Source organism: Luteibacter sp. ME-Dv--P-043b, from assembly GCF_030209605.1.
In the GTDB taxonomy this organism is placed as follows: Bacteria; Pseudomonadota; Gammaproteobacteria; order Xanthomonadales; family Rhodanobacteraceae; genus Luteibacter.
The window spans coordinates 56,020-109,476 of record NZ_JARVRT010000001.1; the positions used below are offsets into that span (position 1 = coordinate 56,020).

63 protein-coding genes, 3 tRNA genes and 1 riboswitch (2 of these 67 cut by a window edge) are annotated in these 53,457 nt (G+C 64.3%); of the genes, 41 read left to right on the forward strand and 25 right to left on the reverse strand.

Going from position 1 to position 53,457, the window contains the following annotated elements; all coding sequences use genetic code 11:
* Positions 1-1,250: the 3' portion of a dicarboxylate/amino acid:cation symporter gene (locus tag QRN34_RS00295; RefSeq protein WP_285400938.1), read on the forward strand. Its footprint begins 70 nt before the window's first position; 1,250 of the gene's 1,320 nt are visible here — the last part of the coding sequence; the start codon falls outside the window, past its left edge; its stop codon occupies positions 1,248-1,250.
* A 12-nt stretch (positions 1,251-1,262) separates the two neighbouring features.
* Here the strand turns inward: QRN34_RS00295 and QRN34_RS00300 are convergent, their stop codons facing one another.
* Complete coding sequence (locus QRN34_RS00300; protein ID WP_285400940.1) at positions 1,263-1,697, reverse strand: DUF3757 domain-containing protein; 435 nt, start codon at positions 1,695-1,697, stop codon at positions 1,263-1,265.
* Positions 1,698-1,960: 263 nt separating this feature from the next.
* Between QRN34_RS00300 and QRN34_RS00305 the strand changes: the two genes are divergently transcribed.
* Together QRN34_RS00305 and QRN34_RS00310 are read left to right on the forward strand one after the other, a co-directional pair.
* Positions 1,961-2,203: a hypothetical protein gene (locus tag QRN34_RS00305; RefSeq protein WP_285400942.1), complete on the forward strand. Its 243-nt coding sequence runs from the start codon at positions 1,961-1,963 to the stop codon at positions 2,201-2,203.
* A gap of 87 nt (positions 2,204-2,290) precedes the next feature.
* Positions 2,291-3,841, forward strand: a complete 1,551-nt coding sequence (locus tag QRN34_RS00310; RefSeq protein ID WP_285400944.1) for a PAS domain-containing hybrid sensor histidine kinase/response regulator — start codon at positions 2,291-2,293, stop codon at positions 3,839-3,841.
* A 90-nt stretch (positions 3,842-3,931) separates the two neighbouring features.
* Here the strand turns inward: QRN34_RS00310 and QRN34_RS00315 are convergent, their stop codons facing one another.
* The 7 genes from QRN34_RS00315 to QRN34_RS00345 form a co-directional block, all read right to left on the reverse strand.
* Positions 3,932-4,156 carry a hypothetical protein gene (locus QRN34_RS00315; protein WP_285400946.1) on the reverse strand — a complete coding sequence of 75 codons (225 nt, stop codon included), beginning with the start codon at positions 4,154-4,156 and terminating at the stop codon, positions 3,932-3,934.
* 40 nt (positions 4,157-4,196) lie between these two features.
* Entirely contained in the window at positions 4,197-4,430 is a 234-nt protein-coding gene (locus QRN34_RS00320) for a hypothetical protein (protein WP_285400948.1), read from the reverse strand.
* Positions 4,431-4,489: 59 nt separating this feature from the next.
* A complete protein-coding gene (locus tag QRN34_RS00325) occupies positions 4,490-4,990 on the reverse strand; it encodes a ferritin-like domain-containing protein (RefSeq protein ID WP_285400950.1) in 501 nt (166 codons plus the stop codon).
* A gap of 82 nt (positions 4,991-5,072) precedes the next feature.
* Positions 5,073-6,455 (reverse strand): PepSY domain-containing protein, encoded by a 1,383-nt coding sequence (locus QRN34_RS00330; protein ID WP_285400952.1) that lies wholly within the window; start codon positions 6,453-6,455, stop codon positions 5,073-5,075.
* Between the two features lie 20 nt (positions 6,456-6,475).
* Positions 6,476-7,408: a hypothetical protein gene (locus tag QRN34_RS00335; protein ID WP_285400954.1), complete on the reverse strand. Its 933-nt coding sequence runs from the start codon at positions 7,406-7,408 to the stop codon at positions 6,476-6,478.
* Between the two features lie 78 nt (positions 7,409-7,486).
* Positions 7,487-7,885: a DUF2946 domain-containing protein gene (locus tag QRN34_RS00340; protein WP_285400956.1), complete on the reverse strand. Its 399-nt coding sequence runs from the start codon at positions 7,883-7,885 to the stop codon at positions 7,487-7,489.
* Positions 7,886-7,981: 96 nt separating this feature from the next.
* Entirely contained in the window at positions 7,982-9,298 is a 1,317-nt protein-coding gene (locus QRN34_RS00345; RefSeq protein ID WP_285400957.1) for a voltage-gated chloride channel family protein, read from the reverse strand.
* A gap of 71 nt (positions 9,299-9,369) precedes the next feature.
* Positions 9,370-9,435, reverse strand: a riboswitch (Fluoride riboswitch).
* Between the two features lie 155 nt (positions 9,436-9,590).
* On the opposite strand from QRN34_RS00345, the gene QRN34_RS00350 reads away from it, so the two are divergent.
* The 3 genes from QRN34_RS00350 (at position 9,591) to QRN34_RS00360 (ending at position 11,980) form a co-directional block, all read left to right on the forward strand.
* Positions 9,591-10,430, forward strand: a complete 840-nt coding sequence (locus QRN34_RS00350; RefSeq protein ID WP_285400958.1) for an AraC family transcriptional regulator — start codon at positions 9,591-9,593, stop codon at positions 10,428-10,430.
* Complete coding sequence (locus tag QRN34_RS00355) at positions 10,424-11,497, forward strand: alpha/beta hydrolase (RefSeq protein WP_285400960.1); 1,074 nt, start codon at positions 10,424-10,426, stop codon at positions 11,495-11,497. Before QRN34_RS00350 ends, QRN34_RS00355 begins: the two co-directional genes overlap by 7 nt.
* A gap of 96 nt (positions 11,498-11,593) precedes the next feature.
* Positions 11,594-11,980: a nuclear transport factor 2 family protein gene (locus QRN34_RS00360; protein WP_285400962.1), complete on the forward strand. Its 387-nt coding sequence runs from the start codon at positions 11,594-11,596 to the stop codon at positions 11,978-11,980.
* A 14-nt stretch (positions 11,981-11,994) separates the two neighbouring features.
* On the opposite strand, the gene QRN34_RS00365 is transcribed toward QRN34_RS00360, so the two are convergent.
* Positions 11,995-13,002 carry a hypothetical protein gene (locus QRN34_RS00365; protein ID WP_285400964.1) on the reverse strand — a complete coding sequence of 336 codons (1,008 nt, stop codon included), beginning with the start codon at positions 13,000-13,002 and terminating at the stop codon, positions 11,995-11,997.
* A 76-nt stretch (positions 13,003-13,078) separates the two neighbouring features.
* Between QRN34_RS00365 and QRN34_RS00370 the strand changes: the two genes are divergently transcribed.
* Positions 13,079-15,034: a hypothetical protein gene (locus tag QRN34_RS00370; protein ID WP_285400966.1), complete on the forward strand. Its 1,956-nt coding sequence runs from the start codon at positions 13,079-13,081 to the stop codon at positions 15,032-15,034.
* A 53-nt stretch (positions 15,035-15,087) separates the two neighbouring features.
* On the opposite strand, the gene QRN34_RS00375 is transcribed toward QRN34_RS00370, so the two are convergent.
* Entirely contained in the window at positions 15,088-15,696 is a 609-nt protein-coding gene (locus QRN34_RS00375; protein ID WP_285400968.1) for a hypothetical protein, read from the reverse strand.
* Between the two features lie 288 nt (positions 15,697-15,984).
* Positions 15,985-16,533, reverse strand: coding sequence for a hypothetical protein (locus QRN34_RS00380; RefSeq protein ID WP_285400970.1), 549 nt, complete (start codon positions 16,531-16,533; stop codon positions 15,985-15,987).
* A 324-nt stretch (positions 16,534-16,857) separates the two neighbouring features.
* On the opposite strand from QRN34_RS00380, the gene QRN34_RS00385 reads away from it, so the two are divergent.
* The 4 genes from QRN34_RS00385 (at position 16,858) to QRN34_RS00400 (ending at position 21,383) form a co-directional block, all read left to right on the forward strand.
* Entirely contained in the window at positions 16,858-18,243 is a 1,386-nt protein-coding gene (locus tag QRN34_RS00385) for an MFS transporter (RefSeq protein WP_285400972.1), read from the forward strand.
* Between the two features lie 184 nt (positions 18,244-18,427).
* Positions 18,428-19,966 (forward strand): FAD-dependent oxidoreductase, encoded by a 1,539-nt coding sequence (locus QRN34_RS00390; RefSeq protein ID WP_285400974.1) that lies wholly within the window; start codon positions 18,428-18,430, stop codon positions 19,964-19,966.
* Entirely contained in the window at positions 19,963-20,592 is a 630-nt protein-coding gene (locus tag QRN34_RS00395; protein WP_285400976.1) for a TetR/AcrR family transcriptional regulator, read from the forward strand. Before QRN34_RS00390 ends, QRN34_RS00395 begins: the two co-directional genes overlap by 4 nt.
* Positions 20,593-20,678: 86 nt before the next feature.
* Positions 20,679-21,383 (forward strand): hypothetical protein, encoded by a 705-nt coding sequence (locus QRN34_RS00400; protein ID WP_285400979.1) that lies wholly within the window; start codon positions 20,679-20,681, stop codon positions 21,381-21,383.
* A 181-nt stretch (positions 21,384-21,564) separates the two neighbouring features.
* Here QRN34_RS00400 and QRN34_RS00405 read toward each other — a convergent pair.
* Positions 21,565-21,654 (reverse strand) — tRNA-Ser (locus QRN34_RS00405).
* 144 nt (positions 21,655-21,798) lie between these two features.
* On the opposite strand from QRN34_RS00405, the gene QRN34_RS00410 reads away from it, so the two are divergent.
* Positions 21,799-22,503: a protein phosphatase 2C domain-containing protein gene (locus QRN34_RS00410; RefSeq protein ID WP_285400981.1), complete on the forward strand. Its 705-nt coding sequence runs from the start codon at positions 21,799-21,801 to the stop codon at positions 22,501-22,503.
* Positions 22,504-22,527: 24 nt separating this feature from the next.
* Here QRN34_RS00410 and dnaQ read toward each other — a convergent pair whose 3' ends face one another.
* Genes dnaQ through QRN34_RS00425 form a run of 3 tightly spaced genes read right to left on the reverse strand, consistent with a single transcriptional unit; the run spans position 22,528 to position 24,418 of the window.
* On the reverse strand, positions 22,528-23,253 hold the full coding sequence (dnaQ, locus tag QRN34_RS00415) for a DNA polymerase III subunit epsilon (RefSeq protein WP_285400983.1): 726 nt from the start codon (positions 23,251-23,253) through the stop codon (positions 22,528-22,530).
* Positions 23,250-23,720 carry a ribonuclease HI gene (gene rnhA, locus QRN34_RS00420; protein ID WP_285400985.1) on the reverse strand — a complete coding sequence of 157 codons (471 nt, stop codon included), beginning with the start codon at positions 23,718-23,720 and terminating at the stop codon, positions 23,250-23,252. Before rnhA ends, dnaQ begins: the two co-directional genes overlap by 4 nt.
* Before the next feature lie 5 nt (positions 23,721-23,725).
* Positions 23,726-24,418, reverse strand: coding sequence for a methyltransferase domain-containing protein (locus QRN34_RS00425; protein ID WP_285400987.1), 693 nt, complete (start codon positions 24,416-24,418; stop codon positions 23,726-23,728).
* Positions 24,419-24,581: 163 nt separating this feature from the next.
* Here QRN34_RS00425 and gloB point away from each other — a divergent pair, with 163 nt between their 5' ends.
* Both gloB and QRN34_RS00435 read left to right on the forward strand, forming a co-directional pair.
* On the forward strand, positions 24,582-25,349 hold the full coding sequence (gene gloB / locus QRN34_RS00430; RefSeq protein ID WP_285400989.1) for a hydroxyacylglutathione hydrolase: 768 nt from the start codon (positions 24,582-24,584) through the stop codon (positions 25,347-25,349).
* Positions 25,346-26,635, forward strand: coding sequence for a transglycosylase SLT domain-containing protein (locus tag QRN34_RS00435; protein WP_285400990.1), 1,290 nt, complete (start codon positions 25,346-25,348; stop codon positions 26,633-26,635). Before gloB ends, QRN34_RS00435 begins: the two co-directional genes overlap by 4 nt.
* 76 nt (positions 26,636-26,711) lie before the next feature.
* Here the strand turns inward: QRN34_RS00435 and fabV are convergent, their stop codons facing one another.
* The 10 genes from fabV to soxR form a co-directional block, all read right to left on the reverse strand.
* Positions 26,712-27,917 carry an enoyl-ACP reductase FabV gene (fabV, locus tag QRN34_RS00440; protein ID WP_285400991.1) on the reverse strand — a complete coding sequence of 402 codons (1,206 nt, stop codon included), beginning with the start codon at positions 27,915-27,917 and terminating at the stop codon, positions 26,712-26,714.
* Positions 27,918-27,969: 52 nt separating this feature from the next.
* Positions 27,970-29,880, reverse strand: coding sequence for a SurA N-terminal domain-containing protein (locus QRN34_RS00445; RefSeq protein WP_285400992.1), 1,911 nt, complete (start codon positions 29,878-29,880; stop codon positions 27,970-27,972).
* An 86-nt stretch (positions 29,881-29,966) separates the two neighbouring features.
* Positions 29,967-30,043 (reverse strand) — tRNA-Asp (locus QRN34_RS00450).
* Positions 30,044-30,052: 9 nt separating this feature from the next.
* Positions 30,053-30,127: transfer RNA gene (locus tag QRN34_RS00455), tRNA-Val, on the reverse strand.
* Positions 30,128-30,143: 16 nt separating this feature from the next.
* Positions 30,144-30,416, reverse strand: a complete 273-nt coding sequence (locus QRN34_RS00460) for an HU family DNA-binding protein (RefSeq protein WP_036112061.1) — start codon at positions 30,414-30,416, stop codon at positions 30,144-30,146.
* Between the two features lie 331 nt (positions 30,417-30,747).
* Positions 30,748-33,255 (reverse strand): endopeptidase La, encoded by a 2,508-nt coding sequence (gene lon / locus QRN34_RS00465; RefSeq protein WP_285400997.1) that lies wholly within the window; start codon positions 33,253-33,255, stop codon positions 30,748-30,750.
* Positions 33,256-33,425: 170 nt separating this feature from the next.
* Positions 33,426-34,721 carry an ATP-dependent Clp protease ATP-binding subunit ClpX gene (clpX, locus tag QRN34_RS00470; RefSeq protein ID WP_285400999.1) on the reverse strand — a complete coding sequence of 432 codons (1,296 nt, stop codon included), beginning with the start codon at positions 34,719-34,721 and terminating at the stop codon, positions 33,426-33,428.
* Positions 34,722-34,826: 105 nt separating this feature from the next.
* Positions 34,827-35,459, reverse strand: a complete 633-nt coding sequence (clpP, locus tag QRN34_RS00475; RefSeq protein WP_036142608.1) for an ATP-dependent Clp endopeptidase proteolytic subunit ClpP — start codon at positions 35,457-35,459, stop codon at positions 34,827-34,829.
* Positions 35,460-35,507: 48 nt separating this feature from the next.
* Positions 35,508-36,800 (reverse strand): trigger factor, encoded by a 1,293-nt coding sequence (gene tig, locus QRN34_RS00480; protein WP_285401002.1) that lies wholly within the window; start codon positions 36,798-36,800, stop codon positions 35,508-35,510.
* Between the two features lie 180 nt (positions 36,801-36,980).
* Positions 36,981-37,415: a redox-sensitive transcriptional activator SoxR gene (gene soxR, locus QRN34_RS00485; protein ID WP_285401004.1), complete on the reverse strand. Its 435-nt coding sequence runs from the start codon at positions 37,413-37,415 to the stop codon at positions 36,981-36,983.
* Positions 37,416-37,507: 92 nt separating this feature from the next.
* Between soxR and QRN34_RS00490 the strand changes: the two genes are divergently transcribed.
* The 27 genes from QRN34_RS00490 to QRN34_RS00620 form a co-directional block, all read left to right on the forward strand.
* The gene (locus QRN34_RS00490) at positions 37,508-38,893 is read left to right on the forward strand and encodes an MFS transporter (protein WP_285401006.1); all 1,386 of its coding nucleotides are present in this window, start codon (positions 37,508-37,510) and stop codon (positions 38,891-38,893) included.
* 115 nt (positions 38,894-39,008) lie between these two features.
* Positions 39,009-39,167 (forward strand): hypothetical protein, encoded by a 159-nt coding sequence (locus tag QRN34_RS00495; protein WP_185754448.1) that lies wholly within the window; start codon positions 39,009-39,011, stop codon positions 39,165-39,167.
* Positions 39,168-39,315: 148 nt separating this feature from the next.
* On the forward strand, positions 39,316-39,552 hold the full coding sequence (locus QRN34_RS00500) for a hypothetical protein (RefSeq protein WP_285401008.1): 237 nt from the start codon (positions 39,316-39,318) through the stop codon (positions 39,550-39,552).
* A 68-nt stretch (positions 39,553-39,620) separates the two neighbouring features.
* Positions 39,621-39,755 (forward strand): hypothetical protein, encoded by a 135-nt coding sequence (locus tag QRN34_RS00505; RefSeq protein ID WP_285401010.1) that lies wholly within the window; start codon positions 39,621-39,623, stop codon positions 39,753-39,755.
* Between the two features lie 271 nt (positions 39,756-40,026).
* Positions 40,027-40,695: a hypothetical protein gene (locus tag QRN34_RS00510; protein WP_285401012.1), complete on the forward strand. Its 669-nt coding sequence runs from the start codon at positions 40,027-40,029 to the stop codon at positions 40,693-40,695.
* 401 nt (positions 40,696-41,096) lie between these two features.
* On the forward strand, positions 41,097-43,517 hold the full coding sequence (locus tag QRN34_RS00515; protein ID WP_285401014.1) for a DNA-directed RNA polymerase: 2,421 nt from the start codon (positions 41,097-41,099) through the stop codon (positions 43,515-43,517).
* A 32-nt stretch (positions 43,518-43,549) separates the two neighbouring features.
* Positions 43,550-43,693 carry a hypothetical protein gene (locus QRN34_RS00520; RefSeq protein WP_285401016.1) on the forward strand — a complete coding sequence of 48 codons (144 nt, stop codon included), beginning with the start codon at positions 43,550-43,552 and terminating at the stop codon, positions 43,691-43,693.
* Between the two features lie 3 nt (positions 43,694-43,696).
* Positions 43,697-43,882 carry a hypothetical protein gene (locus QRN34_RS00525; protein WP_285401018.1) on the forward strand — a complete coding sequence of 62 codons (186 nt, stop codon included), beginning with the start codon at positions 43,697-43,699 and terminating at the stop codon, positions 43,880-43,882.
* Between the two features lie 3 nt (positions 43,883-43,885).
* Positions 43,886-44,122 carry a hypothetical protein gene (locus tag QRN34_RS00530; protein WP_285401020.1) on the forward strand — a complete coding sequence of 79 codons (237 nt, stop codon included), beginning with the start codon at positions 43,886-43,888 and terminating at the stop codon, positions 44,120-44,122.
* An 18-nt stretch (positions 44,123-44,140) separates the two neighbouring features.
* Positions 44,141-44,428: a hypothetical protein gene (locus tag QRN34_RS00535; RefSeq protein WP_285401022.1), complete on the forward strand. Its 288-nt coding sequence runs from the start codon at positions 44,141-44,143 to the stop codon at positions 44,426-44,428.
* Positions 44,428-44,580 carry a hypothetical protein gene (locus tag QRN34_RS00540; RefSeq protein WP_285401024.1) on the forward strand — a complete coding sequence of 51 codons (153 nt, stop codon included), beginning with the start codon at positions 44,428-44,430 and terminating at the stop codon, positions 44,578-44,580. The genes QRN34_RS00535 and QRN34_RS00540 overlap by 1 nt, the downstream gene beginning before the upstream one ends.
* Positions 44,580-45,269, forward strand: coding sequence for a hypothetical protein (locus tag QRN34_RS00545; RefSeq protein ID WP_285401026.1), 690 nt, complete (start codon positions 44,580-44,582; stop codon positions 45,267-45,269). The genes QRN34_RS00540 and QRN34_RS00545 overlap by 1 nt, the downstream gene beginning before the upstream one ends.
* Positions 45,270-45,291: 22 nt before the next feature.
* On the forward strand, positions 45,292-45,693 hold the full coding sequence (locus tag QRN34_RS00550) for a RusA family crossover junction endodeoxyribonuclease (RefSeq protein WP_285401028.1): 402 nt from the start codon (positions 45,292-45,294) through the stop codon (positions 45,691-45,693).
* Positions 45,690-46,082, forward strand: a complete 393-nt coding sequence (locus QRN34_RS00555) for a hypothetical protein (RefSeq protein ID WP_285401030.1) — start codon at positions 45,690-45,692, stop codon at positions 46,080-46,082. Before QRN34_RS00550 ends, QRN34_RS00555 begins: the two co-directional genes overlap by 4 nt.
* Entirely contained in the window at positions 46,082-46,435 is a 354-nt protein-coding gene (locus tag QRN34_RS00560; protein WP_285401032.1) for a helix-turn-helix domain-containing protein, read from the forward strand. Before QRN34_RS00555 ends, QRN34_RS00560 begins: the two co-directional genes overlap by 1 nt.
* Positions 46,432-46,590 carry a hypothetical protein gene (locus QRN34_RS00565; protein ID WP_285401034.1) on the forward strand — a complete coding sequence of 53 codons (159 nt, stop codon included), beginning with the start codon at positions 46,432-46,434 and terminating at the stop codon, positions 46,588-46,590. The genes QRN34_RS00560 and QRN34_RS00565 overlap by 4 nt, the downstream gene beginning before the upstream one ends.
* 145 nt (positions 46,591-46,735) lie before the next feature.
* Positions 46,736-48,199, forward strand: coding sequence for a toprim domain-containing protein (locus QRN34_RS00570; protein WP_285401036.1), 1,464 nt, complete (start codon positions 46,736-46,738; stop codon positions 48,197-48,199).
* 44 nt (positions 48,200-48,243) lie between these two features.
* Entirely contained in the window at positions 48,244-48,477 is a 234-nt protein-coding gene (locus tag QRN34_RS00575) for a hypothetical protein (RefSeq protein WP_285401038.1), read from the forward strand.
* Positions 48,474-49,046, forward strand: a complete 573-nt coding sequence (locus QRN34_RS00580; protein WP_285401040.1) for a hypothetical protein — start codon at positions 48,474-48,476, stop codon at positions 49,044-49,046. Before QRN34_RS00575 ends, QRN34_RS00580 begins: the two co-directional genes overlap by 4 nt.
* Positions 49,046-50,890 (forward strand): DNA polymerase, encoded by a 1,845-nt coding sequence (locus QRN34_RS00585; RefSeq protein WP_285401042.1) that lies wholly within the window; start codon positions 49,046-49,048, stop codon positions 50,888-50,890. Before QRN34_RS00580 ends, QRN34_RS00585 begins: the two co-directional genes overlap by 1 nt.
* Before the next feature lie 91 nt (positions 50,891-50,981).
* Positions 50,982-51,206 carry a hypothetical protein gene (locus tag QRN34_RS00590; protein WP_285401044.1) on the forward strand — a complete coding sequence of 75 codons (225 nt, stop codon included), beginning with the start codon at positions 50,982-50,984 and terminating at the stop codon, positions 51,204-51,206.
* Between the two features lie 12 nt (positions 51,207-51,218).
* Entirely contained in the window at positions 51,219-51,443 is a 225-nt protein-coding gene (locus tag QRN34_RS00595; protein ID WP_285401046.1) for a hypothetical protein, read from the forward strand.
* Positions 51,444-51,672: 229 nt separating this feature from the next.
* On the forward strand, positions 51,673-52,077 hold the full coding sequence (locus tag QRN34_RS00600; protein ID WP_285401048.1) for a hypothetical protein: 405 nt from the start codon (positions 51,673-51,675) through the stop codon (positions 52,075-52,077).
* Positions 52,074-52,400 carry a hypothetical protein gene (locus tag QRN34_RS00605; RefSeq protein WP_285401050.1) on the forward strand — a complete coding sequence of 109 codons (327 nt, stop codon included), beginning with the start codon at positions 52,074-52,076 and terminating at the stop codon, positions 52,398-52,400. The genes QRN34_RS00600 and QRN34_RS00605 overlap by 4 nt, the downstream gene beginning before the upstream one ends.
* Positions 52,397-52,630, forward strand: a complete 234-nt coding sequence (locus tag QRN34_RS00610; protein WP_285401052.1) for a hypothetical protein — start codon at positions 52,397-52,399, stop codon at positions 52,628-52,630. Before QRN34_RS00605 ends, QRN34_RS00610 begins: the two co-directional genes overlap by 4 nt.
* Positions 52,627-53,439 carry a phage exonuclease gene (locus tag QRN34_RS00615; RefSeq protein WP_285401054.1) on the forward strand — a complete coding sequence of 271 codons (813 nt, stop codon included), beginning with the start codon at positions 52,627-52,629 and terminating at the stop codon, positions 53,437-53,439. The genes QRN34_RS00610 and QRN34_RS00615 overlap by 4 nt, the downstream gene beginning before the upstream one ends.
* Positions 53,427-53,457 carry the 5' end (the start) of a dATP/dGTP diphosphohydrolase domain-containing protein gene (locus QRN34_RS00620; protein WP_285401056.1) on the forward strand. Its footprint extends 503 nt past the window's final position, so the window shows 31 of its 534 coding nt (coding positions 1-31); it begins with the start codon at positions 53,427-53,429; the stop codon falls past the right edge of the window. Before QRN34_RS00615 ends, QRN34_RS00620 begins: the two co-directional genes overlap by 13 nt.

Consider the following 53,457-nt stretch of genomic DNA (forward strand, 5'->3'; position numbering starts at 1 on the left):
TGGTCGCCATCGCCCTCGGTGCCCTGCTGGGTCACTACTGGCCGGCCTTCGCCGAATCGCTCAAGCCACTGGGCGACGCCTTCATCAAGCTGGTGAAGATGATCATCGCGCCGGTGATCTTCCTCACCGTGGTCACCGGTATCGCCGGCATGCCTCATCTCAACGCGGTCGGCCGCGTGGTGCTGAAGGCGATGCTCTACTTCCTCGTCTTCTCGACCCTGGCGCTCATCGTCGGCATGGTCGTGGCCAACGTGGTGCAACCGGGCGCGGGCCTGAACATCGATCCCGCCACCCTGTCGACGAAGGAGATCGCCACCTACACCACCAAGGCCCACGACATCTCGCTGACCGCCTTCCTGCTGGACATCATTCCGGACACCGTGGTGGGCGCGTTCACCTCGGGCAATATCCTGCAGGTGCTGCTGTTCGCCGTGCTGTTCGGCATCTCGCTGACACTGGCCGGCGAGCGCGGCAGGCCCGTGGTGTCGTTTTTCGAAGCCCTGACCGCGCCCGTCTTCACGCTGGTGCACCTGCTCATGAAAGCCGCACCCATCGGTGCCTTCGGCGCCATCGCCTTCACCATCGGCCGCTACGGCATCGAGTCGCTGTCCAACCTGCTGTTCCTCGTCGCCACCTTCTACGGCACGGCCATCCTGTTCGTGGTGGTGGTGCTGGGCACCGTGGCAAAGTGCGCGGGGTTCTCCATCTTCCGCCTGATGCGCTACCTGAAGGCCGAACTGCTGCTGGTGCTGGGCACCTCGTCCTCGGAAGCGGCCCTGCCCTCGCTGATGGAGAAGATGGAGCGCGCGGGCTGCGACAAGTCGGTGGTCGGCCTGGTGGTGCCCACCGGGTACTCGTTCAACCTGGACGGCACCAACATCTACATGACGCTGGCCGCGCTGTTCATCGCGCAAGCGACCAACACACCGCTCACCCTCGGCGAACAGGTGGCCCTGCTGCTGGTGGCCATGGTCAGCTCCAAGGGAGCGGCGGGCGTGACCGGCGCCGGCTTCGTCACGCTGGCGGCCACGCTCTCCGTGGTGCCCTCGCTGCCCGTGGCGGGCATGGCGCTGATCCTGGGCGTGGACCGTTTCATGAGCGAATGCCGCTCGCTGACCAACTTCATCGGCAATGCGGTGGCCACCGTCGTCGTCGCGCGCTGGGAGGGAGCACTGGACCGGGAGGCGCTGGATGCGGCGCTGTCGCCGGAAGCGTCGAACTACGTCACCCGGACTGACCTGGCCGGGTGACGTAGTCGCCGGTCACTTGAAAGTGCAGGCTTCGCTCGTCGACTGCGTGCAGGTTTCCTTCCCCGCGGCGACGCTTTTCCACGCCTTGGCGTTCGCCGGCGACACCGCGTTGCCTTCCATGTCGAGACTCATGCGGAGGCTGTTGCCGTCCGTGGCCTTGTAGTCACACGACGCCCAGTGTTTATCCTTGCTGTTGATCAGCGAGGCACCGGCAAAGGACAACCCCTCCAAGTGAAGTTTCGCGTCGTCGTATTGCGAGACCTCACCCTTCCAGGTGTGAGCGCCGGACACGGCCTCATAGGCAATATCGCCATCCTTCGTCTCGCCGTTCTGCCTGATCGACCCGGCAGCCGGGCAGGACATATCCGCGGCGGCGGCGTGGGTGGCCCAGGCGGTCATGGCGATGGCCATCGCCAGCGAAACCGTCATCGTCTTCGTGCTGCTCATTGCACACTCCCTATGCGCCTTGCGGCTGGTGATCCACCTTAACGCCACACAGGGACGGCGGACGTTCTCGGGCAAAACGTACACCTCGCCACATTGGCTTGGCTAACATGGCCTTGACGCTTGCCGTCCGTAAAAGGGCAACGATTTCTTCGGCCCCAGATGAACGGCTCCCTAGCCCGGGAAGCGCGTCATGCCTCCGCGCACTCAAGACATGGTCCGGGCCGCCGATGTCATGAGGAACGCCCCGAGGCCACCTGCCTTCCATGCCTGTCCAGCACGCCCGCCACACCAACCTGCGCGCCGTCCTCGCCCAACTGGACCGGGAAGGCATCGCCGGCTTTCCCGACCAGGCCGAGTACCTCGGTAGCGTCACCTCCGGACACCTGGCCGCCATGGTGAACGGCGACCCGATCGAGACGCTGTTTTCCGAACATGTGGAGTGGGCACTGCACCGCCGGCGCGGCTGGATGGACGAGTTGCACGACGACGATCCGCTCGACGGGTGAGCCGGCTGGATTCAGTTTCAAGCGGCTGTATCACCATCGCTTCACGCCCGGCTGGCAACCCTCGCTTCCTCAAAGTCGAGGTCACCCATGGAAAGCTTCCCGCCGGAGCTGCTGCACCTCGCCTTGCAGAGCGCCGACCTGGGCATCTGGCAGCTCGATCTGCGATCGGATGAGGAAACGCTGCGCTCGCTACGACACGACCAGATGTTCGGCTACGAGGTACTCCAGCCGCGCTGGAGCCTGGCGATAGCGCTGGAGCACGTGCTCGAGGACGACCGCGAAATGTTCTCCGCCGCCTTCCGCAGCGCCCTTGTCGAGGGCACCCTGCGTTGCGAGGTCCGCGTGAAATGGCCCGACGGGTCCATCCACTGGATCGCGCCGCTGGGCCGCACGGAGTTCGGGACGGACGGCCAGCCGCTGCGGATATGTGGCGTGGTGGCCGATGTCACCACACGCCGGCAACTGGAAGCCCAGGCGCTGCAAAAGAACAAGATGGTCGCCATCGGCGAGTTGACCGCCGGCATCGCGCACGATTTCAACAACGTACTGCAAGGGCTGGCCGGTTCGTTCGACTTGCTCAACGTCTTCATCGCCAAGGGCAGGCTCGACGAATGTGGGCGCCTGGCCGCCCGCGGTGGCGAGCTCGTCGACCGCGCTGCCCGCATGACGCACCGGCTGCTCGCCTTTTCGCGACGCGCACCGCTCAATCCACGGCCGGTCGACCTCGGACGACGCCTGCCTGCCATCGCCGCGCTGTTGCGCCCCGGCCCGGGCCAGGAGGGCCGTGTGGAGGTATCGGTCGAGCCGGCATTGCCCGAGGTGCACGTCGACGACGCGCAACTCGAAGTCGCCCTGTTGAACCTGCTGTTCAATGCGCGCGATGCCTCGCACGTCAACGGTCGTATCCAGCTGCGCGCGCGGCGCACCGTCGTTCCGGGCGACCTGCATGAAAGCCTGCCCTTGTCCGGTGAGCACGGGTTCGCGCTGATCGAGGTCACCGATTCGGGCGTCGGCATTCCCCAGGACAGCCTGGAACGCATCTTCGAGCCGTTCTTCACGACCAAGCCGCAGGGCGCCGGTACCGGGCTGGGGCTGTCGCAGGTGCACGGCTACGTGCACCAGTCCGGTGGCGCCATCGACGTCGCCAGCGTGATCGGCGTCGGCACGCGCGTGCGCATCTGGCTGCCGCTGGCGTCCGACGAAAGCGCGGCCGCCGGCACGTCATATCTCACCGAAACCGCGTCGCGTCCGTCCCGCCGGGCCGTGGTGCTTCTGGTGGACGACGAGGCGCACGTACGCGAGCCCCTGGCGGAACTGCTACGCGAAGCGGGCCACGACGTGACGTCCGTGGCGGACGCGGAAACCGCGATGGCCACGTTGGCCACGCGCAGGGACTGGGATCTGGTGGTGAGCGACATCGGCCTGGAAGGGCCGACCGACGGCTGCGAACTGGCACGACAGTGCCATGATCGCCTGCCCGGCATGCCGGTGCTGCTCATCACCGGCTACGCCGGTGACGACCTGGACACGCGACTGCCCGGCGACACCGCTGTGTTGGTCAAGCCTTTCACGGCGAAGTATTTCATGCGTGAGATCGCCCACTGTCTCGGTGCGACGGCCGATGGACGACCGCGATGAAGACGACCCGCTGCATGAGTCGCCCGGCTGACCTTTCCATCCGTTCCATCGTTCGATGACAGCACGTATCGCTGTCATCGGGCCAGACCCTTAACGCTTCGCTTCAAGCGCGGCGACGGCGTTACGGCCCATGGACCACACCTGCGCCAATGCTTGCTGCATGCGCGGATACACGGTGGCGTGCCGGCCCACCTGAACGGTGTCGCCGCGATGGTCGACCACCTCGAACGAGCCTACGTAACCTGGCCCCTCGGGCGCCGGCTCGGTATGGAGTATGCAGCGGTAGTTGCTGTACATCGTACAAATGTACACCATTCACCCGTTTTCTGCATCCCCCCATCAGGCTCACGGACGGTCACGTCCGAAAGGTTTCCCAGCTCCCGTCCGCCCGCTCGATCTTCACGATGGCGACGCCACCGGCATTCTCGATCATCCTCGCGTGTTCCGCCGCGAATGCCACCGCCGCATGCTCGCTCTCGACTTCCTTCTCGGGGCGGCCGTCCGATCGCACTCGCCAGCGTCCGCGGACCGTTGCCGGCGCCGCAATATAGATGACCACCTCACTCAAGGTGCTCACATGTTCGCTCATAGCGCGCTCCGTATTTCGTACAGAAGCGGGCGCCGCATGGGGCGCCCGCGCGGTTCGTGTCACGCAGCCTTTTCGGCCTTTGCCTGCGTCGAGAGGCGCTCGCTCAGCATGGTGAGCTTTTCGTCCGCGGCTTTCTCTTCCGCAAGGGTTTCAAGCAGCAGCGGGACGGCATCCTTGTAGCCAAGCTGCTTGGCCATGGCGGCAAGGGTGCCGTACGACGCGATCTCGTAGTGCTCGACCTTGTTCCCACCACCGATCAGCGCCGCGTCGCGCAGCGGGCCCGCCTCTACCGTGTCGATGACTTCCTTGCCCTCTTCCACCAGACCTTCCATGGCGGCACATTTGATGCGCTTGAGACGAATATCGAGCAATTCAACGATCTGGTCGATGCGCTCGACCTGACCCTGGGTTTCTTCCAGGTGGGACGTGAAAGCTTCCTTGAGTTCGGGCGCCGTCGAGGCACGCGCCATGCGCGGCAGGGACTTGGTCAGCTGCTTTTCGGCGCTGTAGATGTCGGACAGTTCGTGGATGAAGAGTTCTTCGATGGTCTTGATCGTCATGGGGGCTTTCCCGTTGGGATGAGCCTCCAACGTACTCCGCAAGTTGTCACGAAGGACTCGGTTCGCGGTGAAGAAAAAGGTTTCAGCGTCGTCCCACGGAAGGCCCGGACAGCCCCAGCAGGTGCCGCGTAGACGGAAAGCGCCGAAGCAGCCAACGCTCGATCGTCAGCACGAGCACCATCGTGACGCCCAGCAGGGGCAGCAGCAGTCCCAGCACGACAAGCAGCGCGACGATCAACAGGGGGTACCGCACGCCCGCGTGTGCCGGCGGCGCACCCAGCGTGCCTGCGGGACGACGCCGCCACCACAGCACGACGGCACTGGTGGACAGCGTCAGCAGGCCCAGCGCCGTCACGACGCCGAGCACCTGATTGAGTGGCGCGAACAGCTGTCCCTCGTGGATAGCCACGCCGTAGCCGATCAGCCGATCCAGCAACGGGCGATCGGCGAAGGCGGTGCGGCGGGTTACCGTCCCGGTGGCGGCGTCCAGGGCGACATCCACGCGCTGTGGCCGATTCTGCGTGTCGGACCGGGCCGTCCAGGTCGGCTTGAGTTCTGAAGGGGGCGCGATCAGCACCGGTGGCGGCAGGGCCAGGGCAGCCACCGTCGGCACCAGTCGGTCGATCGCCCCATAGTCGGGACCACCGCCCATCGGCATGTCCATCGCCATGCCGTGATGCATTGCGTGTTCATCGGCAATCGGTGTGTTGGCGGCGCGATTCGTCGCCCGTTCGGCCGCGCTGCCGATCGTCCAGTCGGGCGCGGCGGCGGAGGCGGCGTAGGTCTGTCGCACGGTTTGCAACAGGCCGCCCCAGGATTTGCTCCAGGGAAGTCCCGACACGAGCAGGAACAACGCCATCAGCGAAATCCAGCATCCCGTGACCGCGTGGAGGTCACGCCAGAACACGCGGCCACCGGCATTCAAGCGCGGCACCAGCGTGCCCATGACGCGACCGCCGCGCGGCCACCAGAGGTAAAGACCGGACAGCAACATCAGTATCGTCCACGAGGCCGCCAGCTCCACCAGCATCGAGCCCTTCGTCCCCAGCAGCAGTTCGCCGTGCAGGTAGAAGATCACCCGCATGAACCGATCGTCCTCGCCGACCACGCCAAGCACTTTCGCGCTGGAGGGGTCGACGAACACACGGGTGACATGGGCGCCCTTCCCCACCAGCACCCGGGTCGCGGCCGTGGGGCTGGACGGCAGCTCGTAGGCGTTGAGTACCGTACCGGGCACCGCCGCTAGTGCTGCTGCTATTTGTGCCGAGGCCGGCCGGGCCGGTCCATCGGTGACATGCGCGTACTGCCTTTCCAGAAACGGTTCGATCTGCGGCTTGAACAGGTAGATCATGCCGGTGGTCGCCAGCCAGACGATGAACGGCAGGCAGAACAGCCCGGCATAGAAATGCCAGCGCCAGATGAGGCGATAGGTGGCGCGGGACGATGATGTCGCTGCGTGGGTCATGGGAGAGTTCGGTTGACGAATCAGAAGTTGATGCTGGCGAGCAGCTTGCCCTGCCAGTGCGGCACCAGCTGGTTGCCGTTGACATGCTGGAAGACGGGTCGCTCCACATCCGCGTAGAGGCGGAACGCGCGGACTTTCAACTCCACCGCCGGGGAAACGAGCACGCGCTCGTAGCCGCTGTCGCCCGGTGCGGCGTTGAGGCCATGGTCCTTGGCGCGCAAGGACACCAGCGCCTGGACGATCGGCGTGACCTGCGCGCCGCCCGCGAACGTCCACCCTGCGGGGTAGATCCCGAACGCGCTGTCCAGCTCCGTGCCGGGGCGATAGCCTGCCCGCGTGTTCATCGCCTGGTCCAGCTGCGTCTGTGCAAAACCGCCCCAGGAGCCGGTACCGAAGTAGGTCTGGTGATAGCCACCCAGAAGGATATCCGTCGTGCCCGTGCCGATGGCCGTATCCCGGTCGAAGCCCTTGTAACGCCAGTCGCCGGTGGCGAGCTTGAGACCGAAGACCAGCCCCGACGACATGTCGCCCGAAAAGCCCGTATACATCCCCATGATGCGGATGTCGCCCAGCGCGGCGTGGTCGTGGCTGCCCACCACACCCGTGTCATCGTCCGTGGTCGTGAAGTGCCGTGCCGTGTAGGGCACTTCGACCTGGAGGCCCCATGCCCGGCTGAACATGTGCTGCCACCCGGCCAGGTAGAACTCGCTGCGGATGTGCTTGTCGTCGTTCTGCCCCGCGGGTGCGGACGAACTGCCCGCCCAGTTCCGCGGCTGGTCCAGGTAACTGTATTGAAGGGAAAGCGTGTTCCTGGCGCCGTTGGGCAGCAAGCCCCCCGTGCCGACATCGAAAATTCCGCAGCCGCACGCACAGGCATGTGCGGAGAGCGAGCCCAGCGAAAGGGAAACGACGAGCGCAGCCGAAAGCGCGCGGGTCAGGCGAGATCTGTACATAACCGGATACCCCAGCAAGGCGCATGGGCGCCTGCAGCGAACGAGGAAGACGCCGTGCAGCGACGACGAGCCGAATCGTCAACCGTGGGCGCTGGGGGGGCCCCGCGGAAGCGTGGCGCCGGGAGGCAGCGCGTGAGCCCATGCCATTGTCGGGAGACTGCGGGTCGCTGTCGCGGCCGCCACGGGAACGGACAGGACCACCGACGCCGTCGGGACCAGCGGCTGCTGCGCGGCGAGCGCGCAATAACCGCAGGCCTCACCGTGATGCAGCGGATCGGGCTTGTCCGGGTGCGGATCGCTCGGCCCCTGACCGGTACACCAGGCACCCAGGTCGAGCCAGGACGCCTCGACGGTGAGGGCCCGCGACACGGACGGCGCCACGAGGTTCAGGCACAGCGCGGCGAATGCCAGCCATGCGAACCACCTGCGTTGCGATGCCCGTGAAAACACCTCGGAACTCCCGAACCCTGGACCCATATCCAGATCATGGCATAGTTCGCCGACCCAGCGTTTACGACGGATGCGTGGATGCGCTGGCGGTTCGCGCGTCGCCTCCGGAGCCGTGCACGCTTTTCATGACTCGGGCACGTCGGTGGTCGAATGGTCCCGTTGCCTGCGCCGATAGGCCGGCCATTCCCCCAAGCGAAGATCTTCCGGCACGTGACGCACATGCTTGGCGCGGCCCAGGCGCTGTGCGTGATAAATGCCCGTATGCCCCGAGAACAGGTAGCTCGCCACGCAGGCGATGGCCGCAAAAGGTGCGATCGCCGGACCGAACAGTTCGATGGCCATCACCGTGGTGGCCAACGGGGTGTTGGCCGCGCCTGCGAACACGGCGACGAAACCCAGGCCCGCCAGCATGGCAAACGGAAGATGCAGCAGCGGCGCCAGGCTGTTGCCCAGGGTGGCGCCGATGAAGAACAACGGTGTGACTTCACCGCCTTTGAATCCGGACCCCAGCGAGGCCACCGTATAGCCGAACTTCCCCACGCTGTCCCACCACGGCAGGGGGTGATCGAACGCCGCGACGATCGTCGGAATGCCCAGGCCGATGTAAGCCTGCGTATGAAGCAGGTAGACCGATCCGGCGATGACCGCGCCACCCACAAAGGGTCGCAAGGGCGGATAACCGACCAGCCGTTTCATCAGCGCGCCCATCCCATGAGTCGCCTTGGCGAACAGCAGGCCGACCAGGCCGAAGGCGATGCCGGCGACGATAACCGTAGCCACGGACCAGGCCGTCAGCGGGGCGACGGTACCCACGACATACACGGTGTGGTGAACGCCCCAGGCCAGGCACACGTGGTCCGCGACGATCGCCGCGATGACGCAAGGAAACAGCGCGTCGTAACGCAGGCGGCCGATCGCCAGCACTTCCAGCCCGAACAGCGCCCCGGCAAGCGGGGTACCGAAGACGGCGGCAAAGCCGGCGCTCATGCCAGCCATCAGCAGCACCCGGCGATCCTCCGGCCGCAGTCGGCACAGCACCGTGACCTGATCCGCCAGGGCACCACCCATCTGCACGGCGGTGCCTTCGCGCCCGACCGAGGCCCCGAACAGATGCGACACCACCGTGCCGATGAAGACCAGCGGCACCATGCGGCGCGGAATCACCTTCCGGGGGTCGTGGATCTCGTCGATGATCAGGTTGTTGCCGGCCTCCACCGGCTTTCCCAGCCGGTCATAGGCCCAGCCCACGACCAAGCCGGCGACGGGCAGCAGCACCATGATCCAGGGCGTGGCTTCACGCGTCCGCGTGGCCCAGTCCAGACTGAGCAGGAACCCGGCCGAGGCCGTGCCGGCCAGCACGGCGGCGGCACAGGCGAGCAACAGCCATTTGCCGATGTAAGGGAAGAGTTCCCATTGTTCGAGGGAGCGAAAGGCGCGCATCGGGCGTCCAGATCGGAGGAAACCACCTGGGCGGGGCTGCGGCACGCGTGCCTACATCCCCGGGAAACCCAGGACATGTAGGCATCATCAGCCCCCGAGGGGGCGGTTCGCGGAGGAATGCCATCTCCGTGGTGGGGAGCGTAAGTGGCGCCTGCGGCGGCGTCAACCGTGTGTGCCGGAGTCACGCAAGGCGCCAGGCCCGTATCGTTTCGCGGAGCGGGCCCTGGCAAGAACCATCAAATGGCGGGCCGGCATCCCCCGTATCATTCGCCGATACCACGGGGAAAGGGACATGGCCGCCGTCCAACGCGCAGTCTGGTACATCGAAAGTCATTCGGGCGACGAACTCTCGCTGGGTGATGTCGCGGATGCTGCAGGTGTATCGGCCTTTCACCTTGCACGCCTCTTCCGTGCCGCCACGGGCTGGTCCGTCGCCCGCTATATCCGCGTGCGTCGACTGAGCCAGGCCGCCGCCGATCTTGCCGCGGGTGCACCGAACATCCTTCCTGTCGCCTTGTCATCCGGCTACGGCTCGCATGAAGCGTTCACCCGCGCGTTCCGCGATGCATTCGGGTTGCCGCCAGAGGACGTGCGCAAGCGCGGTCACGTCGAGGGGCTCGCGACACTCGCCCCCATGCGTGTGATGGAAGAGCCGGTGGGCCCGGCGCCGATGCTGCGCACGGAAGAGATCGGCCCGCTGCTGCTGACCGGCATCGACGCGTCTTACCTGCCCAGCGACACGGCGGGCATCCCATCGCAGTGGCAGCGCCTGCACACCGAACAATCGCTCGGTACATGCCAGTACACCTATGGCGTGTGCCGCACGACGGATGACGAAGGCCGGCTGGATTACCTAGCCGGCTACGAGATCGATAACGTCGGCCAGGCACCCCGCGGATATCGGCGGCTGCGGCTGCCCCGCCAGCGATACGTCGTTGCGCGACATGCAGGCCATATCGGCTCCATCCCTCGCACCTGGCGGGCCTTGCTGAGCGACTGGCTCCCCGCCGCGGGCTTCGTCCCGATCGAAGCCCCCGACTTCGAACGCTACGACGCCGCGTTCAATCCGGCGACCGGTTACGGCGGCGTCGATATCTGTATCCCCGTGGAAGGAGTGAGTCGCACATGCTGAAAGCGAGCTTGATACGCAGCGTCGCCGCACTGGGGCTTTCGATCCTGGGGGGACAAGCCATAGCCGCCGTGGGCGAAACCCACCGATCCACGACCACGCCCACTGCCGCACTGCGCCATGCCGACGGATCGTCGGCCGTGGCCATCACGGTGTGGTATCCGGCCGATGAGAGTGCCCATGAAACGCCTCTGGTCATCGGGCCGGCCGACGCCCCGCTGTTCGTGACGGGACGCGCCGCCGCGGAGGCGCCGCTGGCGAAGGGGCGCTATCCCGTGGTGCTGCTTTCGCACGGCTTCGGCGGCACGGCCCGCATGATGGCCTGGTTCGGCACGGCACTCGCCCGCGCAGGCTTCGTCGTCATCGCCGTGGACCACCCGGGAAGCAACGGACGCGAGCCGATCACGGCGAATGGCGCCGCATGGTGGTGGGAGCGCGCAGAGGACCTGAAGGCCGCCTGGAACACGGTCAAGGCCGACCCCGAACTGTCACCGCACATCGACGGCACGCGCCTTGGCGTCGCGGGCTTCTCGGCCGGCGGATTCGCTGCGCTCGTCGCGGGTGGCGCGCGCGTGGATGTTCGACACTTCGCCGACTTCTGCCAGAAGCACCCCGACGATGGCGTGTGCGCACCCCAGCTCGAAGCGCCAGACCTGACGGCACGCGACATCGGCGCCTGGTTGAAGGATCCGGACATGCAGGCGCGCTTCAAGGATGCCGCCGGTGACCATGCCGTGCCGGGCGTACGTGCCGTCTTCGTCATGGCGCCTGCGATCGTGCAGGCCCTGGCCACGGATTCACTTCGCCGCATGCCGGTGCCCGTGTCGATCCTCGTGGGTACCGCGGACACCGTGGCGCCCGCGGCAACCAATGCCGATGTGGTGGCGACGTTGGTTCCTGGGGCGAAGGAACAACGTCTGCAGGGTGCGACCCACTACGACTTCCTGGGCAACTGCCAGCCGGCCGCGACGAAGGTCGTGCCGCAGTGCGCCAAGGCAACGCATCAGGACCAGGCGCACGCTGCGGCGATAGCGCAGGCGGTTGCGGCGTTTCGAGGGGCGCTCCGGTAGGCTTGGCTCGGTCGAAGAAGCCGCGCAGATAACTATTCACGCTTGACCTGAGGCGGTCGTGGCTTAGAGTGAAAATCCCCCACAGGAGCAAACGTTATGGACGGTCTGATGGCGGATCTCGTCGGCTTGGAGGTCGAACTCCATACGCCTATGACTCGCAGGGACCGCGCGCGTCTGGGCGAGCTCTTGCACGATGATTTTCGAGAGATCGGTCGTTCCGGGGCAACGTATGGTCGGCAGGAAGTGCTCTCATCCCTTCCGGATGATTTATCCGAGGCAACGATCAAGGCCGACCGGTTTCGAGCGGAGCTTCAGTGCGACAGTCTAGTTTTGCTGACCTATCGAACCGTCCGCATCGGGGAAGATGGTGCTGTCGCCGCACACACACTGCGGAGTTCACTGTGGCAACGGTCAGGCGACCGGTGGCAAATGCGATTCCATCAGGGAACTCCGACGACTCCCTTCGATCTGGACACCGCCTGAGCGTGCGAATGTCATCAGTTGGGAACCAGTAGCTCATCCGGGACCAAGAGTTCGTCGACGTTACGTATTCCCACCTCGTGGTTCGGACGCACACCCAGCACCTCCCCCGTCACACGCTGCACCACCGAATGGTCCTGCTCGATTGGCGTCTTTGTCCGCTGATCGATGGCCGGCATGTCCGGCCGCGGGATAAAGAGCAGATGCCCCTGGTAACTGCGTACCTCGATGCCCGCGGCATAGTGGATAGGGCCGACGTCGAGGGCGTGGTCGAGTACACCGGACCACGTCACCACATCGCCGTGAGGACCGTTCAGGCGCATGCTCAGCGGCCGCAGTTCAAGGCCCAGAAGCCGGGTGGCCGTATCGTCAGACGCCACGTCCCATTCCCCCTCCTTCGTGGAAAACACCTTGACAGGTCCCGGCCAGACGATGCCGCCGACGGTACTGCCCGGTGCCAGCATGCAGCTTTCCAGGCGCCACTTTGACAAGGTGAAGTGAGCACCGGAGGGAAAACGGAACTCGACCTTCCCGGGCTCGCATCGCCAGCCTTGCACGTCCGCCGCGGCCATCGTCTCCACCGTCGCATTGCCATGGCCTTGCCACAACGCCAGACGTCGCACGCGCATCCCCAAAATGTTTCCCGGCGCCCGATCGAACTCGGCGTGCTTGAGGCTTTGCATGCCATACGGCATGGGATCGCCGCTCAGGTCGTTGAAGGGTTTAAGGTATTCGAGACGAACCTGCGTGCCCGCCGGCAGCACCAGCTCGCCCAGCACTTCCTCGTGGTCCAGACGCGGATGGTGTGCGCGCTCGTCGAGCCACGCCTCGCCCACGATGGTGACGACGGGCGCGCTGACGACCGCCAGGCCGACGACCAGCACGCCGAACCGCCAACGCCGTGCGAACATGTAGCGCCTGAAACGCGGAATCAGGAAAGCCAGCAGGCAGACGATCAACAGCCCAAGCGAAACCAGGGACACCATGAAGATCATGGAGCCGATCAGCATGGCCTGCATATTCATGGGGATCATGGATGTTGTTGTAGACCTCACGACAGAAAGCGCAGGATAATTCACGTATGAGAAATACGCAGAACACATGAAATCCTCAGGCCTGCGGAAGTACGCGATATGGCTCGCCGCGGTCAGCTATAGCGGCGTCAGCAACGCCGCCACGCTGCCGCAAGGTTGGGCCATCGTGCCATGCGCTACCGAGGACATCGACGGCGGTCTGCCTAAAGCGCTGCAGTCGCCGCAACTGGCGAAGGACGGGCAACGGCTCGACGAGGTAGACATCGTCGTCTCCCTGCCGTTTGACCAGGTCTTGCCGGTGGTCGTCGCTGCACTGAAACCCCTGGGACCCTTGCATGAGGAAGCCGGACGAAACCCGTTGTCCAGGATGGATGACGCGTGGGGCGACGTGCTGTTGACGCGGCGCCCCGATCTCGTAAAAGACCTCGTGCGCCGATTCGACCTGCCCAGGCTGGAACAGGACGTTCGCGATGGTGCACTGGTGGCGTCGGAGATTCCCGATCGCATGGCCCGGATGGAGCGATCCATGCGCTTTCGATCAGACAGTGAGCGCATGGCGCCGTTGACCGAACCGTTCGCCTACTGGAGCGGCAGCGCAGAACGTACCCACGGTGCCTTGGGCCGCAGCACCAGTATCGCCATCGCCAACGTGACGCAGCTCGACGCTGTGCTCGGCCACCCCGCCACGGCGGTTCATCTGACGCGGAATGACGACTACCCAAATCCCAGGGGCGGGGTCATAGGCCAGATGCGCAATGCGGCCGGTCTGAACATTTTCAGTCCGGGCCCGCCGAAGCGCCTGCACCGCAGCAGCGTGCCGGAGGACCTGTTCGGCCCGGTCTTCGACGCGTTGAGCACGCTGCCCCACGCCGACGTGGAGCTTGGCTTGAGTGCGGAGCATTGGCGCGCACCCTCCCCGCCCGGCCCCGCGCCGACCGAGCCGAAGCTCACGGCGCCGGACGCCCACGCGGAGGTGCTCGAAGCGCAAGCGATCGTGTCGTTCAAGGCCATGAATGACTTCGCGGTGCTCGCCGACGGCAGCGTCTTGCTCGTTCGCCGTTATCCGCAAGCACTGCTTCACTGGTCGCCTCATGCCAGCGGCGAGCCGCGGGAGCTGTGGACGCCGTCGACATTTTTCACCAAGTGGCTGTTGTCGCGCGAGGCGAACGGGCAAGCCGCGTACATGACGGCCGATGGGCTCGTCATGCGCTTCGACGCGACGACCGGGACGCTGGCGAAGCATCCCATGGCATTCGACACGGCGACCGAGCCGGATGACGGGTACATGAGCTACTTCCACGACGGCCATGGCGTGCCGTTGACGTACCGCCACGACTATCGCGCAGGCCGCGATACGCTCGATGTATGGCAAGCGGTCGCGCCACCGATGGCCGATGGCACGCGCTGGCCATACACGCTGCGTTTTGCCTCACCCCGCCAGGACATGATGAAAAGTTCCATGCGCGGTAACGGGCAGATCAAGCCGGTGCGCTGGGACGGCGCAATGGCCAATACATGGGTCGAAGACGTCTACGGGCTGACCGAACTCGATGGCAAGACGGGCCGCGTGCGGCGCGTCGTGACCTTGCCGCGTCGCTTCGGCGAGGTGGACCCTACCGACGATACCGGCATGGCGCAGTGGACACCGGAGCCCTTCGGCTCCGTCAAGGGCGGCTGGATCGCGGTCGGCTTCGTGCTGATGGAAGGGAAGACGCGCCATCCCGGCGTGCATGTCGTCGACGTCGCCAGTGGCAAGCTGCGCTACTCGCTGACCTTGCCCGGGCAGGATTCACTGGGAACAGCGGTCGGATCGCCCGATGGTCACCGGCTGGCCCTTGGTCCCGGTGCCGGCAAGACCGTTGCGGTGCTATGGAACCTGGATAGCGGCCGTTCGCTCACGCTGCAAGCGGACGCTGCGGGATGCCGGGGACTTACGCAACTCCAGTGGAGCCCGTCCGGGAAGCGTCTGTGGGGACGCTGCGAGAACGGACTTGTCGCCTGGGACGTGCCTTCCGACGGGTGAAGGCACCTCGCGTCACGTTCAGGGACGTGTCGCCCGACTCTCGGCTTATCGCGTCAGAAACTCGGCTTGCTGGCATGCGACGCTTCGATAAATTGTATGCGTGCATCGGACCAGGCCGGGTCCGTTAGCGTCATGTGGACCTGGCTGAGCGTGAGCACGGCCTGAGGGGTCACGCTGCATCCCATGCCCGCGTTGCGACTGGGATTAACACACCATTGCATCGGCAGCTTATTGGGTGCGTTGGACTGCTCGCCATATTTCTCCAAGGCCGCTTTAGCCATGGCCTGAGAGTTCTGCGTGGACCAGGGCAACTCGTAATCGATCTGCGAGACGACAAGAGGGCGTGCCTTATCGACCGGAACCCGGCCCTCAAAATGAACCGTCACCTTGGCCCCGTCTTTCTCGTAAACCACATAACTGGGCAGCTTTGTATGAGTGACCGGATTTTCACCGGGATAGGGATCTTGCTTGATATCGGAAGATGCAGCATGAAAATGCGCAACCAGCGCCGCGCGCGCTTCGTTGAAATCCATGCCGGTTTTAACGCCCGCCACGTCCAGCGTGCGCGCATCGACTGACCGATGCGCATCGGCGGCGTGAGCGGCCGACAGTGAAGCACCGCCTGCCGCGCAAAGGCAAAAAATAGCTACCTGCTTCAACATCTTTTTCCATTTCCTCTTGTACCGGACCATTGGATTTTTCAGCCCGAACGACTTGCCATGGACGTCGCAGACGTACTTCCCATGACATCTATCGCGCGAAGTACGTCGTCGCAACGTCATCAGATCGAGCCCGCAAGAATAGCCATAACGGCTTGGCGATGTCTTGGTAAAACTAGCACTCCCATTGCGGGTAAGCCGATGCGCGTGTGCGATCTGTTGCGCGCCGAGGGCTTCACCGCCTCGATCACGCTACCGCATGACGGCTGCCAGACGGCCGGTCTTGAAGGGCTAACCGCCGATCAGCACGGCCGCATCCGGGCTTCTCGCACGCGCCGCATCCGTCATCCGCGACATGGCCTCGGCAATAAATCTCTGTTCGGCTTCGGAGGTTGGGAAAAGGCGGCGAGGAAGGACCATGGCGCTGCTCTGGACCAGAAACACCCAGTATTTGCGGGTTTGAAAGAGATCCGTGACGCAACGCCAATGGGCGGTCATCTTCAGGTCGCCCAAATCATAGACTAGCGCCTCAGGGGTTAAGCGAAGCGTGAGCGGCTGCTCGTATGCCTGACCTCGCGTAGCAAGAGCCTTCCGCATGGAAGAGCTGGCCAGTCTTTGGATTATCAGCAAGCCCACCCAAGCGCCAATGAAGGCGAACTCGACCGACATCGCGGCCGCGGTCCATGATCCCGACACCCATCCCCCGAAAGGGATGCCGATCACCAACATACAGATCAACAGGACCAGTTTCATCTGCCGTGGTGATACGCCTCTTCGACCCTTGATATAGGCCATGGCGCTAATGGATTCACCGGCCGTCATAACTCCTGTCACTTCCATTCTGGTTCCTTCAAGCAGCTTTGGGCGACACTGGCGTGACTGCGTTTGAGCGGTCGTTAGGACGCAGTGCGAGTGAAATGCACGCAGCACCGAGTAACAACCGAAGACGAGATCATACGACGCAGGTGAATATAGGAGAGCTTGATTGAAATCATAGTTACAAGAGGTTGGGCCTATCGATTTACCGGCGTTTCGTGCCGAAACCGGGCGTACCCGATGCCTTTGTCGGTTGGGGCGTCTTCGGTTGTAACCGAGCCGTGGCATGCTTGGCGTTTATTTGATGATCGGTCGGGTCGTGCTCATGGGTCTGCCTGGAAAAACATCATGACGCCGTCCGCCATCGATCCCGGCACGATTTCCGCGCGGCTCGATCGCCTGCCGGCCACGCGGTCGATCTGGAAGCTGGTGGTGCTGTTGAGCCTGGGTTTCTTTTTCGAGCTGTACGACCTTCTCTACACCGGGTATGTCGCGCCGGGACTGGTCAAAGGCGGCCTGCTGACATCGACGACGCAAGGCCTGTTCGGCACCACGGGTGTAGCGAGTTTCATTGCCGCACTGTTTGCCGGGCTGTTCGTCGGTACCCTTGCGTGCGGTTTCCTCGCCGACCGTTTCGGGCGGCGCGCGATCTTCACCTATTCGTTGCTGTGGTACACGCTGGCGAATGTCGTGATGGCGTTCCAGCACACCGCCTACGGCCTCAATCTCTGGCGGTTCATCGCGGGCGTGGGAATCGGCGTCGAGCTGGTCACGATCGGCACCTATATCTGCGAACTGGTGCCGAAGCACGTTCGCGGCCGCGCGTTCGCCTGCGAACAAGCCATCGGCTTCACTGCGGTACCTGTGGTCGCCTTCCTGTCATACCTGCTGGTGCCGCGTGCCCCGTTCGGAATCGACGGCTGGCGTTGGGTCGTGCTGATCGGCGCGCATGGTGCGCTGTTCGTCTGGTGGATTCGCCGGGCCTTACCGGAGAGCCCCCGATGGCTCGCGCAGCAAGGGCGATTCGACGAAGCAGACCGGGTCATGCGCACGCTCGAAGCAAAGGTCGAAGCGGAGGCAGGGTATCCCTTGCCTCCGCCCGCGCCCGCCTTGCCGGTACGTGCGCAGGGGCGTTTCGCCGATCTGTGGGTCACGCCGTACCGGCGTCGCACGCTGATGTTGGCGACCTTCAACGTGTTCCAGACCATCGGGTTCTATGGCTTCGCCAACTGGGTGCCGACGCTGCTGATCAAACAGGGCATCACCGTCACGACGAGCCTGATGTACTCGACGCTGATCGCGCTCGCCGCGCCGGCCGGACCGTTGATCGGTCTGTTCGTCGCCGACCGTTTCGAACGAAAAACGGTCATCGTGCTGATGGCCGCGGCAAGCATCGTCTGCGGCCTGTGGTTCAGCCAGGCGGCCGGGGCGGTGCTGCTCGTGAGCCTCGGTATCTGCCTTACGCTCGCCAACAACATCATGTCTTACAGCTATCACGCGTATCAGTCGGAGCTTTTCCCGACGAGCATCCGCGCACGCGCCGTCGGGTTCGTGTATTCGTGGAGCCGCTTCTCGGGGATTTTCACGGCTTTCCTGATCGCCGCGGTCCTTGGGCAATTCGGCACGGTCGGCGTGTTCGTGCTTATCGCGGGCGCGATGGCGGTCGTGATCCTGGTTATCGGCCTGATGGGACGACGCACCCTTGGCATCCCGCTCGAAGCGATTTCCCAGTAGCTATTGTCCCCCCCCTGCCCCGCGGCCTCAAACCGGCTTACCTGGATGTGTCTCGATTCGAGCATCCGGCTCACCCTCGAAGCTCGCCGACCGCGCGACCTGAATCGTTCTGCGTCCGCTAGGTTGACGTCAACGGCGCGCCTGTCAAAATGACCCTGAAGTCATTAATGCTATGGGGTGCGCCATGTCGGACGTTCTTATCGTTGGTGCGGGTCCCACCGGCTTGGCGCATGCGCTTTGGCTGACGGCTCAGGGTGTGAAAGTGCGAATCATCGACCGAACCGCGGGGCCGGGGACCACATCCCGAGCGATGGCCGTGCAAGCCCGGACACTCGAGCTCTACAGGCAGCTGGATCTCAGCGACACCGTAGTCACCGCAGGCTTCCAGAACCGGGCCATGAATATCTGGGCGCGCGGCAAGCCTCGTGCGCGTGTCGCCTTGCAAGACATCGGCACGGGTCTTTCGCTCTACCCCTATATCCTCGTCTATCCGCAAGACCTCCACGAAAAGACCCTCGTGGCGAAACTCGCCTCCTTCGGCGTGGAAGTCGAGCGGCAGACCGAGCTGGTCGATTTCCAGGACAAGGGGGACCATGTCGAGGCGCGTCTGCGCCGCGCAGACGGGACCGAGGAGACGGCATCGGCGGCGTATCTGTCAGCCTGCGACGGGGCGAGCTCCACGGTCCGCAAACAGCTCGGCATCGGGTTCGAAGGCGGTACCTACAGGCAGGTCTTCTATGTTGCTGACGTCGAGTTGTCCGGCCTGGAAAATGTCGGCGAGGCGCATGTCGCGCTCGACGGGTCAGACTTCGTTGCCGTGCTGTCCTACAGCAGCGATGGCAAGGCACGGCTCATTGGCACAGTGCAGGATGAACGCGCCGAGCACCCGGAGAACCTGACCTTCGATGATGTCGGACATGAGGCCATTTCGAGCGTTGGCATCAAGGTCGAGAAGGTCAACTGGTTCTCCCATTATCGGGTGCATCACCGTGTCGCCGACCGTTTCCGCGAAGGCCGCGTGTTTCTGATGGGGGATGCGGGTCACGTTCACAGCCCGGCAGGCGGACAGGGCATGAATACCGGCATTCTCGATGCCATCAACCTTGCCTGGAAGCTTGCTGAGGTTATCCACGAGCGGGCGCCGGACTGCCTGCTCGACACCTATGTCACCGAGCGGCAGGCGTTTGCCCGGGAGCTGGTCAAGACGACCGACCGCATCTTCAGCCTGATTACCGCCGATGGGGGGCTTGCCAACATGATGCGCAGCTACGGCGTGCCATGGATTGCCCGTGCCGTGTACAAGGTCGGCCCTGCTCGCGACATCCTGTTCAAGGTGGTGTCGCAGACGGCCCTGACCTACAAAGACAGTGCACTGAGCGAGGGGAATGCAGGCGACGTTGTTGGCGGGGAGCGTCTGCCCTGGGTCAGCGTCGATGGCCAGGACAACTTCGAGCCCTTGCCCACCATCGGATGGCAGGTGCATGTATACGGCACCGCGAAGGAAGACGTCAGAGCATGGTGTACCCGGCACGGCGTCGCGCTACGGGAATTCGGCTGGTCGCCCGCACACGCAAAAGCGGGTCTCAGACAAGATGCGCTCTACCTACTTCGTCCGGACACCTGGGTCGCCCTCGCTGACCCCGCCGGCTCGGTCGTCGTGCTGGACTCCTACTTCGCTTCGCGCTCTTATCGGCCTAGTGCAAACCACGGGCATGATGTGTGAAAGAACAGGAATCGAAGTGGAGCCGGCGCAAGGATGCACGGCCCCAGGAAATCATTGAGGCTGCCATGGATGAGTTCGTGGCCAAGGGCTACGCCAATGCAAAACTGGCCGACGTGGCCAAGAGAGCCGGCGTGGTCAAGGGGACGATTTACCGGTATTTCGAAACGAAAGCGGACTTGTTCCGGGCTGTCGCCCGGTATCTCGTGGCGGAACACCTCAGCACCATCGAAGGCGTCCCTGGGAGCCCCGCCACCGACGCCATCACCGCCTTGCCACTGGTTCTCTCACATGTAGCCGGAAAGATGAGTGACTCGCGCTTGCCCGGCATCGTGCGAATGGTACTGGTCGAGGGCAGGACCTTCCCGGATCTTGCTGCGGTATGGCACGACGAGGTTATCGCCAAGGTCGCCGGACTGCTGACGTCGACCATCGAGCGAGGCCAGTCGACCGGCGCCATTCGGAAGGGTGACCCTGCCTTGATGCTGTTTTCCATCATGGGCCCCATGCTGCTCGGCGCCCTGTTCCGGGATACGTTTCCAGGCAGCCCATTCGCTCCCGACCTGCAGGCCCTGGCTGCTCAGCACAGCGACTTGCTGATACACGGTGTGAGTCCAGGCCGGTCGTAAGCGGCGCAGCAGTCACCTCCGAAGCTGCGCCGGAACCGCGGCCAGCCGGCTTAATATTGGCTACGGCCATGGATTTGAGTCATGGCATGACCGATCAGAACGAAGAAATCCAGATGACCGTCCACTCCCTCAAGTTTCTATCTCGCCACGCTTTCTCCGCCAGCCATGGCGTTCGACGCGGTCCTGTCTTGTGCGTCACCGCTGCCCTGGCGCTGGCCTGCATCGTTGCCCCGTGCGCAAAAGCGGCCACCCCCAACCCTGTCCCAACCAACATCCAGGCGTTGATGGCCCCCGGAGACACGGTGCTTGCCTTCCAGCCGGTGAAACCGTTCGGTGCGGATGTGGCCGGCGGGGCTTTAGTCGTGCGTCATGCCCAGCCCAACCCGGCGACCGACAATGCCTGCGAACTGTGGCTGCTGCGCGCCACGGGCGACACCTATGCCGTGACGGCCAAAAACGGCCAGACCGTTGACTGCCGGTACAACGAGTCGGCCAAAAATGCGGGACCCATGGACCTGTTGCACAACCTGACGGTCAGCCCGACGTCGGTCAGCTATTTCAACGAACTGCAGCGCGGTGGCGCGACCTACGTCTTTGCATGGGATGGCCAAAAGCGCGCCTGGCACCTGCAACACGTCGAGGCCACGTCCGTTGAGAACGGGGAATCCGGCGTCGTCGTGTCGAAATCCGTTCTCGACTATCCGGCTACCTTACCGTGGCTGACGATGGACGCGTTCGCTCCCAAACTCATCCGTGACTCGCTTCGCGCCCACCGCACCGTCGTGCACTAGGAGTAGACCATGCCGCAGTTCAACGCCAGTTCTGCCCTGCTCTTCAAGCGCTTTGTCGAATCAGAAGGGTTGGCATGACGGACTGGACCATCATCCGGGGCCTCGCGTGACCCGATTTGTGACCCGACGGCTAAATCTCGCCAAAGAAAAAGGCCCTGTTTCCAGGGCCTTTTCTTGTGCTTGGCGGAGAGGGTGGGATTCGAACCCACGGTTGGCTTTCACCAACGCCTGATTTCGAGTCAGGTACATTCGACCACTCTGCCACCTCTCCGTGAACGGTCGACGGCAGGGCTTTCGCTCTGCCGGGCCCGCAATGATAGTGGCTCTTCCTTGCCGTGACAACCGCCTTTTCATGCGGCATCCTGCTCGGGAAACCGGGGCCTGGCGCCCTCTCCTTTCGCTCACCAAGGCACCCATGATCGAGTTCGGACACGGCACGCATACCGGGTTGCGCCGTACGCGCAACGAGGACACCTATTACGCCGACGCCGGGCTGGGCCTGTTCCTGGTCGTGGACGGCATGGGCGGCCATCGGCATGGCGAGGTGGCTTCGGCCACCGCGCGCGACGGCGTGGTGGCCCAGGTGTCGGCCGGGCAGTCGCTGGTGGATGCCGTGCAGCGGGTCAACGAGGCGCTGATCGCCCGTTCCGTCGGCCTGCCGGAGTCGCGTCCCATGGGCACCACCATCGCCGCCGTGCGGATCATCGGGCGTGCTTACGAGGCAGCCTGGGTGGGCGACAGTCGCATCTACCGCTGGGATGGGGCGCTGGAGCGCCTGTCGCACGACCACTCCATCGTGGAGGCCCTGGTCGAGGCCGGCGAACTGACCGAAGCGCAGGCGCGGGCACATCCCCAGCGCAACGTGCTCACCCAGGCGCTGGGTATTACCGCGCCCGACCAGTTGCATATCGGCCTGGCCAAGGGCCAGCTCACCTCGGGTGCGCGGCTGTTGCTGTGCACCGACGGGCTCACCGACGAGGTGGCGGACGCGCGCATCGGCGAGATCGTGGCACGCACGGATATCGCCGCCCAGGAGGCCGTGGACCATCTGCTGCTCGAGGCCGTCTCCGGCACCGGCCGCGACAACATCACCGCCATCCTGCTGCGCGCCGCGAGCTAACCCGACGGGCTCAGTGGGTCGGCTTCAGTGGATCGTGCTGTCGGCTTCGACGGCGCGCCAGACGCTCTTCCCGCCAGCGGCCTTGTCCAAGGCATCCAGACGCGCCGTGTGCAGGGCCACTTCTTCATCCGTTGCACGCCGCACCACGGGGCGACGGGTGATGATGATCTCGCCCAGCACGTCGGTGCGCTCGTGATCTTTCGACGCATCGAACGCGAGGTCGAGCACGACCTGGCCCGACGTCATGCCGATATAGACCTCGGCCAGCAGCTGAGCGTCCAGCAGGCCGCCATGGAGGTCGCGCTTGGTGTTGTCCACGCCCAGCCGCTTGCACAGCGCATCCAGGCTGTTGCGCTGACCGGGGTACATCGCACGCGCCATGGCCAGCGTATCCAGCACGCTGGCGTGGTCGGTGGTCTTGCCGTACTCCGGCCCCAGGCGCTTCAGCTCGGCATCGATGAAGCCGACGTCGAACGCCGCGTTGTGGATGATCAGTTCGGCGCCACGGATAAAGGCCAGGAACTCGTCCACCTTGTCGCGGAACAGCGGCTGGTCGACCAGGTCCTCGTCCTTGATGCCGGTGACCTTGCTCGCTTCCTCGTCGATGGCGCGCTCGGGATTGAGATAGGTGTGGAAGTTCCGCCCCGTGGGACGGCGGCCGATCATCTCGACGGCGCCGATTTCCACCAGACGATGGCCGAGGTGGGCTTCCAGGCCCGTGGTTTCGGTATCGAGAACGATCTGCCTCATGCCACCTTGCCCTCCTTGTAGAGAATGGCCTGGTCGCGCGCGGCGACGTCCACGCGCTCGTTTTCCACGTGGCCGTTGTGGCCCTTCACCCATTCCCAGGTGACGGTGTGCGCGGCGGCGGCGGCATCGAGGCGAATCCACAGGTCCTGGTTCTTCACCGGCTTCTTGTCGGCGGTTTTCCAGCCGTTGCGGCGCCACTTGGGCACCCACTCCTGCACGCCCTGCATGACGTATTTCGAATCGGTCATGAGGTGCACCTTGCAGCGGCGGGTCAGCGCCTCCAGCGCGGAGATGGCACCCATCATCTCCATGCGGTTGTTCGTGGTGTCGCGTTCGCCGCCGGCGAGCATCTTCTCGATGCCCTTGGCGCGCAGCAGCGCCGCCCAGCCACCCGGGCCGGGATTGCCCAGGCAGGCGCCATCGGTGAAGACTTCGACGGTATCGGTATCTGTAGAGGTATCGGTCATGCGGCTCAGCTTAGGGGTTCACGGGCGTTACGGCGGGCACCGGACGCCAGCGTGCCGGGGATCGGCGCCGGCACGGCCACCATGCGGGGGCGCAAGGGTACCGCCGACGGACGCTTTTTGCGCGCCACGAGGAAATAACCGCCGCCCACCAGGGATCCCGGGCCGGACGCGCCGCCCACCCGGGGCCACGCACTGCCGACGCGGCGCGGCATCGACAGCTCGAATTCGTCGCGGACCAGGCGCTGGCTCCACCACCACGGCCAGGTAAGCCGTGGCCGCGGGGCCCGGCTCTGGCGGGCCACCCATGGCGACCACAGGCCGAAGGGATGGATCCCGGTGATCGCCAGCATGCCGCCCGGCGCCAGGACGCGGATGGCCTCGTCCAGCAGATTGTCCTGCCGCGCGGTGGTCTCCAGGGCGTGCCGCAGCAGCACTACCCCAAACGCCTCGTCGGCGAACGGAAGGGCCTCCAGGCCGCTAGCGCGGATGTCGCCGCCCAGGGCGGCTCCGGCGACGCGAACGGTGGCCCAGTGGCCCAGCAGGGGCATCGCCGGGGGCTCGGCCTGGGCGGTCGTGGTCAGGTGCAGGCCGTGGTCGCCCGTGCAGCGCGCGAGCAGCGGCGCGAGCACCGCCGCCTCGTCCGCCAGCAGCTTGCGGACCTGGGGCGTCACGTAGATGTCGGGGGCGAAAGCGGCCATGGAGGTGAAGTGTAACGGCTGCTGGCGCGGCGCAGGGGTTAACGAACGGCTAACGAGCAGGTACGACACGGCTGATATATTCCGGCGTCCCCGCCCCGCGCCCCAGGTGCAAGGCGGCCATTCCTGGGTGTTCGCGCCCGATCCACGTCACGGAGTTCGCCCGATGCATTGGGTTGCCGTCGCGGCTTTGAGCGACAACTACATCTGGCTGGTCGCCGACGACGAAGGCCAGGCTTTCGTCGTGGATCCCGGTGAAGCCGCCCCCGTCGAAGCCGCGCTTCGCGAGCATGGCTGGCAACTGCGGGCCATCCTGCTGACGCACCACCATAACGACCACATCGGCGGCGTATCCGACCTCGTGCGCGATCACGACGTCGAGGTCTACGCTACGGCCGATCCGCGCATCCAGCCAAAGAACCATTTCGTCGAAGACGGCGACGTCATCACGCTGGAGGCGCCGCGCGCCACGTTCAAGGTGATGGCCGTGCCGGGCCACACGCGCACGCATGTGGCCTACTTCGGCGAAGGCTTCCTGTTCTGCGGCGACACGCTTTTCAGCATCGGCTGCGGCCGCCTGTTCGAAGGCACGCCGGAGCAGATGCTGGCCTCGCTGGATACCTTCGCCGATCTGCCGCCCGAGACCCTGGTCTGTTGCGCGCACGAATACACCGCGTCGAACATCCGCTTCGCCCTCACGGTGGACCCGGACAACCACGCCCTGCGCCTCCGTCGTGACGAGGTGGCGCGCTTGCGCGAGGAGGGCCGGCCCAGCGTGCCGAGCCGCCTCGCCGACGAGTACGCCGCCAATCCCTTCCTGCGCGTGGACAGCGACGCCGTGGCCCGCTGGGCCCAGGCGCAAGGCGAGGCCCACGCCACGCGGACGGAGCGCTTCGCCGCGCTGCGCCGAGCCAAGGACAGCTTCAGCGCATGACCACACTCCGCCGGCGGTTGTTACCCTCCCTCCTACCCTTCCTGCTGACCGCCTGCGCCACCGGCATGACGCCGCGCGTGCCGACGGCGCCCGTGGCCCCCGCGCCGCAGACGGCCCCGGTCGACGACGTGACGATGGCACCGAAGCTGCTGCGTCCCGCGCCACCGGCCGATTTCTGGGCGAGCATGCGCGACAGCTTCGGCATGCCCGGCTGCGAAGCGGACCCTCAGGTGATGGCCTGGGCGCGCACCTACACGAAGATGCCGAACCGCTTCGAGCAGCAGGTCAACGAGGTGTTGCCGCTGATCGTCTATGCGCACAAGTCCGCCATGCAGCACAGCGTGGCCGGCGAGTTCGCCCTGCTGCCCTGGGTGGAAAGCCAGTACCGCCATGTGCCCGGCGCGAAGAACCGCCCTGCCGGCATGTGGCAGATCATGCCGCAGACGGCACACACGCTCGGCCTGCGCGTGGACAAGAATTACGACGAACGCCTGGACATCACCAAGTCCACGGATTCGGTGATGACGATGATGCGCCGCTACTACGACGACCTGGGCGACTGGCGCTTGGTCGACGTGGCCTACAACGCGGGCGAGTTCGGCCTGAAGAAAACCATCGACAGGCACGGCGGTCCGTCCGACGACCAGGGCCTGCCGGACGTGCCGATGAAGGCCAACACGAAGGAACACCTGGTCAAGCTGATGGCGATCGCATGCATCGTGCGCGACCCGGCGCGCTTCAACGTCCAGTTGCCGAAGCAGGACCACCAGGACGCCTTGCAGGTGGTGCAGGTCTCCAATCCGCAGTCGCTGTCGCAGGCGGCGAAGCAGTCGGGCCTGTCCGTGACCGACCTGCGCGACCTGAATCCGGCCTACCGCACCACGAAGGGCACGGTGTCCGCGACGCTGCTGCTGCCGAAGTCCGCCGCCGATCAGTACCGGCTGGGACCGGTCGCCACACTGGCCGATGGGACGGACAGCCCGGCGTCGGATGACACCGACGACAGCGACACGTCGTCGGCATCGGTGGCCAAGGGCAAGACCGGCAGCCACGGCAAGCCAAAGGGTGACGCCAAGGCAAAGGGCAAGAGGACATCCGTCGCGTCCGAGTCCAAGAAGAAGAAAACCCCGAAGAACGACGTGGTGATCCACAAGGTGGACAACGGCGAGTCGCTATGGACGATCGCCCGTCGCCACCAGGTCAGCGTGCAGCAGTTGATGAAGTGGAACGACCTGCAGACGCAAGCGGTCAAGCCCGGTCAGGTGCTGCGCCTCACGGCGCGCTGAGCGCTATCGGTCGCATTGCGCCGCGCTACCGCGACGTGTCACCGGGCGCCACCCGTCGAGGTGGCGCCCCGCGCCATCAGACCTGTACGACATCCCACTGCACGTCCGGCGCGACGTCGGCGCTGTAATCCACGCCTTCCGCCTCGAAACCGAACAGCTTGATGAAATCGTGCTTGTAGCCGGCGTAGTCGGTGACCTCGCGCAGGTTGTCCGTCGTGACGTTCGGCCACAGCGCCTTGCACTCGTTCTGCACGTCCTCGCGCAGCTCCCAGTCGTCCAGGCGCACGCGGCCCTCGGCGTCCGTGGCCGGCGCCTGGCCGTCCGCGCGATACAGCCGCTCGTGGAACAGGCGGTTGATCTGCTCGATGGTGCCTTCGTGGATGCCCTTGGCCTTCATGATCTTGAAGACCATGGACACGTAGAGCGGGATCACGGGAATGGCCGAGCTGGCCTGGGTAACCACCGATTTCATCACGCCGACGTAGGCACGCAGGCCGCTGGATGCGTAACGGCTGGCCAGCTCCTTCGCGGTGCGGTCCAGGTGCTGCTTCGCCTGGCCGAGCGTACCGTGCCAGTAGATCGGCCAGGTGATTTCCGTGCCGACGTAGCTGTACGCGATGGTGGTGGCATGCTCGGCAAGCACACCGGCCTCGCTCAGCGCGTCGATCCACAGCGCCCAGTCTTCACCGCCCATGACGGTCACGGTGTCCTGGATTTCCTGCTCCGTGGCCGGCTCGACGGATGCCTGGATCACGGCATCCTTGTTGGTATCCACGGAAGATGCGGTAAACGTCTCGCCGATGGTCTTCAGCGCGGAGCGCACCACTTCGCCGGTCGTGGGCAACTTGCGCACGGGCGAGGCCAGCGAATAGACGACCAGGTCGATCGTGCCGCCCATCTCCGCCTTGATCAGCTCGATGACCTTGGCGCGGGTTTCGTCGGCGAAGGCATCGCCGTTGACCGAACGGCTGTACAACCCGGCCTGCCGTGCCAGCGTGTCGAACGCGGCGGAGTTGTACCAGCCGGCGGTGCCGGTCTTGCTCTCGCTGGACGGCTTCTCGAAGAACACGCCCAGCGTGGCCGCACCCTGCCCGAACGCGGCGGTGATTCGCGATGCCAGGCCGTAGCCGGTGGAGGCGCCGATCACCAGCACCCGCTTCGGACCTTCCGCGAAGGCACCGCTGGCACGGGTGATGGCGATTTGTTCTTCCACGTTCTTCGCACAGCCGACCGGATGAGCGGTGGTGCAGATGAAGCCACGAACCTTGGGTTGGATGATCACGGGTGGTTCCTTCGACGCGACAAGGCCACCATTGTAATACGCGCGATCGCGATCAGAGCCGGTCGTTGGCGACCTTGATCTCCCCACGCGCCTTGAGCGCCTGGATGTACTCGAGGGTGGCGGCCTGCGCCATCGCGTCGATCATCTGGCCGCGCAGGGCAACGCGCTGGGCTTTCTCGACCTTGGCCGGGTCACCGTCGGTCACCTTGTCCACCGTGACCAGCGCATACGTGCCGTTGCCGACGGGCAAGGCGCTCCAGCTGCCTTTGCCATCCACCGGATGCGGCAGCGAGAACGCGCGCTGCAACACGGCGGGCGGCGCATCCTTGACGCCAGCGAGCTTGCTGCGCTCCACGCCCGTCAACGTCTGCACGGGCGCCTTGACCAGCGCGGCGAGGTCGCCGCCCTTGCTCAGCTGCGCGGCGAGGTCGTCGGACTGCTTCTTCGCGGCAGCGTCCACACGCTCGTCGAGGATGCGCTGGCGAATCGCCGGCGTGACGTCGGCCAGGGCCTTGGGCGCCGCGGCGGCATGCTTGTCCAGGTGCATGACGACGGCGTCGCCCTTCTGCACCTGCACCAGCGAGGAGTTGTTGCCCTGGTTGACCACGTCGTCGCTGAACGCCGCGGCGACGAATTTCGGATCGGCGGCAACGCCTTCACCGCCGTTGCGACCGAACATCGGCGTGGTCTTGATCTCGATGCCCAGTTCCTTCGCGGCGGGCTCGAGCGAGCCGGGATTGCGCTCGGCCAGGTCGGCGAGCTGACCGGCACGCTCGTTGTAGAGGCGCTCGTCCTCGCCCTTGGCCCAGTCGGCGGCCAGCTGCGCGCGCACGTCGGCAAACGGCTTGGCATCGCCCTCGCGCGCATCGCGCACCCAGATGATGTGGTAGCCCTCTTCCGGCGACAGCACGGGCTCCCTGGTGATTTCGCCCTTCTTAAGGCCGAACATGGCTGCATCGAACGCGGCGTTGGCCACGCCCTTCTCCAGCCAGCCCAGGTCGCCGCCGGTGCGCTTGGAGCCCATGTCGTCCGAGTTCTCGGCGGCCAGCTTGGCGAAGTTGTCCGGCGTGGCTTCGGCGGCGATCTTCTTGGCCTTATCGAGCGCGGCCTTCTGCTGATCGGGCGTGGCGTTCTTGGGCACGTTGATGAGGATGTGCGACGCCTCGCGCTGCTCGGGCTGCGCGTAGCGCTGCTTGTTCTTGTCGTAGTACTCGTGCAGCTGCGCGTCGGTGGGCGCGCCGGGCTTGAGGTCGGCCTGCTTCACTTCGAGGTACTGCACCGAGACCTGTTCCGGCGTGGTGTAGTCGGCGATGTGCGACTTGTAGAAGGCGTCGATATCGGCGTCGGACACGTTGGTGTCGGTCAGCGACGGACGCGGCAGCACGGTGTAGCGCAGGTCGCGCTGCTGGCCGTGCAGGCGGAAGAAGTTGTCGACGTCGGCGTCGGTGACCAGCGTGGTCGCGGAGATCGCTTCCGGGATCATCTGGGTGGCAAGCGACGCGCGGATCTTGGCCTCGTACATCGCCGGGCTCATGCCCTGCATGGAGAGGATGGCGCGATAAGCCTCCGGGCTGAACTGGCCGTTGACCTGGAAGCCGGGATCGGTGCCGATGGCGGAACGCACGGCGGCGTCCGACACGGTGAGGCCCAGGTCGGTGTTGGCCTGCTGCAGCAGCGCCTGGCTGATCATGCCGTCCAGCACCTTCTGCTTGAGCTCGGGTTTTTCGAGATCGGCGGCGGTGAACGGGGAATTCGGGTCTTGTGCGGCCTGCTGGCGCAGTGCGTTCAGGCGATCCTGCCACTCCTGCTGCGAGATCTCGTGATCACCGACCTTCGCGACGTATGTGTCAACGCGCGACACGAAGTACGACTCGATACCGAAGAACGCGACGGCGAACACGCAGACACCGAGGACGATGGCGGCGGGCCAGCCGTGGATCTTGTTACGCAGGGCTTGCAGCATGATGCGACTCGCACGGTATGCGCCGGGCCAATCCTGACCGGCGTGTAGATAAAACAAAGGCGCCACACGGGCGCCTCTGCAGACAATGGCGGAGTGGACGGGACTCGAACCCGCGACCTCCGGCGTGACAGGCCAGCATTCTAACCGACTGAACTACCACTCCACTTCCCGATGGTGGGTGCTGAGGGGATCGAACCCCCGACCAGCGCCGTGTAAAGGCGACGCTCTACCGCTGAGCTAAGCACCCCCTCCGGTAAGACCACTTAGTTTACGTGATCCTTGAGCGCCTTGCCAGCCGTGAAGGCAGGAACCTTCGACGCCGGAATCTTGATCTCTTCGTTGGTGCGCGGGTTGCGGCCCGTGCGAGCGGCGCGGCTGCGCAGCTTGAAGGTGCCGAAGCCAACGAGGGCGACGTCTTCACCCTTCTTGAGGGTGTCCTTGACCGCTTCGATCAGGCCCTCGAGTGCCTTGCCGGCATCGGCCTTCGACAGTTCAGCCTTTTCGGCAATAGCGGCGATCAGGTCGGTTTTATTCATCAGGTAACTCCTTTCAAAGGTAATTCGAACCGCCGGACGGCGATCCTTGGTGAGAAGACGTCAGGTTACGAATCTCACCGTGTGGCATGACTCAGCAACCCCGCGATACATGGCGCCCTTGCGGCGCAGGCGATGGCGGAGCGGACTTTATACCAGTGCCCTCCCCCTACCGCAATACGAGCAATACCAACGCTTTCAGCGCATATGCATGCTGTCTGGAGACTTGCGCGGCGCAACGAAAACGATTATCGCCAGACGATCGTGACAGGACGACGAAAACGAAAGGGGCGCGGTGCGCCGCGCCCCTTGACGTTCGACGACGTGGATGAACTCAGTGCGTCAGCGCGGGCGAACCCTTGCCTTTGCCCTTGCGACCGGTGGTCGGAGGCAGCTCCACCCCGGCATCGCCGTCGCCCTTCTTGCTCGGGCCGATAGGCCGTTCCAGCGCGAGGTCGAGCACTTCGTCGATCCACTTGACCGCATGGATGTCGAGCGAGCTGGTGATGTTTTCCGGCAGGTCGACCAGGTCTTTCTTGTTCTCTTCCGGGATGATGACCGTCTTGATGCCGCCGCGATGCGCCGCGAGCAGCTTCTCTTTCAGGCCACCGATGGGCAACACGCGACCACGCAGGGTGATCTCGCCGGTCATCGCCACATCCGAACGCACCGGTACCTTGGTCAGCGCCGACACAAGCGCCGTACCCATCGCGATACCCGCGCTGGGGCCGTCCTTCGGCGTCGCACCTTCGGGCACGTGGATATGGATGTCCAGTTTTTCGTGGAAATCCGGCTCGATGCCCAGCCCAGCCACGCGCGCGCGCACCACGCTCAGTGCCGCCTGGATCGATTCCTTCATGACATCGCCCAGCTGTCCGGTGTGGACCAGACGGCCCTTGCCGGGCACCACGGAGGCCTCGATGCTGAGCAGGTCGCCGCCGACCTGCGTCCACGCCAGGCCGGTGACCAGACCCACTTCGTTCTGCTGCTCCGCGCGACCGAAGTCGAAACGGCGCACGCCGAGGTAATGGTCGAGGTTGTCACCATCCACACGCACCAGGTCGGGGGCGAGCACCTTGCCCTTCACGGCCTTGCCGGTCGCCTTGACCTTGGCCTTGGCTTTGGCCGGCACGGTGCCGAGGGCAATTTCCTTGACCACCTTGCGGCAGATCTTGGAGATCTCGCGCTCGAGGTTGCGCACGCCCGATTCGCGCGTGTAGTAGCGCACGATGTCGCGCAGGGCGCTTTCGTCGATACCCAGTTCTTCCACCTTCAGGCCGTTGGCCTTCAGCTGCTTGGGCAGCAGGTACTTCTGCGCGATGTTGAGCTTCTCGTCCTCGGTGTAACCCGGGATACGGATCACTTCCATGCGGTCGAGCAGCGGGCCGGGGATATTCAGCGAATTGGCCGTGGCAATCCACATCACCTCGGAGAGGTCGAGATCGACTTCCAGGTAATGATCGTTGAAGGCGTTGTTCTGTTCCGGGTCCAGCACTTCCAGCAAGGCGGACGACGGATCGCCACGGAAATCCATCGACATCTTGTCGATCTCGTCCAGGACGAACAGCGGATTTTTCGTGCCGACCTTATTGAGGTTCTGCACGATGCGGCCCGGCATCGAACCGATGTAGGTGCGGCGATGACCACGAATCTCGGCTTCGTCGCGCACGCCACCCAGGCTCATGCGCACGAACTTGCGGTTGGTGGCCTTGGCGATCGACTGGCCGAGCGAGGTCTTGCCCACGCCGGGCGGACCGACCAGGCACAGGATTGGGCCCTTCATGGTATTGACGCGCTGCTGCACCGCCAGATATTCGAGAATGCGCTCTTTCACTTTTTCCAGGCCGAAGTGGTCGGCGTCGAGGGTTTCCTGCGCCAGCGCCAGGTCCTTGAGGACCTTGCTGCGCTTCTTCCACGGCACGCCCACCACCCAGTCGAGGTAGTTGCGCACCACGGTGGCCTCGGCGGACATCGGCGACATCTGCTTGAGCTTGTTGAACTCCTGGCGTGCCTTGGCGAGTACCGCCTTGGGCATGCCGGCGGCGTCGATCTTCTTCTGCAGTTCCTCGATCTCGTTGGTGCCCTCTTCGCCCTCACCCAGCTCCTTCTGGATGGCCTTCATCTGCTCGTTGAGGTAGTACTCGCGCTGGCTCTTCTCCATCTGCGACTTGACGCGGCCGCGGATGCGTTTTTCCACCTGCTGCAGGTCCATCTCGCCGTCGACGAGACCGATGAGCAGCTCCAGCCGCTCGCCCACGTCGGATGTCTCGAGCACGCGCTGCTTGTCGCCCATGCGCACGGAGAGATGCGCGGCGATGGAGTCGGCCAGGCGCGACGGGTCGTCGATGCCCGAGAGCGTCGCCAGGATTTCCGGCGGCAGCTTGCGGCTCTGCTTCACCAGCTGTTCGAACAGCGACACCAGCGAACGCGAGACGACGTCGAGTTCGCGCTCGTTCTTGCTGTACACCGGCTCGATGACGCGGGAGCGGCCGCTCATCATGCCGGCCTCGTCCTCGAATGCCTCGATCTGCACGCGCGACTGGCCCTCGACCAGCACCTTGACGGTGCCATCGGGCAGTTTCAGCAGCTGCAGGACGCCGGCCAGCGTGCCGACCTGGTGCAGGTCCTCGATCGCCGGATCGTCGATGTCTGGGCTTTTCTGCGCGACGAGCAGGATCTGTCGCTCGCCTTCCATCGCCCGCTCCAGCGCACGCATGGACTTGTCGCGCCCGACGAACAGCGGGATGACCATGTGCGGATAGACGACGACGTCACGCAGGGGCAGGACCGGCAGTAGGTCCAGCTCGGATCCGCTCGTGGTCTGGTTGCGATTCTTCGCCATGTGCTTGGGTTTTCCCTCAGGTTTTTTGGGCTCGCCCCGACACTGCGCCGGAGCCGCCATACACGTCAAGTGGTGGTTCGCGAAGGAACGATCAAGAGCGGAACCACGAAAGAAAACGGCCCCGGCGTCATGGACGCCGGGGCCGCGGTAGCGCTGCGATGCCGATGGAATCAGGCCGCGTCGCCGCCCTCACCCGCGATACGCTGCTGTTGCAGGTTGCCGCGGTAGATCAGGTAGGGCTCCGCCTGACCGTCGATCACGGCGTCGTCGACCACCACCTTGCTGACGTGCTCCAGCGAGGGGATCTCGAACATCGTGTCGAGCAGCACCTGTTCGAGAATGGTTCTCAGCCCACGAGCGCCTGTCTTGCGCTTGAGCGCGCGACGGGCGATGGCGGCCAGGGCCTCCGGGCGGAATTCCAGTTCGGCGCCTTCCATGTCGAACAGCTTGCGGAACTGCTTGGTGACCGCGTTCTTCGGCTCGGTGAGGATCTGCACCAGGGCAGCCTCGTCGAGTTCGTCCAGCGTGGCCACGACCGGCAGGCGCCCGACGAACTCGGGAATCAGGCCGAAACGGACCAGATCGGCCGGCTCGACTTCCGACAGCGTCTTGCCGACGTTTTCCGTGCGCTCCTTGGAGCGGACCTCGGCCTTGAAGCCGATGCCCGTGGTCTCGGAGCGCTGCTGGATCACCCTGTCCAGCCCGGCGAACGCACCGCCGCAGATGAACAGGATGTTGCGCGTATCGACCTGCAGGAACTCCTGCTGCGGATGCTTGCGGCCACCCTGCGGCGGCACCGAGGCGAGCGTGCCCTCGATCAGCTTGAGCAGGGCCTGCTGCACGCCTTCGCCGGAGACGTCGCGGGTGATCGACGGGTTCTCGCTCTTGCGCGAGATCTTGTCGATTTCGTCGATGTAGACGATGCCGTTCTGCGCCTTCTCGACGTCGTAATCGCACTTCTGCAGCAGCTTCTGGATGATGTTCTCGACATCCTCACCCACGTAACCGGCTTCGGTCAGCGTGGTGGCATCCGCGATGGTGAACGGCACGTTGAGCAGGCGCGCCAGCGTTTCCGCCAGCAGCGTCTTGCCCGAGCCGGTCGGACCGATCAGCAGGATGTTGGACTTGCCGAGTTCGACATCGTCGTTCTTCTGGCGCGACTCGATGCGCTTGTAGTGGTTGTACACCGCCACCGACAAGGCTTTCTTGGCGCGCGTCTGCCCGACCACGTACTGGTCGAGGGCTTCCATGATCTCGCGCGGCTTGGGGAGTTGGGTACGGCCGGAGGCCGCCTTCTCTTCGAGTTCCTCGCGAATGATGTCGTTGCACAGCTCAACGCATTCGTCGCAGATGAACACGCTGGGGCCGGCGATCAACTTGCGCACTTCATGCTGGCTCTTGCCACAGAAGGAGCAATAAAGAATCTTTCCGCCGTCGTTGGAACGGCTTTGCCGCTCGTCGCTCATGCTTTGGGCCCTACTGATAATCCAGGTGCGCTTTGAGAATAGCACAGCACTTCGCCCCTGGAATCAGGGGCGAAGTGCCGGTTTTCACAAGCGTGTACGTTCAAATCAAGCCGAGCGGACGGTATCGACCGCGCGCTTGTCGGGCACCGAGTCGATCAGGCCATACGCCTGGGCCTCGGCGCCGCTCATGAAGCGGTCGCGCTCGGTATCCCGGGCGATTTCCTCGACCGTCTTGCCACTGTGGTGGGCAAGGATGGCGTTCAGGCGCTCGCGCATGGTCAGGATTTCACGGGCGTGAATCTCGATGTCCGTGGCCTGACCCGAGATGCCACCGGCCCAGGGCTGGTGGATCATGATGCGCGAATGCGGCAGCGAATACCGCTTGCCCGCGGCACCGGCGGCCAGCAGCAGGGCGCCCATGGAGGCGGCCTGGCCGATGCACATGGTGCTCACGTCCGGCTTCACGAACTGCATCGTGTCGTAGATCGCCATGCCCGCGGTGACCGAGCCACCCGGGCTGTTGATGTACAGGTTGATGTCCTTGTCCGGGTTTTCGGACTCCAGGAACAGCAACTGGGCGACGATCACATTAGCCATGTAATCGTCGACCGGGCCGACCGCGAAGATGATGCGCTCCTTGAGGAGACGCGAGTAGATGTCGTACGAACGCTCGCCGCGCGAGGTTTGCTCGACGACGATGGGCACCAGGTTGAGGTTCTGGATCGGAGCCATGGACATGCGGTCTCTCCTAGGTGTGGGGCCCGGCTGTTGCAAGAGGATCGGTGCTTACGCGCCGATCGGTCGCATTACCTCGTCGAAGCTCAGCTCCTGGTCGGTGGACTTGGCGTTGTCCGCCACCCACTCGGCCACCTGATCTTCCATCACGCGGTTCTGCAGTCCCGACATCAGTTGGGGATCGCTGTTATACAGTTCAATGACCTTTTCCGGTTCTTCATAGGTCGAGGCGATCGCGGTCAGCATCTCGGCCATGCGCTTGCGGTCCAGGCGCAGCTCGTTCTTGCGGGCGATCTCGCCCATGAGCAGCGCGGCGGCGACACGCTTGCGCGCGAACGGGGCGGCCTCGGCGACCATCTGCGGGCTGGGTTCCTGGCCACGCGGCAGGTTGCCGGCCGCCAGGCTGCGCGCCTCGGCGTCGGCCATCAGCTCGGGCACTTCCAGGTCCGGATAGGCGGCGGCCAGCTTCTCGGCCACTTCGGACTTCAGGCGGGCCATCACCGTGGCCTTCAGCTCGCGCTCGAGGTTGGCACGGACTTCCTTGCGGAAGGTTTCCAGGTCGCCGTCGACCACGCCGAACAGCTTGACGAACTCGGCATCCACGGCCGGCAGGTTGGGCTCCTGCACCTTCACGATCTTGAAGGTGACCTTGGCGGTCTTGCCGGCGAGCTCCGGGTTGCGGAAATCGTCCGGGAAGGCGACGTCCTGGACCAGGTCCTCACCCGCGGTGCGACCGGTCAGGGCCTCGTCCAGCGCCTTGAACAGGGTGCCGGAGCCGAGCACGCTGCCCGCACGCTCCAGGCCTTCGGCCGGGAAGCGGTAGTCGCCGGCTTCGGCGGCGTATTCGAACATGACGAAGTCGCCGTCCTTGGAGGCGCGCGTCACTTCGTCGAAGCTGCGGCGCTGGGTGCGCAGCGTCTCGATCATCTTGTCGATGTCGGCGTCCTTGACCTCGGCCTTGGGACGGGCGATCTCGAGGGCGGCGACGTCGATCGCCGGAAACTCCGGCATGACCTCGAACGTGGCGGTGTAGGCGATCTCGCCCGCTTCCGCATTGCCCGTGGTGTCCACCGCCGGGTTGGCGATCGGCTGCAGTTTTTCCTGCTCGACGGCCTCGCGCAGGGTGCTGCCGATCAGCTCGGACAGGGCCTCGCCACGGACCTGCGCGCCGAAGCGCTGCTTGATCACCGTGGTGGGCACCTTGCCCGGACGGAAGCCCTTCAGGCGGACCGTGCGACCCATTTCCGCGATGCGCGCGTTCACCTGCGACTCCAGGCGCTCCGCCGGGAACTTCACCGTGAGCTTGCGCCCGAGCTTGCCGACATTCTCAACCGAAACCTGCATGACCTCTCCTGAAACCGCCACATGACGTGGCGCGATGGCGAGCTTCCGTCGCCGTAACCAGAACAATGGGACCCACCGCGAATGTCGGACGCGTCGCCGCGACTTTCGTCTCCGACGGCGAAAAAACCCCGCAAATGACTGCCCATTCTACGTTTTGCCCTCCCACCGCCGCAACCTGCCTCATCCGGGACTCCAGCGCCGAGGACCGCCGCCATCCGCCGCCAGCGAATCCCCTGGATTCGCCAAGGCGCAGGCCGTCAACGAGAGACAGCCGCAGCCGATGCAATCCGCCAGTTTATCTTTCAGATTAAGCAGTTGCGCAATCCGATGATCCATCTCCTCGCGCCAGGCCGCCGACATCCTCGCCCAATCCTCCCGGGTCGGCGTGCGCGAGTCCGGCAAGGTCGCCAGCGCCTGCCGTATCGCCTCCAGCGGCATGCCGACCCGCTGCGCGACACGGATGACCGCGATCCGGCGTAGCACGTCGGCGGAAAAGCGACGCTGGTTGCCCGACGTCCTCAGGCTATGGATCAGCCCCTTGCGCTCGTAGAAGTGAAGCGCCGACACCGCTACGCCCGCGCGCCGGGCGACCTCGCCCACGCTCAGTTCCCGCATATGTTGACCTCAATATTGGTTCAGGTCTCATGCTGACCCTCCCGGTCGCCGTATGCAAGCGTGCGACACTCGCCACCCCCAAGGACGCCAGCATGCACGTGGGAACCCCCGAACCCGATCGCCTTTCCGATACCGCCACACCCGCCGACGAGGGCATCCTCGGCCCGCGCTACCGGGCCGCCACCCTCGGCATGGTCAGCCTGATCTCACTCATCGCCTTCGAGGCGCTGGCAGTCACCACCGCCATGCCGACGGTCGCGCGCGAACTGGACGGCCTGCGTGTCTATGCCCTGGCCTTCGGCGGCGTGCTGGCTACCAGCGTCATCGGCATGGCCCTGTCCGGCCGTTGGAGCGATCGCCGCGGCCCGGCCCCGGCCATGTGGACCGGCCTGGCCGGCTTCGTCGTCGGCCTGCTCCTGGCCGGTCTCGCGCAGACCATGCCGATGCTGCTCCTGGGACGCCTGGTCCAAGGACTGGGCGCCGGCTGCCTGTCGCCGGCGCTCTACGTCATCGTGGCGCGGCTCTATCCGGCTTCCCTGCGACCGAAGGTGTTTGCCTCGTTCTCCGCCGGCTGGGTCGTGCCCGCCCTGATCGGACCGGCCGTCAGCGGGGCCATCGTCGAGCACGTGGGCTGGCGCTGGGTGTTCCTGGCCGTACCGGTGCTGGCCGTACCCGCCGCGCTGGGTCTGCGTGGCGCGCTGCGCTCCCTGCCCGCGCCGTCGGGCAAGGCTCCCGACGCGGCTACGCGACTGCCCGACGCCATCGGCGCCTCGCTCGGCGTCTGTCTGCTGTTCGCCGCGGGCCAGGAGCGAGGGATCCTCGCCGCCACGCTCCTGCTGCCGTCGCTCGCCCTGCTGCTGTTCTGCGGACGCCGCCTGCTGCCCACCGGCACGCTACGCGCCGCCCGTGGCCTGCCCGCGGTGATCGCCCTGCGCGGTATCGCAGCCTCCGCCTTCTTCGGCGCCGAAGCCTTCCTGCCGCTGGTCTTCACCCAGCAGCACGGGCTGTCGCCGACATGGTCGGGGCTGGCGATCAGCGTGGGCGCGATCGGCTGGTTCTCCGGCTCGTGGTATCAGGGCCATTACGCAACGATCTCCCGCCTGCAATTGCTCACGCGCGGCACCGCCCTGATGGTGCTCGGCGTCGGCATCGTCTCCTGCGCCGTCTTCGCCTGGATGCCCGTGCCGGCAGCGGTTGGGGGTTGGCTGCTCACGGGGCTGGGCATGGGCATGCTCTACGGCACGCTGTCGGTCCTTGCGCTTTCGATGTCGGCTACGCACGAGCAAGGCCGGAACAGCTCGGCGCTGCAACTGTGCGAATCCTTGATGGTGGCCACGACGCTCGCCATCGGCGGCACGATGTTCGCCGCACTGCTCGACGTGTCGCATACAGCCGCGTTCATGGCGAACTTTGCCATCACGCTGGTGCTCGCGGTGCTGGCGACGATCGTGGCGCGCAGGACACGGGCAGACGGGTGATACCCGATCGTTGATGACGGCTGTTTTTCAGATTGATCGTATGGATCACGCGTGGTGTTTACGCGAGCATGAGGGTCCTTGTTCATTCGAACACCAGACATCCGAGTTACTGCGCATGACACCCGACGACCTGGAAAAAATCCGCGCGGAGATCGGCAAACTCATGGCGGAGACGTCGAAGATCAACGCCGAGGCACGCTGGTATCCCTTCGTTGCCGCTGGTGGCGTCTTTGGTGCCGCCTTCGCGCTGGCCAAGCTGCTGGGGGCTCTTTAGCGCCCATCCGATCCCTGCGCACCTTCAGCTAGCCCGCCGCCGTGGCGGGGTCGGGCCTGGCGATCAGCGTGGGCGCGATGGGCTGGTTCTCCGGCTCGTGGGGCGCTGCGGCGGTTCCAAATCGCAGTGATAAGTTAGGAGAGAATCCATGGAAGAGACGAGAACCGTGAACGCCGCCGACATCGAGTTGATCCACGCGAACATCTCCAAGATGATGGCCGAGACCATGAAGCTCAGTGCCGAAACCTCGAAGGTCAGCGCCGAAACCTCGAAGATTCAGGCCGAGCAACGTTACTACCCCATTGTTGCCTTCGGGGCGATCATCGTCGGCGCGCTGGGCGCCGGCGCGGCCATCATCGCCGCCCTCATCAAGCTGACGCTCTAAAGCTTGCTGAACGTTCCAACCAGTTTTTCAGATGGGTCGTATGCGTCATGCGTGACGTTCAAGCAAGCATGAGGGGCTCACGTTCACTCGAACACCAGAGACCCGGGCTGCTGTGCATGACACCTGACGACCTGGAAAAAATCCGCACGGAAATCGGCAAACTCATGGCGGAGACGTCGAAGATCAACGCCGAGGCACGCTGACATCCCTTCGTAGCTACAGCAGGGCTTTTTGCGGTGGCGCTGGGATTCCGCAAGCTCATGGACAGGCTTAGTTAAAGTCCGCCACAGCCCACGTCCTGGCATCGTACTTGGGGGATCGCGGCCAGCGCTTTGGCTGAGGTCTGGGTCACCATCGCGCATATCGCCAGACTGGCAAGCACAAGACCGCTGACGTCGACTTTTCAGAATCCTCGTATGGAGCTGACGGGCGAACAACGCGACGCTGGAACCTCGAACCGAACGAGGACAGACCATGCGTCTCATGTTGATCACAGGCATCCTTACCTTTCCGATCGTTGCCACAGCTCAGGTCGTATCGCAGCACGCATCGGTTTCTGCCGACAGCGAGAGAACCGTGGTTCGCCACGTCATGCTTAAAGACGAGCATGGTGTCGACGTACTCGTCGAGCAGAAGCTTATCGAATTGCAAAACGGCGACTATGTGTACCTGCACGATTCGCAGCCCCAGGCTACGAAAGATCTGGATGAGCGCATCTGTGCAAGCATGGGCTCCAGCGCATCGCATAGCGCAGTTTCGCGCTGGAGTCCTGAGACACTCGGCGGCGGCGTATGTCGTGACGAGCATCCGGTGGAGCCCGCAGTTAGGGCAAAGCGTAACGCAGAGGCTATATTCATTCAGGCGATCGCGCCTGGTTCTTACGTCGTACCAGCCGGGCAGAATTCAGCGCACCGGGGAAGTGCGAACTACAGCCTGGACTCAGCCGGCACCATCGCCGGCGAACTCGTGGTGGATAGCCGTTGCCGAAGCTCGTTATCGGACTACGTGCCCGGTCCTGGTCAAGGCAGCACATGGGCCTACGTGAACTGCTTCATGCCGGCGGCTGGCAATTTCCCCACGCAAATGAATGCATGCGCAGGCGCCCGGTGCTCGTCAGACAGAAACAGCATTACTGCATTCTGATCCATCTGAAGAAGGATGGTGCGAGAGGCGGGACTCGAACCCGCACGGGTTACCCCGTCAGAACCTAAATTTTCCGGCGAGCCTTACGTGGCAATGACTTAGCCCCGAGGTGCCACCGCAGGTGCCGTTTCTCAGGTGCCGCGTTGCCACTCAGGTGCCGGCAGGTGCCGCAAGGTGGGTATAAGTGCCAGCTTCAGGGGAACGATAGTTCCTCCCCATAAAGATTCCTAAAGGGCTCTGAAGGTACCCCTTCGATCCCCTAACGAGACGCCTCGGTTCCCCACGGAGCCGGGGCGTTTTTCGTTTCGGTACACACAAGGCCGAGAGAGACACCTCGGCAACAACCCATCGACCCACCCAAGGCCCCCAAGCGGGGCCTTTCTCGTTTCTGGAGACCACGCATGACTATCGTGCAGCCCACCCTCTCTCTCCGCGACAGACAGCTCGCCCTGGAAGAAGAATCCCTGACTCTCGGCGTCGACCGCTACCACAAGGAGCGCGACCGCCAGGACGAGTCCGACTCTGGCCCTGGTCGCCGCCTTATCCGCGACTGCATCACCCCTCTCTCCGCCGCCATCGACGCCTTCGTGGCCGAGGCGCGCAACGGCAAGCCCGGCAAGAAGCACACGGCCGTCCGCTGGTGCGAGAAGTTCCCCTCGTCCGAGCTGGCCTACATCACCATCCGTCACTGCCTCAACGCGATCTCCAACGGCGAGACGCGCGTCCAGACGGTCGCCGAGGCCATCGCCACGTCCCTTGAGGACTCCATCAACTACTCCCGGTTCAAAGAGGTCTCCCCTGGCCTCCATAAGCACCTTCAGGGCGTCCTGAAGAAGAGCACCTCCCAGCGGCACTCCCGCAACGTCATGGAGGCCGCCGTGCGCCGGACCGAGCTGGACCAGTTCGCGTTCCCCGGCCACGACGCCACCCACTTCGGAATGAAGATGGTCGAGCTGTTCATCGAGTCCACCGGCTTCGCCCTCCTCTATAACGACTCGTCACACGGCAAGACCCGCGAGCGCATCCTGCTCCGGGGAACCGAGGCGGTCATGGCCTGGCTCGACAAGGCCCACGACGCGGCGGCCCACTTCGCTCCCGTCCGTATGCCCATGCTGGTTTCCCCCAGACCGTGGCAGGCATCGAAGGGAGGCGGCTACCTGACCGACGCTGGCGGCCTGGTCCCCCTCGTCCGCACCCGGAACAAGGCTTACCTGCGTGAGCTGGACAACGCCGAGATGCCCAACGTCCTGCGGTCCCTCAACGCGATCCAGGAGACCCCCTGGCAGGTCAATTCGGCCGTCCTGGCCGTCATGAAGGAAGCCTGGGAGGCCGGTGGTGGCATCGGCGACCTCCCGTCGCGAGACCTGCTGGAACTCCCGCCGCTCCCCTCCGATGACATGGAGCGCTACAAGGTCGAGGAGCCTGAATCCTTTAAGAAGTGGAAGCGCACCCGCGCCGACATCTACGAGAAGAACGCCCGCACGGCCTCCCAGCGCATCTCGGCGGCCCAGAAGATCGCCCTCGCGGCCCGCTTCGAGCCCGAGGAGGCCATCTACTTCCCCCACTCCCTGGACTTCCGGGGTCGTGTCTATCCCGTACCGGGCACCCTAAATCCCCAGGGCGACGACCAGGCGAAGTCGCTCCTGCGGTTTGCCAATGGCAAGCGGCTCGGTCCTTCCGGCGCCAGGTGGCTCGCCATCCACGTCGCCAACCTGTTCGGCGTCGACAAGGTGCCCTTCGAAGACCGCATCAAGTGGGTCAGGGACAACGAGCACCGCATCCTCGACTCCGCGCTCGACCCGCTGGACGGCATGCGGGCCTGGACCGAAGCCGACTCGCCGTGGTGCGCTCTGGCCGCTTGCTTCGAGTGGGCTGGCTATCGAGCCATGGGCGAGGACTACGTCTCGCACCTCCCCATCGCCCTCGACGGCTCCTGCAATGGCCTTCAGAACTTCTCGGCCATGCTCCGCGACCCTGTAGGCGGCAAGGCGACCAACCTTATCCCGCAGGAAAGACCGGCCGACATCTATACGCAGGTCATGACGGTTGCCGCCGAGCGCATCCGTGCGGAAGCCGAAGGCGGAAACCTGTCCGCCGCGTTCTGGGACGGCCAGCTCACTCGCGACCTGGTCAAGCAGCCGGTAATGACTCTTCCTTATGGCGTGACCCGTTCCGGCATGCGGAACCAGATCGCCGACAAGATGAAGAAGGCCGGCAAGGATGACTCCTGGGATCACGCCGAGTATCTCGCGGGTGTCCTCTGGGACTCCATCGGGCTCGTGGTGATCGCCGCGCGGGAGGCTATGGACTGGCTGAAGGATGCGGCGAAGGTGGCAGCGAAGGGCGAGATGCCTGTGAGCTGGACCACGCCAGCCGGCTTTCCGGTCCTTCAGGAGTACCGGGAGACCACGGGAACCCGCGTCAAAACGTACGTCTCCGGCCGCGAGGTGCGTATAAGTGCCAGCGTAGAAGGAACCAAACTCGACAGCCGCAGACAAGCGCTCGGCATCTCCCCGAACTTCGTCCACTCCTGTGACGCAGCTCACCTGATGCTTACCGTCTGCACCGCCCTGGACAACGACGTCGCCGACTTCGCGATGATTCACGACTCCTATGGGGTGCACGCGGCGGACACCGACGTCCTGGCGGCCTCGCTAAGAGCCGCTTTCGTTCAGCAGTACAGCCGCGAGGTCCTCACCGACTTCCGGGACGAACTGTCCGCCCAGCTTCCTGCGGACATCGCAGTGACCCTCCCCGATTTGCCCACCGTGGGCGACCTGGACCTCTCGTTGGTCGAGTCGTCGCTCTATTTCTTTGCCTAATTCCTAGCTTCCTTTTGACCCTTGAGGACATCATGAGCATCCAGTTCAATTCCAGACTCAACGCCCACACCGCCGTCGACGAGTACGGCGTCGTGCTCGCGATCTACAACCAAGCGACCCACGGCACGCTCGCGGACTTCCGCGCGTCCTGCCAGTCGCTCGTAGCGGAGGGCTGAGCCATGAAGCTATCCGTCAATCTTGGACTGCCCACGATCCTCACGGTCGTCTTCGCCGTACTGAAGCTGTGCTCCGTCATCGCCTGGAGCTGGTGGCTGGTCTTCCTGCCGCTGTTCCTCGGCCTCGGCTTTACGATCTTCGTGGTCGTCCTTGTCGTCATGGCCGTAGCCTTCTCGGACTGGAGCTGACCCATGGCCAAGAAGCGCACGACCCTCCCGTTCTACACCAAGGCCATGGCCCGCGTGATGAGTAACGCTCAGCGCTACGCCGACGCCAACCTCAGCGTCATCGCGGCCCGCAACGTCCGCTATGTGCGCATCAAGCGCGCTCTCGCACACATGCAGGTCCACTCCTGGCCCCGCCCGCTCTCCGGCATCGACTACGGCAGCATCTACCCGCCCCTGGGTGCGATGGCTCGCTTCCTGTAAGGGCACTCCAACGACTCAATGAGCATCCGTACCACGGTCCGCGACCGGGTAACGAATACAACCCCCGAGGCTTCGGCTTCGGGGGCTTTTGTCGTTATCAACGCGCTGCAAGAACTCCACCCGGCAACCCAGGTCATGGCGCTCGCCACGGCCTTCAAGATCACCTCCGACGTCCTACATCTCGACCCGCGCGACCTTCTGCGCATCGTGGATCGGATGGAACAGGACTGCCGGTACACCAACCGCAACACGTTGGACGCCGTGAGCGCCTACGTGGATGGCGAAATCGGAAAGCGATTCTCCTGATGTTCTCTTCGACCGAACTCCTGCGCGCCGCTTATGCGGAGCTGGACGACACCGGCTACATCTCCCGCGCAACCCTCCGCAACCTCGACACGGCTGGCATCGAAACCCGTGTCTTCGCTGCATTCCACGACCCCGAAACCGAGACCAATTGATGGCACAAAAGAAGTACCCGTCGTTCAACACCCCGAAGGGTGCGGCCGTGTGGCCGAACCTCAACGCCCCGGACACCAAGTTCAAGCCGGAAGGCGAGTACACCTGCAAGCTGGCGTTCGATCCGAACCTGCCGGAAGTGCAGAAGATGATCGAACACTTCGAGAAGGTGCGCGACGAGCTGTTCAAGCACGAGATCGCGAACGCCGATACGCCGGTCAAGAAGAAGGCCCTGGAGAAGTACCAGGTCGCCCCCGTGTTCACCGAAGAGCTGGACAAGGAAGGCGAGGAGACCGGTCGCATCCTCATCAACTTCAAGATGAAGGCAAGCGGCACGACCAAGCAGGGCAAAGCGTGGACGCGCAAGCCGGGCATCTTCGACAGCAAGGGCGTCGAGATCAAGAATCCGCCGACCATCGGTGGCGGCTCGATCCTCCGCGTGAACTGCGAGTTCAACGCCGGCCCGGTACCGAGCGCGAAGACGTTCTACCTGAGCCCGAAGCTCGTGGGCGTCAAGCTGCTGGAGCTGGTCACGTTCGGCGCGAAGACCGCGAAGGACATGGGCTTCGACGAGGACGAGAGCGAAGGCGGCTACGTCGCCGACAACTCGGCCCCCGCCACGTTCGGCGGCGAAGACGACGCCGATGAATCGGCCAATGAAGGTGGCAATGGCGGCAGCGGGGACTTCTAAGTCCAAGCAGTCGGTACAGGCCATGATCGAGGGGGCAACGCACGTTGCCTCCATCGTCCTCAAACTCGAACCCGTATCCGCTTCCCGCCCCCGCGTTACCAAGTGGGGCACCTACCACGCCAAACCGTACCGAGCCTGGCTCGATGCCGTAGGCGACCTCCTCGCCGGCCTTGGCGCCGATATCGACCCCGAAGCGCACCTGCTGGTGCTGGTCGAGTCCGTCATGACCAAAGCCCGCACCTCGAAGCTGAAGCGTCCGCGACCGGACGTCGATAACCTCGCGAAGGGACCTCTCGATGCCATCACGCACTGCGGTGGCTATTGGAAGGACGACTCGCAGGTAGTCCTGCTTTGCACCTCCAAGCGGTTCGCTGCGCCTGACGAACAGTCGCGCACCGAAGTCCACATCTACGCCCTACCGTGAAACTGAAAGCACTCGAATCCATCGAGCGCCTCTTCGTCACCTGCTCCATGACCTCACCCTCCGCCGACATCGGCGTGGAGGAGTTGGCGCGCGCGCACCGCCGCCAGGGTTACTCCACCGTTGCCGTCCACCACGTCATTCGACGCGACGGCACCGTGGAAGCGGGTCGTGACGAGAGCGTTCGCGGTGCTGCATCCCCCACGTTCTCCGACTGCGCGCTCCAGGTCTGCCTCATCGGCGGCCTCAACGACGCATTGGAACCCAAGGGGACCTTCACGGAGGAGCAAACGGCCGCGCTGCTGCGCCTGAGAGACGCCTACGGCGTGCCTCTGTTCTACGGCCTCGAACCGCCCCTCCTCGCACTGAAAGAAACCCTCAAGGAACCGTAATGAAACCGAAGACCCAGACCGAAATTGTCCTCAACCACCTCCGTACCGAGCGATACATCACGGGCTGGGTCGCGGAAGGTGTCTACCGCATACGCCGCCTCGCCTCACGTATCGACGAACTGGTGGCCGCTGGCTACGACATCGTCAAGGAACGCACCGAAGACGCCACCGGCCAGGCGTACACGCGCTACAGCCTGTCGGCCCGTCAGCGCGCCTCGAACTACCCGATCAAGCCCGTCCGACCGCGCGAGAAGCTCGTGAGCCTTTCGGCCGTGCGGAAAGTCCTCGCCGCTGAAGGCGTCCCCTTCTGCTACCGCGAATACGTCATGAAGAACCTGGAGGCATCCGTTTGAACAATATCCCGACGACCATGCGCGCCGCTTTCGAAGCCGCCGCGTCCAAGCAGGCTCCCTCGAAGCAGTCGCACGCCGTGAAGAGCGCCATCCGCCGCAAGGTCGGCGTCACCACCCGCAAGACCATGTGGTCCGTCCAGCGTGGAAACCGCTGAGTCCGAGCTGCTCTCAAAAGGTCCCTGCGAAGACTGCGGTTCATCCGACGCGTGTGCCACGTACACAGACGGGCACACGTTCTGCTTCTCCTGCGGGAAGCACAGGCAGGGCGACGGCTCCACCCCACAACCGAGGAACCGACGAATGTCCGGTGAATTCCTGACCGGACAGACGCAGGCGCTCACCAAGCGTGGCCTGTCCGAAGAGACGTGCGCGAAGTTCAACTACACCGTGGGCGAGCACAACGGCAAGCCCGTGCAGATCGCCAACTACCGCCGCGAAGGCGAGATCGTCGCTCAGAAGGTGCGCTATCCGGACAAGACGTTCAGCGTACGCGGCAAGCTGAAGAACGCCGGGCTGTTCGGTCAACACCTCTGGGGCGAAGGCGGTCGGAAGATCGTCATTACCGAGGGTGAGCTGGACTGCCTGTCGGTCAGCCAAGTCCAAGACAACAAGTGGCCTGTCGTCTCGATCCCTAACGGCGCCGATGGTGCGAAGAAGACGGTCGCCCAGGAACTGGAGTGGCTGGAGAAGTTCGACGAAGTCATCCTGATGTTCGACATGGACGAACCCGGCCAGTCGGCTGCACAGGAATGCGCACTGCTGTTCACGCCGGGCAAGTGCAAGATCGCGCACCTTCCGCTGAAGGATGCAAACGAGATGCTCGCCAAGGGCAAGGCTCGCGGCATCATCGACGCCATCTGGAACGCGAAGGTGTTTCGTCCTGACGGCATCGTGACGTTTGCGGACCTACGCGAGCGCGCACTGGCACCCATCGAGGTCGGCCTACCCTGGTTCCTTCCGAAGCTCACCGAGATCACCTTCGGGCGTCGCTACGGCGAGGTGTACTTCTTCGGCGCCGGTACGGGCGTTGGCAAGACCGACTGGTTCACCCAGGAGATCGTCAACACCGCCGTGACGCTCAACGAGAAGTGTGCGGTGTTCTACCTCGAACAGTCCCCTGTCGAGACCGCGAAGCGCATCGCCGGCAAGCTCGGCGGACGCCGGTTCCACGTTCCTGACGGCACCTGGACGCTCGAAGAGCTGGAAGCCGCGTTCGACGAGATTCAGGCGAGCACGAACGTCGTCATGTACGACAGCTTCGGCGCGACCGAGTGGGACGTCATCCACGCAAAGATGAAGTACCTCGCGACAGCCGAGGGCGTTAAGCACTTCTTCCTCGACCACCTAACGGCCCTTGCGGCTGCTGAAGAGGACGAGCGAAAGGCGCTGGAGAAGATCATGGAAGAGATCGCTTCGTTCGCGAAGCAATACAACGTCTGCTTCTACGGCATCTCCCACCTCGCCACTCCCGAAGGCAAGCCCCACGAGGAAGGCGGTCGCGTGATGATCCGCCACTTCAAGGGCTCACGAGCCATCGGCTTCTGGTCCCACTACATGTTCGGTCTTGAACGTGACCAGCAGGCGGAAGACGAAACGCTTCGTCAGATCACCACGTTCCGCGTTCTCAAGGACCGTTTCACCGGCCAAGCCACGGGCATCACGATCCTGATGGGCTACGAGACCGACACCGGCCGCCTGTTCGAGCGCGAGCCTCCCCCCATGTTCGACGAAGAGCCGGAAGTCTCCGGCAAACAAGACTTCTGACCCAAGGCCCCGAAAGGGGCCTTTCTCATATCTGGAGATACCCCATGAACCTCGTCAAGACCCTCATCGCCCTCGTCACCCCCAAGACCGTCGCCTCGGCCCTGAAGGGCGTGCAGAAAGCCATCGACAAGCTCGACGCCGCTGCGGAGCACGCCGTGTCCTCGAAGGACATCATCAGCAACGCGATCTCGCAGTTGCACGACGAGTGGGACAACCACAACGAAGAGCACCGCCGCGCGGTGGCCGTCTCGACGAAGCTCAAGGACCTCATCTCGTGAGCCGCTCGCTAGAATCCTATGCCGATTCGATCTTCCGGTTGATGCCGTGCGGCGTCGCCTACTACGCGATGCTGGCGGGCGGATGCTTCCGTTCGTTCTACGACAACACGCCCGTGAAGGACTACGACCTTTTCTTCAGCTCGCATATGGATTGGGAGGCCGCTGTCGCTGCGTTTCGCGATGATCCCGACTTCATCGAAACGACGAAACCAGGAGAAGGCGGTTACCCGTCGTTCGTCGACAAGCATGGCGTCCCGTTCAACGTGATCGGCTTCCGGTTCCACACCTGCCTGTCCGTACTCGCCGAGTCCTTTGACTTCCGCTGCTGTGCGATGGCGGCTTGGCTGGCATCCGAGGAGTCGGTCGTTGTCTATGCAGTACCGGGCGCCGTGGAAGACGCGACGTCGAAGGTGCTGAACTTCCAGAAGCACCAGCACATCGACCGTACGAGCCGCAGAGCTGGCAAGTACATCGACACGTACGGCTACGCACCCGGACCGGGCTGGCAGGCTGGCTTGGACATCTGCCGCAACACGCCGCGCGGCGAAGAAGGGGCCTACACCGGCTGATGCTCGTCTTCGATATCGAAACGAACGGCCTCCTCGACGAACTCACCACGATCCATTGCATTGCAATTCGTGACATCGTGAACGGCATCACCTACCGAGCCAACGACCACGGCTCGAAGGTGACTGTCGAGGAAGCTGTCCGCTTGCTTATGGACGCTGACGGAATCGCAGGCCACAACATCATCGGCTTCGATATCCCCGCGATCCAGAAGGTGTACCCCTGGTTCAAACCGAAGGGTGTGGTGCGAGACACGCTGCTCATGTCGCAGCTCATCTTCACCAACCTCAAGGATGAGGACTTCGACCGCATCAAGCGCAACGAACGCGAGGCCGCCAAGGGCAAGCGCGTCGCCGCGATCTACCCGAAGAAGCTCATCGGCCGCCACTCCCTGGAAGCCTGGGGTGCCCGTATGGGCTGCTGGAAGGGCGACTACTCCGACATGATGAAGGAGAAGGGTCTCGACCCCTGGGCCGAATGGAACCAGGAGATGGACGACTACTGCCTCCAGGACATCCGGGTCACCTGTCGCCTGTGGGACAAGCTCATCGCGCAGGACTTCGGAGACGAGGCTATCCAGCTTGAGCACGACGTCGCGCCGATCATCGGCCGACAGGAGCGGTTCGGGTTCCTCTTTAACAAGGAGAAGGCCCTCGCACTTGAGGCGACGCTCGTCGGTAAGCGGGCCGAGCTGGTCGAGAAGCTCCGTGAGGTGTTTCCTCCGTGGCAGCAGAAGGCCGGCGTCATCGTCCCCAAGCGGGACAACGTCAAGCTCGGGTACGTCAAGGGCGTCCCGTTCCAGAAGTGGAAGACGGTGACCTTCAACCCCGGTTCCCGCCAGCACATCGCGGACCGCCTGGGTGCCCTCTATGGCTGGAAGCCGCGCGAGTTCACTGACTCGGGCCAGGCCAAGGTCGACGAGACCACCCTGGAGGGCCTCAAGTACCCCGAGGCTCCCTTGCTCATCGAGTACCTGACCGTCGAGAAACGCCTCGGTCAGCTCAGCGAGGGCAAGCAGGCGTGGTTCAAGGCTGTGAAGGCTGATGGCCGCATCCACGGCCGGGTGACGCAGAACGGCGCCGTGACGGGCCGCATGACCCACTCGAACCCCAACATGGCCCAGGTTCCCTCGGCAGGAGCCCCTTACGGCCCCGAATGCCGTGGCCTCTTCGGAGTCCCCAAGGGCAAGAAGCAGGTCGGTGCGGACGCCAGCGGTCTCGAACTGCGCTGCCTTGCCCACTTCATGGGTCGATGGGACGGCGGCGCCTACTCGCTGGTGATCCTCGACGGCGACGTCCACACGACCAACCAGGTCGCAGCGGGCCTCGGGGATCGCAACCAGGCCAAGACCTTCATCTACGCCTTCCTCTACGGAGCTGGCGACGAGAAGATCGGTTCGATTGTAGGTAAGGGCAAGGTCGCAGGTGCGGCTCTGAAGGCTCAGTTCCTGGCCGGCCTCCCCGCCCTCGCGAACCTCATCAAGGCCATCAAGGCCACGGTGCGAAAGCAAGGGTTCCTGAGGGGCCTTGACGGCCGCAAGCTCCACGTCCGCAGCGAGCACGCAGCCCTCAACACGCTGCTCCAGTCGGCAGGCGCGGTCGTCATGAAGAAGGCACTGGTGCTTCTCGACCGCAAGCTTCAAGAGGACGGCCTCGTCCCCGGCGTCGACTACGAGTTCGTCGCGAACATCCACGACGAGTTCCAGATCGAAGTCTCGGAGGCGTACGCCGAGCAGGTCGGCAAAGCGGCAACCGACGCTATCTTCCGTGCCGGTGCGCATTTCGGCTTCCGCTGCCCCTTGGCAGGCGAGTTCAAGATCGGCAACGACTGGTACGAGACGCATTAAGCGAATCGCTACACCGGCTAGCCGATTACTCGCGCTCACGAAACATCGGGCAAAGAAACGTGGGATCGCTTTCGACCTAACGGTTGAAGACGTGGTGATCCCCGACTTCTGCCCGGTGCTGGGCCTGCCGCTCTACCGGAACTCTGGCGGTGCCGCTCAAGGCCCGAACAGTCCCTCCATCGACCGCATCAATCCCGCTCTCGGCTACGTGCGCGGGAACGTGAAGGTCATCTCGTCCAAAGCCAACGCGATCAAGAGCAATGCGACTCCTGAGGAGCTGCTGCGCGTGGCCGCGTACTACCAAGAGCCCCACTAGGAGCCTCCACCCATGAGCGCTATCGCCCTCACCCCCAAGATCATCGACCGCCTGAAGTCACTCGCATCGGATCGTGTCGCAACCGACAACGAGGACTTCGAGGCATATAGCTGGTGCGGCGGCAACGCTGACGACGCTGTCGACCTCGGCGTCAACTGCGGCTACACCGACCTCGCCCGCGAACTGTGCGACGCCCTCGGCATTGGCTACGAGATCGAGGCGGAGGACAACGAATGAAGACCTGCGTCTCCTGCAAGTTCTCGAAGTTCGACAGCCATTACTTCCGCTGGGCCTGCACCCGGAAGCACAAGCCGGACGTTGAGGTTCCCGACGTCATCGCAGGGGGCATGAAGAGAGTTCCCCAGACGCCGTCTGAGGACCACATGGTCGACTGCAAAGTCGAACGGTCCAAGAGGCTGTTCGGCTGCGGCCCTAAGGGCAAGCATCACCAGGAACGATACCCGCGATGAGCTGGCTGTCCGTTCTCGGCTCTGCCGCCCAATGGACCTTCTCGGGCCTCAAGTCCTCCATCGACCAGTCGCGTGTCCTGAAGGCCCGCGAGGATGCCGCCGAGCACAACCTGAAGCTGGCCGTGATGCAGGCAAAGATCACGAAGGCACAGAAGGACGGCGAGTGGGAAGTCGAGGCCGTGAAGAACTCCGGCTGGAAGGACGACGCCATGTTCGTGATCGTCATGCTCCCGCTCATCGCCTGCTTTATCCCCGGCTACTCGCAGTACGTCGTCGACGGTTTCAAAGCACTTGATGCGTCCCTCCCTGAGTGGTGGCGCTGGATGGTGCTGTGCACCGTTGGCGTTTCGTATGGCCTGAAGCCGCTCACCAAGCTCAAGAATCTGAGGAAGCTCAAATGAGCACCAAGATCACCAAAGCAGTCCTGCTCTCCCAGGTGGAAGAGCTGAAGCGAACCATCAACATGCTCCAGTGCGTTCCCGCCCCGGCCCCGCGTACGCTCAAGAGCGCTGCCGAGTGTCCGGTGCAATCCGGTTACCGAGGTGAGGTCCACCTGACCGAGGTCGACCGCATGCGTGAGGCGATGCGCCGCCGTGTGGCGAACGAACTGGCCGAGGAACTCATCCGTTCGGGCTCGGTCAAGTTCACCGAGCGGCTGATCCGCGATTCGAGTCGATACACCGATGTGGTTCGTATCGAGGCGGTGCTGGCGGTGGCAGCATGAAGTACAGCGAAGCCGCCATGAAGGTCGATTGCGAGAACCGCACCTACCTCGACCTCTTCGTCCAGCATACCCGCAAGCAACTCGAAGCCGAGATTCTTGCTGCCTGCCGGTCCAGCATCGACAAGGCGGTGGACCAGGCTATCGTTGACCTCCGCCCGCAGATCGAGCAGTTCTACGACCAGTCCCGTGACCGGGCCTCGGTGGTGCTCATGACCCGAAAGGTGACTTGAAGGGCCTGACCCTTCTCATCGACGCTGACGTTCTCCGCTACCAGCTTGCCTTCAGCAACACGAAGACGATCAAGTGGGAAGCAGAGGACGGCGAAGATGCTGCGGTATCCGAGGTCGTCAACGCCGAGAAGGCGAAGGCGGACCTCGAAGACTACATCGACGAGCTGCTGGAGAAGTTCGGCACTCGGGACTTCCTGCTGCCGCTGTCGGTCTCGACGAACTTCCGTAAGGACATCCTACCGACCTACAAGGCCAACCGCGCGGGCAAGGCACGCCCGGCACTGTGGTACGCGGTCGACGGATTCCTGAAGGAACTCTGGCCCGAGAAGATCATCACCCGCGAGTACCTCGAAGGTGACGACATCCTGGGCATCCTACAGACCATGCCGTCTCCCCGACTGGCTCCCGGCAAGCGGATCATCGTGTCCATCGACAAGGACATGCAGACCCTCCCCGGCCGCCTTTACAACCCCGGCAAGCCCGACATCGGCACCCGAACGATCTCGCAGCACCAGGCGGACCTCTACTGGATGATGCAGACGCTCACGGGGGACACCACCGACAACTACGGCGGCTGTCCTGGCATTGGTCCCAAGCGGGCCGACCCGATCCTCCAGCCGATCCACGAAGCCCTGCTGGACGCCCCGCCCGAAGAACACCTCGCGACCCTATGGGCGGCCGTGGTGAAGACCTACGAGTCCAAGGGACTCACATCGGACGACGCGCTCGTCCAGGCCCGTTGCGCGCGAATCCTGCGCGACGGTGATTATGACTTCAAGACAGGAAAGGTGAACCTTTGGAAACCGTAACAGCCCCCTTGGGCATTG

What these genes read in the sequence shown, in the direction of transcription:
- QRN34_RS00460 (WP_036112061.1), bottom strand. Translation starts at nt 30,416, where the DNA reads ATGAATAAAACCGACCTGATCGCCGCTATTGCCGAAAAGGCTGAACTG.
- clpX (WP_285400999.1), bottom strand. Translation starts at nt 34,721, where the DNA reads ATGAGCGACGAGCGGCAAAGCCGTTCCAACGACGGCGGAAAGATTCTT.
- QRN34_RS00520 (WP_285401016.1), top strand. Translation starts at nt 43,550, where the DNA reads ATGAGCATCCAGTTCAATTCCAGACTCAACGCCCACACCGCCGTCGAC.
- QRN34_RS00505 (WP_285401010.1), top strand. Translation starts at nt 39,621, where the DNA reads ATGAGGGGCTCACGTTCACTCGAACACCAGAGACCCGGGCTGCTGTGC.
- QRN34_RS00325 (WP_285400950.1), bottom strand. Translation starts at nt 4,990, where the DNA reads ATGACGATCAAGACCATCGAAGAACTCTTCATCCACGAACTGTCCGAC.
- QRN34_RS00370 (WP_285400966.1), top strand. Translation starts at nt 13,079, where the DNA reads ATGAAATCCTCAGGCCTGCGGAAGTACGCGATATGGCTCGCCGCGGTC.
- QRN34_RS00365 (WP_285400964.1), bottom strand. Translation starts at nt 13,002, where the DNA reads ATGAATATGCAGGCCATGCTGATCGGCTCCATGATCTTCATGGTGTCC.
- QRN34_RS00600 (WP_285401048.1), top strand. Translation starts at nt 51,673, where the DNA reads ATGAGCTGGCTGTCCGTTCTCGGCTCTGCCGCCCAATGGACCTTCTCG.
- lon (WP_285400997.1), bottom strand. Translation starts at nt 33,255, where the DNA reads ATGGCGAAGAATCGCAACCAGACCACGAGCGGATCCGAGCTGGACCTA.
- QRN34_RS00360 (WP_285400962.1), top strand. Translation starts at nt 11,594, where the DNA reads ATGGACGGTCTGATGGCGGATCTCGTCGGCTTGGAGGTCGAACTCCAT.
- QRN34_RS00535 (WP_285401022.1), top strand. Translation starts at nt 44,141, where the DNA reads ATGAGCATCCGTACCACGGTCCGCGACCGGGTAACGAATACAACCCCC.
- tig (WP_285401002.1), bottom strand. Translation starts at nt 36,800, where the DNA reads ATGCAGGTTTCGGTTGAGAATGTCGGCAAGCTCGGGCGCAAGCTCACG.
- QRN34_RS00515 (WP_285401014.1), top strand. Translation starts at nt 41,097, where the DNA reads ATGACTATCGTGCAGCCCACCCTCTCTCTCCGCGACAGACAGCTCGCC.
- QRN34_RS00330 (WP_285400952.1), bottom strand. Translation starts at nt 6,455, where the DNA reads ATGACCCACGCAGCGACATCATCGTCCCGCGCCACCTATCGCCTCATC.
- QRN34_RS00315 (WP_285400946.1), bottom strand. Translation starts at nt 4,156, where the DNA reads ATGGTGTACATTTGTACGATGTACAGCAACTACCGCTGCATACTCCAT.
- QRN34_RS00490 (WP_285401006.1), top strand. Translation starts at nt 37,508, where the DNA reads ATGCACGTGGGAACCCCCGAACCCGATCGCCTTTCCGATACCGCCACA.
- QRN34_RS00320 (WP_285400948.1), bottom strand. Translation starts at nt 4,430, where the DNA reads ATGAGCGAACATGTGAGCACCTTGAGTGAGGTGGTCATCTATATTGCG.
- QRN34_RS00340 (WP_285400956.1), bottom strand. Translation starts at nt 7,885, where the DNA reads ATGGGTCCAGGGTTCGGGAGTTCCGAGGTGTTTTCACGGGCATCGCAA.
- QRN34_RS00545 (WP_285401026.1), top strand. Translation starts at nt 44,580, where the DNA reads ATGGCACAAAAGAAGTACCCGTCGTTCAACACCCCGAAGGGTGCGGCC.
- QRN34_RS00495 (WP_185754448.1), top strand. Translation starts at nt 39,009, where the DNA reads ATGACACCCGACGACCTGGAAAAAATCCGCGCGGAGATCGGCAAACTC.
- QRN34_RS00560 (WP_285401032.1), top strand. Translation starts at nt 46,082, where the DNA reads ATGAAACCGAAGACCCAGACCGAAATTGTCCTCAACCACCTCCGTACC.
- dnaQ (WP_285400983.1), bottom strand. Translation starts at nt 23,253, where the DNA reads ATGAGGCAGATCGTTCTCGATACCGAAACCACGGGCCTGGAAGCCCAC.
- QRN34_RS00390 (WP_285400974.1), top strand. Translation starts at nt 18,428, where the DNA reads ATGTCGGACGTTCTTATCGTTGGTGCGGGTCCCACCGGCTTGGCGCAT.
- gloB (WP_285400989.1), top strand. Translation starts at nt 24,582, where the DNA reads ATGCATTGGGTTGCCGTCGCGGCTTTGAGCGACAACTACATCTGGCTG.
- QRN34_RS00435 (WP_285400990.1), top strand. Translation starts at nt 25,346, where the DNA reads ATGACCACACTCCGCCGGCGGTTGTTACCCTCCCTCCTACCCTTCCTG.
- QRN34_RS00445 (WP_285400992.1), bottom strand. Translation starts at nt 29,880, where the DNA reads ATGCTGCAAGCCCTGCGTAACAAGATCCACGGCTGGCCCGCCGCCATC.
- clpP (WP_036142608.1), bottom strand. Translation starts at nt 35,459, where the DNA reads ATGTCCATGGCTCCGATCCAGAACCTCAACCTGGTGCCCATCGTCGTC.
- rnhA (WP_285400985.1), bottom strand. Translation starts at nt 23,720, where the DNA reads ATGACCGATACCTCTACAGATACCGATACCGTCGAAGTCTTCACCGAT.
- QRN34_RS00350 (WP_285400958.1), top strand. Translation starts at nt 9,591, where the DNA reads ATGGCCGCCGTCCAACGCGCAGTCTGGTACATCGAAAGTCATTCGGGC.
- QRN34_RS00585 (WP_285401042.1), top strand. Translation starts at nt 49,046, where the DNA reads ATGCTCGTCTTCGATATCGAAACGAACGGCCTCCTCGACGAACTCACC.
- QRN34_RS00540 (WP_285401024.1), top strand. Translation starts at nt 44,428, where the DNA reads ATGTTCTCTTCGACCGAACTCCTGCGCGCCGCTTATGCGGAGCTGGAC.
- soxR (WP_285401004.1), bottom strand. Translation starts at nt 37,415, where the DNA reads ATGCGGGAACTGAGCGTGGGCGAGGTCGCCCGGCGCGCGGGCGTAGCG.
- QRN34_RS00335 (WP_285400954.1), bottom strand. Translation starts at nt 7,408, where the DNA reads ATGTACAGATCTCGCCTGACCCGCGCGCTTTCGGCTGCGCTCGTCGTT.
- QRN34_RS00510 (WP_285401012.1), top strand. Translation starts at nt 40,027, where the DNA reads ATGCGTCTCATGTTGATCACAGGCATCCTTACCTTTCCGATCGTTGCC.
- QRN34_RS00500 (WP_285401008.1), top strand. Translation starts at nt 39,316, where the DNA reads ATGGAAGAGACGAGAACCGTGAACGCCGCCGACATCGAGTTGATCCAC.
- QRN34_RS00410 (WP_285400981.1), top strand. Translation starts at nt 21,799, where the DNA reads ATGATCGAGTTCGGACACGGCACGCATACCGGGTTGCGCCGTACGCGC.
- QRN34_RS00310 (WP_285400944.1), top strand. Translation starts at nt 2,291, where the DNA reads ATGGAAAGCTTCCCGCCGGAGCTGCTGCACCTCGCCTTGCAGAGCGCC.
- QRN34_RS00570 (WP_285401036.1), top strand. Translation starts at nt 46,736, where the DNA reads ATGTCCGGTGAATTCCTGACCGGACAGACGCAGGCGCTCACCAAGCGT.
- QRN34_RS00525 (WP_285401018.1), top strand. Translation starts at nt 43,697, where the DNA reads ATGAAGCTATCCGTCAATCTTGGACTGCCCACGATCCTCACGGTCGTC.
- QRN34_RS00595 (WP_285401046.1), top strand. Translation starts at nt 51,219, where the DNA reads ATGAGCGCTATCGCCCTCACCCCCAAGATCATCGACCGCCTGAAGTCA.
- QRN34_RS00345 (WP_285400957.1), bottom strand. Translation starts at nt 9,298, where the DNA reads ATGCGCGCCTTTCGCTCCCTCGAACAATGGGAACTCTTCCCTTACATC.
- QRN34_RS00305 (WP_285400942.1), top strand. Translation starts at nt 1,961, where the DNA reads ATGCCTGTCCAGCACGCCCGCCACACCAACCTGCGCGCCGTCCTCGCC.
- QRN34_RS00425 (WP_285400987.1), bottom strand. Translation starts at nt 24,418, where the DNA reads ATGGCCGCTTTCGCCCCCGACATCTACGTGACGCCCCAGGTCCGCAAG.
- QRN34_RS00610 (WP_285401052.1), top strand. Translation starts at nt 52,397, where the DNA reads ATGAAGTACAGCGAAGCCGCCATGAAGGTCGATTGCGAGAACCGCACC.
- QRN34_RS00380 (WP_285400970.1), bottom strand. Translation starts at nt 16,533, where the DNA reads ATGGAAGTGACAGGAGTTATGACGGCCGGTGAATCCATTAGCGCCATG.
- QRN34_RS00575 (WP_285401038.1), top strand. Translation starts at nt 48,244, where the DNA reads ATGAACCTCGTCAAGACCCTCATCGCCCTCGTCACCCCCAAGACCGTC.
- QRN34_RS00355 (WP_285400960.1), top strand. Translation starts at nt 10,424, where the DNA reads ATGCTGAAAGCGAGCTTGATACGCAGCGTCGCCGCACTGGGGCTTTCG.
- QRN34_RS00300 (WP_285400940.1), bottom strand. Translation starts at nt 1,697, where the DNA reads ATGAGCAGCACGAAGACGATGACGGTTTCGCTGGCGATGGCCATCGCC.
- QRN34_RS00530 (WP_285401020.1), top strand. Translation starts at nt 43,886, where the DNA reads ATGGCCAAGAAGCGCACGACCCTCCCGTTCTACACCAAGGCCATGGCC.
- QRN34_RS00605 (WP_285401050.1), top strand. Translation starts at nt 52,074, where the DNA reads ATGAGCACCAAGATCACCAAAGCAGTCCTGCTCTCCCAGGTGGAAGAG.
- QRN34_RS00375 (WP_285400968.1), bottom strand. Translation starts at nt 15,696, where the DNA reads ATGTTGAAGCAGGTAGCTATTTTTTGCCTTTGCGCGGCAGGCGGTGCT.
- QRN34_RS00550 (WP_285401028.1), top strand. Translation starts at nt 45,292, where the DNA reads ATGATCGAGGGGGCAACGCACGTTGCCTCCATCGTCCTCAAACTCGAA.
- QRN34_RS00400 (WP_285400979.1), top strand. Translation starts at nt 20,679, where the DNA reads ATGACCGATCAGAACGAAGAAATCCAGATGACCGTCCACTCCCTCAAG.
- QRN34_RS00385 (WP_285400972.1), top strand. Translation starts at nt 16,858, where the DNA reads ATGACGCCGTCCGCCATCGATCCCGGCACGATTTCCGCGCGGCTCGAT.